55 protein-coding genes, 1 pseudogene and 1 riboswitch (1 of these 57 cut by a window edge) are annotated in these 54,418 nt (G+C 62.0%); of the genes and pseudogenes, 22 read left to right on the top strand and 34 right to left on the bottom strand.

The annotated features are described in order from the left end of the window. From PMM47T1_RS17240 to PMM47T1_RS17230, 3 genes are all read right to left on the bottom strand, one after another. A protein-coding gene (locus tag PMM47T1_RS17240; protein ID WP_008371215.1) for an alpha-ketoacid dehydrogenase subunit beta crosses the window boundary here: on the bottom strand, window positions 1–833 show its 5' portion. It extends 154 nt beyond the left edge of the window; 833 of the gene's 987 nt are visible here — the first part of the coding sequence; it begins with the start codon at window positions 831–833; the stop codon falls past the left edge of the window. Beyond that, entirely contained in the window at window positions 826–1,923 is a 1,098-nt protein-coding gene (pdhA, locus tag PMM47T1_RS17235) for a pyruvate dehydrogenase (acetyl-transferring) E1 component subunit alpha (RefSeq protein WP_008371213.1), read from the bottom strand. Before pdhA ends, PMM47T1_RS17240 begins: the two co-directional genes overlap by 8 nt. 103 nt (window positions 1,924–2,026) lie before the next feature. Beyond that, a complete protein-coding gene (locus tag PMM47T1_RS17230; RefSeq protein WP_008371211.1) occupies window positions 2,027–3,046 on the bottom strand; it encodes a Leu/Phe/Val dehydrogenase in 1,020 nt (339 codons plus the stop codon). A 219-nt stretch (window positions 3,047–3,265) separates the two neighbouring features. Here PMM47T1_RS17230 and PMM47T1_RS17225 point away from each other — a divergent pair, with 219 nt between their 5' ends. Then, window positions 3,266–4,087, top strand: coding sequence for a SirB1 family protein (locus PMM47T1_RS17225; RefSeq protein ID WP_008371209.1), 822 nt, complete (start codon window positions 3,266–3,268; stop codon window positions 4,085–4,087). A gap of 2 nt (window positions 4,088–4,089) precedes the next feature. Here PMM47T1_RS17225 and maiA read toward each other — a convergent pair whose 3' ends face one another. Genes maiA through hmgA form a run of 3 tightly spaced genes read right to left on the bottom strand, consistent with a single transcriptional unit; the run spans window position 4,090 to window position 7,317 of the window. Then, a complete protein-coding gene (maiA, locus tag PMM47T1_RS17220) occupies window positions 4,090–4,716 on the bottom strand; it encodes a maleylacetoacetate isomerase (protein WP_008371207.1) in 627 nt (208 codons plus the stop codon). A 10-nt stretch (window positions 4,717–4,726) separates the two neighbouring features. After that, a complete protein-coding gene (fahA, locus tag PMM47T1_RS17215) occupies window positions 4,727–6,010 on the bottom strand; it encodes a fumarylacetoacetase (RefSeq protein ID WP_008371205.1) in 1,284 nt (427 codons plus the stop codon). Continuing rightward, complete coding sequence (gene hmgA, locus PMM47T1_RS17210; RefSeq protein WP_008371202.1) at window positions 6,007–7,317, bottom strand: homogentisate 1,2-dioxygenase; 1,311 nt, start codon at window positions 7,315–7,317, stop codon at window positions 6,007–6,009. The genes fahA and hmgA overlap by 4 nt, the downstream gene beginning before the upstream one ends. Window positions 7,318–7,461: 144 nt before the next feature. Between hmgA and PMM47T1_RS17205 the strand changes: the two genes are divergently transcribed. After that, complete coding sequence (locus PMM47T1_RS17205) at window positions 7,462–8,235, top strand: IclR family transcriptional regulator (protein ID WP_008371200.1); 774 nt, start codon at window positions 7,462–7,464, stop codon at window positions 8,233–8,235. Here the strand turns inward: PMM47T1_RS17205 and PMM47T1_RS17200 are convergent. From PMM47T1_RS17200 to PMM47T1_RS17175, 5 genes are all read right to left on the bottom strand, one after another. Then, the gene (locus PMM47T1_RS17200; RefSeq protein WP_157213042.1) at window positions 8,223–11,420 is read right to left on the bottom strand and encodes a dermonecrotic toxin domain-containing protein; all 3,198 of its coding nucleotides are present in this window, start codon (window positions 11,418–11,420) and stop codon (window positions 8,223–8,225) included. The genes PMM47T1_RS17205 and PMM47T1_RS17200 overlap by 13 nt on opposite strands. Window positions 11,421–11,819: 399 nt before the next feature. Continuing rightward, window positions 11,820–13,496: a DUF1302 domain-containing protein gene (locus PMM47T1_RS17190; RefSeq protein ID WP_008371193.1), complete on the bottom strand. Its 1,677-nt coding sequence runs from the start codon at window positions 13,494–13,496 to the stop codon at window positions 11,820–11,822. A gap of 325 nt (window positions 13,497–13,821) precedes the next feature. After that, window positions 13,822–14,748, bottom strand: a complete 927-nt coding sequence (locus PMM47T1_RS17185; RefSeq protein ID WP_008371191.1) for an SDR family oxidoreductase — start codon at window positions 14,746–14,748, stop codon at window positions 13,822–13,824. A 125-nt stretch (window positions 14,749–14,873) separates the two neighbouring features. Continuing rightward, window positions 14,874–15,776 (bottom strand): alpha/beta fold hydrolase, encoded by a 903-nt coding sequence (locus PMM47T1_RS17180; RefSeq protein WP_008371189.1) that lies wholly within the window; start codon window positions 15,774–15,776, stop codon window positions 14,874–14,876. A gap of 245 nt (window positions 15,777–16,021) precedes the next feature. Beyond that, window positions 16,022–16,471, bottom strand: coding sequence for a flavodoxin (locus PMM47T1_RS17175; RefSeq protein WP_008371187.1), 450 nt, complete (start codon window positions 16,469–16,471; stop codon window positions 16,022–16,024). Between the two features lie 153 nt (window positions 16,472–16,624). On the opposite strand from PMM47T1_RS17175, the gene PMM47T1_RS17170 reads away from it, so the two are divergent. Both PMM47T1_RS17170 and PMM47T1_RS17165 read left to right on the top strand, forming a co-directional pair. Continuing rightward, on the top strand, window positions 16,625–17,083 hold the full coding sequence (locus PMM47T1_RS17170; RefSeq protein ID WP_008371185.1) for a PAS domain S-box protein: 459 nt from the start codon (window positions 16,625–16,627) through the stop codon (window positions 17,081–17,083). Window positions 17,084–17,143: 60 nt separating this feature from the next. Then, complete coding sequence (locus tag PMM47T1_RS17165; RefSeq protein ID WP_008371183.1) at window positions 17,144–17,749, top strand: hypothetical protein; 606 nt, start codon at window positions 17,144–17,146, stop codon at window positions 17,747–17,749. Between the two features lie 6 nt (window positions 17,750–17,755). Here PMM47T1_RS17165 and PMM47T1_RS17160 read toward each other — a convergent pair whose 3' ends face one another. Beyond that, the gene (locus PMM47T1_RS17160; protein WP_008371180.1) at window positions 17,756–18,709 is read right to left on the bottom strand and encodes a MerR family transcriptional regulator; all 954 of its coding nucleotides are present in this window, start codon (window positions 18,707–18,709) and stop codon (window positions 17,756–17,758) included. 249 nt (window positions 18,710–18,958) lie between these two features. Here PMM47T1_RS17160 and folM point away from each other — a divergent pair, with 249 nt between their 5' ends. The 5 genes from folM to PMM47T1_RS17135 are packed head-to-tail and all read left to right on the top strand — an operon-like array spanning window position 18,959 to window position 21,271. Beyond that, on the top strand, window positions 18,959–19,666 hold the full coding sequence (gene folM / locus PMM47T1_RS17155) for a dihydromonapterin reductase (protein WP_008371178.1): 708 nt from the start codon (window positions 18,959–18,961) through the stop codon (window positions 19,664–19,666). A 26-nt stretch (window positions 19,667–19,692) separates the two neighbouring features. After that, window positions 19,693–20,253, top strand: a complete 561-nt coding sequence (gene folE / locus PMM47T1_RS17150; RefSeq protein WP_008371176.1) for a GTP cyclohydrolase I FolE — start codon at window positions 19,693–19,695, stop codon at window positions 20,251–20,253. A gap of 2 nt (window positions 20,254–20,255) precedes the next feature. Further along, a complete protein-coding gene (folX, locus tag PMM47T1_RS17145) occupies window positions 20,256–20,627 on the top strand; it encodes a dihydroneopterin triphosphate 2'-epimerase (protein WP_008371174.1) in 372 nt (123 codons plus the stop codon). 12 nt (window positions 20,628–20,639) lie between these two features. Continuing rightward, entirely contained in the window at window positions 20,640–20,933 is a 294-nt protein-coding gene (locus tag PMM47T1_RS17140; RefSeq protein ID WP_008371173.1) for a DUF1244 domain-containing protein, read from the top strand. Next, on the top strand, window positions 20,930–21,271 hold the full coding sequence (locus PMM47T1_RS17135) for a HopJ type III effector protein (protein WP_008371170.1): 342 nt from the start codon (window positions 20,930–20,932) through the stop codon (window positions 21,269–21,271). Before PMM47T1_RS17140 ends, PMM47T1_RS17135 begins: the two co-directional genes overlap by 4 nt. Window positions 21,272–21,383: 112 nt before the next feature. Here the strand turns inward: PMM47T1_RS17135 and trxB are convergent, their stop codons facing one another. Together trxB and PMM47T1_RS17125 are read right to left on the bottom strand one after the other, a co-directional pair. Next, window positions 21,384–22,346 carry a thioredoxin-disulfide reductase gene (trxB, locus tag PMM47T1_RS17130; protein ID WP_008371168.1) on the bottom strand — a complete coding sequence of 321 codons (963 nt, stop codon included), beginning with the start codon at window positions 22,344–22,346 and terminating at the stop codon, window positions 21,384–21,386. 123 nt (window positions 22,347–22,469) lie between these two features. After that, the gene (locus PMM47T1_RS17125; RefSeq protein ID WP_008371165.1) at window positions 22,470–23,069 is read right to left on the bottom strand and encodes a peroxiredoxin; all 600 of its coding nucleotides are present in this window, start codon (window positions 23,067–23,069) and stop codon (window positions 22,470–22,472) included. A 232-nt stretch (window positions 23,070–23,301) separates the two neighbouring features. On the opposite strand from PMM47T1_RS17125, the gene cysZ reads away from it, so the two are divergent. Continuing rightward, window positions 23,302–24,030 (top strand): sulfate transporter CysZ, encoded by a 729-nt coding sequence (gene cysZ / locus PMM47T1_RS17120; protein ID WP_008371163.1) that lies wholly within the window; start codon window positions 23,302–23,304, stop codon window positions 24,028–24,030. A gap of 126 nt (window positions 24,031–24,156) precedes the next feature. Here the strand turns inward: cysZ and PMM47T1_RS17115 are convergent, their stop codons facing one another. After that, window positions 24,157–24,732, bottom strand: coding sequence for a hypothetical protein (locus PMM47T1_RS17115; protein WP_157213041.1), 576 nt, complete (start codon window positions 24,730–24,732; stop codon window positions 24,157–24,159). A gap of 125 nt (window positions 24,733–24,857) precedes the next feature. Between PMM47T1_RS17115 and PMM47T1_RS17110 the strand changes: the two genes are divergently transcribed. Continuing rightward, window positions 24,858–26,060 carry a glycosyltransferase family 4 protein gene (locus tag PMM47T1_RS17110; protein WP_008371159.1) on the top strand — a complete coding sequence of 401 codons (1,203 nt, stop codon included), beginning with the start codon at window positions 24,858–24,860 and terminating at the stop codon, window positions 26,058–26,060. Here PMM47T1_RS17110 and PMM47T1_RS17105 read toward each other — a convergent pair. The 3 genes from PMM47T1_RS17105 to PMM47T1_RS17095 all read right to left on the bottom strand — a co-directional run bounded on the left by PMM47T1_RS17105 (window position 26,029) and on the right by PMM47T1_RS17095 (window position 28,382). Next, the gene (locus PMM47T1_RS17105; RefSeq protein ID WP_008371157.1) at window positions 26,029–27,132 is read right to left on the bottom strand and encodes an NADH:flavin oxidoreductase; all 1,104 of its coding nucleotides are present in this window, start codon (window positions 27,130–27,132) and stop codon (window positions 26,029–26,031) included. The genes PMM47T1_RS17110 and PMM47T1_RS17105 overlap by 32 nt on opposite strands. Window positions 27,133–27,257: 125 nt before the next feature. Then, window positions 27,258–27,740, bottom strand: a complete 483-nt coding sequence (locus tag PMM47T1_RS17100) for a glutathione peroxidase (protein WP_008371155.1) — start codon at window positions 27,738–27,740, stop codon at window positions 27,258–27,260. Window positions 27,741–27,896: 156 nt separating this feature from the next. Then, complete coding sequence (locus PMM47T1_RS17095) at window positions 27,897–28,382, bottom strand: FKBP-type peptidyl-prolyl cis-trans isomerase (protein ID WP_008371153.1); 486 nt, start codon at window positions 28,380–28,382, stop codon at window positions 27,897–27,899. On the opposite strand from PMM47T1_RS17095, the pseudogene PMM47T1_RS30920 reads away from it, so the two are divergent. From PMM47T1_RS30920 to PMM47T1_RS17080, 3 genes and pseudogenes are all read left to right on the top strand, one after another. Then, a pseudogene (locus PMM47T1_RS30920) lies at window positions 28,351–28,689 on the top strand (DUF3565 domain-containing protein). The gene PMM47T1_RS17095 and the pseudogene PMM47T1_RS30920 sit on opposite strands and share 32 nt — an antisense overlap. A gap of 59 nt (window positions 28,690–28,748) precedes the next feature. Next, window positions 28,749–30,860 carry a phosphate acetyltransferase gene (gene pta, locus PMM47T1_RS17085; RefSeq protein WP_008371148.1) on the top strand — a complete coding sequence of 704 codons (2,112 nt, stop codon included), beginning with the start codon at window positions 28,749–28,751 and terminating at the stop codon, window positions 30,858–30,860. Further along, window positions 30,857–31,744: an acyltransferase gene (locus PMM47T1_RS17080; RefSeq protein WP_008371146.1), complete on the top strand. Its 888-nt coding sequence runs from the start codon at window positions 30,857–30,859 to the stop codon at window positions 31,742–31,744. Before pta ends, PMM47T1_RS17080 begins: the two co-directional genes overlap by 4 nt. Window positions 31,745–31,841: 97 nt before the next feature. On the opposite strand, the gene PMM47T1_RS17075 is transcribed toward PMM47T1_RS17080, so the two are convergent. The 7 genes from PMM47T1_RS17075 to PMM47T1_RS17045 form a co-directional block, all read right to left on the bottom strand. After that, the gene (locus tag PMM47T1_RS17075; RefSeq protein WP_008371144.1) at window positions 31,842–32,531 is read right to left on the bottom strand and encodes an OmpA family protein; all 690 of its coding nucleotides are present in this window, start codon (window positions 32,529–32,531) and stop codon (window positions 31,842–31,844) included. A 266-nt stretch (window positions 32,532–32,797) separates the two neighbouring features. After that, window positions 32,798–33,976: a phospholipase effector Tle1 domain-containing protein gene (locus PMM47T1_RS17070; RefSeq protein WP_008371142.1), complete on the bottom strand. Its 1,179-nt coding sequence runs from the start codon at window positions 33,974–33,976 to the stop codon at window positions 32,798–32,800. Window positions 33,977–34,150: 174 nt separating this feature from the next. After that, window positions 34,151–35,833 carry a fatty acid--CoA ligase gene (locus PMM47T1_RS17065; protein ID WP_008371140.1) on the bottom strand — a complete coding sequence of 561 codons (1,683 nt, stop codon included), beginning with the start codon at window positions 35,831–35,833 and terminating at the stop codon, window positions 34,151–34,153. A gap of 128 nt (window positions 35,834–35,961) precedes the next feature. Next, a complete protein-coding gene (locus PMM47T1_RS17060; RefSeq protein WP_008371137.1) occupies window positions 35,962–36,591 on the bottom strand; it encodes a LysE family translocator in 630 nt (209 codons plus the stop codon). Window positions 36,592–36,693: 102 nt separating this feature from the next. After that, window positions 36,694–38,040: a glutamine synthetase family protein gene (locus tag PMM47T1_RS17055; protein ID WP_008371135.1), complete on the bottom strand. Its 1,347-nt coding sequence runs from the start codon at window positions 38,038–38,040 to the stop codon at window positions 36,694–36,696. A gap of 21 nt (window positions 38,041–38,061) precedes the next feature. Beyond that, entirely contained in the window at window positions 38,062–38,619 is a 558-nt protein-coding gene (locus PMM47T1_RS17050; protein WP_008371133.1) for a helix-turn-helix domain-containing protein, read from the bottom strand. A gap of 12 nt (window positions 38,620–38,631) precedes the next feature. Continuing rightward, window positions 38,632–39,921 carry an NAD(P)/FAD-dependent oxidoreductase gene (locus tag PMM47T1_RS17045; protein WP_008371131.1) on the bottom strand — a complete coding sequence of 430 codons (1,290 nt, stop codon included), beginning with the start codon at window positions 39,919–39,921 and terminating at the stop codon, window positions 38,632–38,634. 141 nt (window positions 39,922–40,062) lie between these two features. Between PMM47T1_RS17045 and PMM47T1_RS17040 the strand changes: the two genes are divergently transcribed. The 3 genes from PMM47T1_RS17040 to PMM47T1_RS17030 all read left to right on the top strand — a co-directional run bounded on the left by PMM47T1_RS17040 (window position 40,063) and on the right by PMM47T1_RS17030 (window position 42,917). Next, window positions 40,063–41,028, top strand: coding sequence for a 2-hydroxyacid dehydrogenase (locus tag PMM47T1_RS17040; RefSeq protein WP_008371129.1), 966 nt, complete (start codon window positions 40,063–40,065; stop codon window positions 41,026–41,028). Between the two features lie 51 nt (window positions 41,029–41,079). After that, window positions 41,080–42,078: a class I SAM-dependent methyltransferase gene (locus PMM47T1_RS17035; protein WP_008371127.1), complete on the top strand. Its 999-nt coding sequence runs from the start codon at window positions 41,080–41,082 to the stop codon at window positions 42,076–42,078. Between the two features lie 38 nt (window positions 42,079–42,116). Beyond that, window positions 42,117–42,240: riboswitch (yybP-ykoY riboswitch) on the top strand. An 89-nt stretch (window positions 42,241–42,329) separates the two neighbouring features. Further along, window positions 42,330–42,917, top strand: coding sequence for a TMEM165/GDT1 family protein (locus tag PMM47T1_RS17030; protein ID WP_008371125.1), 588 nt, complete (start codon window positions 42,330–42,332; stop codon window positions 42,915–42,917). A gap of 71 nt (window positions 42,918–42,988) precedes the next feature. On the opposite strand, the gene PMM47T1_RS17025 is transcribed toward PMM47T1_RS17030, so the two are convergent. Genes PMM47T1_RS17025 through PMM47T1_RS17015 form a run of 3 tightly spaced genes read right to left on the bottom strand, consistent with a single transcriptional unit; the run spans window position 42,989 to window position 44,093 of the window. Continuing rightward, window positions 42,989–43,609 (bottom strand): SOS response-associated peptidase, encoded by a 621-nt coding sequence (locus PMM47T1_RS17025; RefSeq protein ID WP_008371123.1) that lies wholly within the window; start codon window positions 43,607–43,609, stop codon window positions 42,989–42,991. 35 nt (window positions 43,610–43,644) lie between these two features. Beyond that, complete coding sequence (locus tag PMM47T1_RS17020) at window positions 43,645–43,905, bottom strand: putative signal transducing protein (protein WP_008371121.1); 261 nt, start codon at window positions 43,903–43,905, stop codon at window positions 43,645–43,647. Further along, window positions 43,905–44,093, bottom strand: a complete 189-nt coding sequence (locus PMM47T1_RS17015; RefSeq protein WP_008371118.1) for a CPXCG motif-containing cysteine-rich protein — start codon at window positions 44,091–44,093, stop codon at window positions 43,905–43,907. The genes PMM47T1_RS17020 and PMM47T1_RS17015 overlap by 1 nt, the downstream gene beginning before the upstream one ends. Before the next feature lie 101 nt (window positions 44,094–44,194). Here PMM47T1_RS17015 and PMM47T1_RS17010 point away from each other — a divergent pair, with 101 nt between their 5' ends. Beyond that, window positions 44,195–45,361 carry a 1-acyl-sn-glycerol-3-phosphate acyltransferase gene (locus PMM47T1_RS17010; protein WP_008371116.1) on the top strand — a complete coding sequence of 389 codons (1,167 nt, stop codon included), beginning with the start codon at window positions 44,195–44,197 and terminating at the stop codon, window positions 45,359–45,361. A gap of 202 nt (window positions 45,362–45,563) precedes the next feature. Next, on the top strand, window positions 45,564–45,770 hold the full coding sequence (locus PMM47T1_RS17005) for a hypothetical protein (protein ID WP_008371114.1): 207 nt from the start codon (window positions 45,564–45,566) through the stop codon (window positions 45,768–45,770). A gap of 59 nt (window positions 45,771–45,829) precedes the next feature. On the opposite strand, the gene PMM47T1_RS17000 is transcribed toward PMM47T1_RS17005, so the two are convergent. Next, a complete protein-coding gene (locus tag PMM47T1_RS17000) occupies window positions 45,830–46,414 on the bottom strand; it encodes a YajG family lipoprotein (protein WP_008371112.1) in 585 nt (194 codons plus the stop codon). 780 nt (window positions 46,415–47,194) lie between these two features. Between PMM47T1_RS17000 and mqo the strand changes: the two genes are divergently transcribed. Beyond that, window positions 47,195–48,706, top strand: coding sequence for a malate dehydrogenase (quinone) (mqo, locus tag PMM47T1_RS16995; protein WP_008371108.1), 1,512 nt, complete (start codon window positions 47,195–47,197; stop codon window positions 48,704–48,706). A gap of 165 nt (window positions 48,707–48,871) precedes the next feature. Here the strand turns inward: mqo and PMM47T1_RS16990 are convergent, their stop codons facing one another. The 3 genes from PMM47T1_RS16990 to PMM47T1_RS16980 form a co-directional block, all read right to left on the bottom strand. Further along, complete coding sequence (locus tag PMM47T1_RS16990; RefSeq protein WP_008371106.1) at window positions 48,872–49,159, bottom strand: PA4642 family protein; 288 nt, start codon at window positions 49,157–49,159, stop codon at window positions 48,872–48,874. Between the two features lie 126 nt (window positions 49,160–49,285). Beyond that, window positions 49,286–49,756, bottom strand: a complete 471-nt coding sequence (locus tag PMM47T1_RS16985; protein WP_008371104.1) for a hypothetical protein — start codon at window positions 49,754–49,756, stop codon at window positions 49,286–49,288. 115 nt (window positions 49,757–49,871) lie between these two features. Further along, window positions 49,872–50,429: a hypoxanthine-guanine phosphoribosyltransferase gene (locus tag PMM47T1_RS16980; protein ID WP_008371102.1), complete on the bottom strand. Its 558-nt coding sequence runs from the start codon at window positions 50,427–50,429 to the stop codon at window positions 49,872–49,874. 164 nt (window positions 50,430–50,593) lie between these two features. Between PMM47T1_RS16980 and upp the strand changes: the two genes are divergently transcribed. Both upp and PMM47T1_RS16970 read left to right on the top strand, forming a co-directional pair. Continuing rightward, window positions 50,594–51,232 (top strand): uracil phosphoribosyltransferase, encoded by a 639-nt coding sequence (gene upp, locus PMM47T1_RS16975; protein ID WP_008371100.1) that lies wholly within the window; start codon window positions 50,594–50,596, stop codon window positions 51,230–51,232. 5 nt (window positions 51,233–51,237) lie between these two features. Continuing rightward, window positions 51,238–52,500 carry a uracil-xanthine permease family protein gene (locus PMM47T1_RS16970; protein ID WP_008371098.1) on the top strand — a complete coding sequence of 421 codons (1,263 nt, stop codon included), beginning with the start codon at window positions 51,238–51,240 and terminating at the stop codon, window positions 52,498–52,500. A gap of 310 nt (window positions 52,501–52,810) precedes the next feature. On the opposite strand, the gene PMM47T1_RS16965 is transcribed toward PMM47T1_RS16970, so the two are convergent. After that, window positions 52,811–53,095: a hypothetical protein gene (locus PMM47T1_RS16965; protein ID WP_008371096.1), complete on the bottom strand. Its 285-nt coding sequence runs from the start codon at window positions 53,093–53,095 to the stop codon at window positions 52,811–52,813. After that, the coding region (locus PMM47T1_RS16960) for an S-type pyocin domain-containing protein (RefSeq protein ID WP_043301211.1) at window positions 53,092–54,418 on the bottom strand (1,327 nt) is incomplete at its 5' end. The genes PMM47T1_RS16965 and PMM47T1_RS16960, both read right to left, overlap by 4 nt.

The raw sequence follows: 54,418 nt of genomic DNA, 5'->3' as shown, positions 1-54,418 counted from the left end.
CTGGCAGCGATCTCTGCGCCCACCCCGCAGGAACGCGGCGCTTCATGAACAATCACGCAACGGCCGGTCTTGCGCACCGATGCTTCCAGGGTGTCCAGATCCAGTGGTTTGACACAGGCCACATCAATCACCTCCGCCGATACTCCGCGCTCGGCCAGAGCATCGGCAGCCTGCAGGGTTTCATGCACGCTGGCGCCCCAACTGATCAGCGTCAGGTCGCTGCCTTCACGCAAGGTGAAACAACTGTCCAGCGGCAGGCGCTTGCCGTCGTCGATCAATGGCTGCGGATTCATGCGGTACAGGCGCGTGGGTTCCAGGAACAGCACCGGGTCGGGGTCGTCGATGGCCGACAGCAACAGGCCATAGGCCCGCGCCGGCGACGAAGCAATTACCACCCGCAGCCCGGGTATATGAGCGAACAGCGCCTCGGTACTTTCACTGTGGTGCTCCGGGGCACGAATGCCGGCGCCCATGGGCGTGCGCAGCACCATGGGGCAACTCAGGCGCCCGCGGGTGCGGTTGCGCAGGCGGCTGGCGTGGGACACCAGGTGTTCCATAGTGGCGTAGATGAACCCCATGAACTGAATTTCGACAATGGGCTTGAGACCCTGGGCCGCCATGCCAATCACCAGGCCGCCGAGCATGGTCTCGGCCAGGGGCGAGTCGATCACGCGCTTGAACCCGAAACTGTCGCGCAGCCCTTGGGTGGCGCGAAACACTCCGCCGTTGACGCCCACGTCCTCGCCCAGTACCACCACGTTCTCGTCTTCGGACATGGCCCGGTGCATGGCCAGGTTCACCGCTTCCAGCAGGCTGACTTTTTCATTATTCATGAGCCTGCCCTCCCGCACGGCGCGCCACTCGCTCGAGGAAATCCTCACGCTGGTCGGCCAGCACCGCCGGCCACTTGGCGTAGACATGATCTATCACCGACTCCGGTGCCTGGGTGCCAGCGGCGTCGAAGTTATCCACCGACTGCTGCACCAAGGCCTGGCATTCGGCGACCAGGGCCTGCTCGCGGCCTTCATCCCACACGCCCTGCCCGGCCATGAACGACTGCAGGCGCTTGATGGGTTCTTCCTGCCAGGCCTGCTTGACTTCTTCGGCGCTGCGGTAGCGCGTGGCGTCGTCGGCCGTGGTGTGATCGCCCAAGCGATAGCTTAGGCATTCGAGCAATACCGGCCCCTTGCCCTGCCTGGCACGCTCAAGGGCCACCTGCATGCGGTCATACACGGCGAGGATGTCGTTGCCGTCCACCTGCTCGCCGTGGAACCCCGCGCCAATGGCTTTCTGCGCCAGCGTGGGCGCACCGCACTGGATACGCCGCGGCACCGAGATAGCCCACTGGTTATTATTGATCACGAACACCACAGGCAGCTGCCAGGCACCGGCCACGTTCAGCGCTTCGAGAAAATCGCCCTTGCTGGTGGCGCCGTCGCCGCAGGTGGTGACGGCCACCCGGTGCTCGCCACGAATCTTGAAAGCAGTGGCCACGCCACAGGCATGCAGCGCCTGAGTGGCGATGGGCACGCACAATGGAAAATCCTGGGCCACGGCCGGTTCGGCGTAGTCGCTGCCGCGTTCGTCGCCGCCCCAGTACAACAGGATCTCCTCCATGCGCACGCCGCGCATCAGTTGCACGGCAGTGTCGCGGTAATAGGGAATCAGCACGTCGTCAGGGTGCATGAGGCTGCCAATGGCAACGCCTATGGCTTCCTGACCGAGAGTAGGCGCGTAGGTGCCAATGCGTCCGGTGCGCTGCAAGGCCACGGCCTTCTGGTCGAACAGCCGGGTCAGCACCATGTGCCGGTACAGGCGGGTCAGCAGGTTGAAGTCATCGGCCCAGTCGGGCAAAGGGCCGATGAGGCTGCCGTCGGGGGATAAATAGCGGGTGTAGGCGAGCTCGATCTTGTTGGATGTCATTGCGCAACTCCTGACACACGCAGGTACGTGTGCTTGTCATGGCGTGCCGCTTGTGGCCGCAAGCCTTTCAGAGCTGACGCCGGTCGGGCGCCGGCTCATTTAATCAGGCGTAGATCAGTTTCTCCGCCAGGGCCTCGGCCACGCGCGCCGGTGAGCGCTTCTCGGCCTGGGCGTGGGCGAAGACTTCGGTGAGACGGGTACCGATACAGGCCAGGTGAGCGGTGATGGTGCCCACCTCCTCGCCCTGATGCTTGAGGGCAACGTAGATGAGCCCCCCGGAGTTGATTACATAATCGGGCGCATAAAGGATGCCGCGTTTTTCCAGTTGGTCGGCCACCGGCAGGCTGGTGAGCTGGTTGTTGGCCGAACCGGCTACCGCCGCGCAGCGCAGCTGTGACACGCTCTGGCCATTGAGGATGGAGCCCAGCCCGCACGGTGAAAAGATGTCGCACGGCGTGCTGGCCAGCGCCTCGGCTTGCACCGGGTGCGCGCCCAATTGCTCCATGGCCAGTTGCACCTTACCGGGGTCCAGGTCGCTGACCAACAGCTCGGCACCGGCGGCGTGCAGCTGTTCGGCCACGGCGTAGCCAACATTGCCCAGCCCCTGCACGGCAATGCGCAGGCCTTCCAGGTTATCAGTGCCCAGGCGGGCCATGGCGGTGGCGCGTATACCGGCGAACACGCCCATGGCGGCATGGGGCGCCGGGTCGCCAGAGGCGGTGGTGCTGGTGACGTGGCGGGTCTGCTGGGCCACGCAATCCATGTCGGCCGTGGACGTGCCGCTGTCCACGGCGGTAATGAAGCGGCCGTCCAGGCTCTCGACGAAACGCCCGAACGCTTCGAACAGCCCCGCGCGGTTTTCCACATGGGGGCTGCGGATGATCACGGCCTTGCCCCCGCCAAACGGCAGGCCGGCCAAGGCCGCTTTGAAGCTCATGCCTTGGGCCAGGCGGATAGCGTCGACCATGGCGCTTTCGTCATCGGGATAAGCCAGGTAACGGCAGCCGCCAATTGCCGGGCCGGCACGGCAGTCATGAATAGCCACCACGGCGCGCAGCCCCGTTGCCGGGTCAACGGCCAGGTGCAGTGCGTGGGTGCGAGTGCTTTGCATGAGAGCGAACATCGAACGGCTCCCTTCTTGTTGTATACCCAGTGTAGTCGATGGGTCCGCAGTGCTACCGATATCACACACTGGCCCGCGCAGCCTGGCAGCAGCGGCTAAAGACGTGTAACAGCAACCGTCTTTTCATGGGCTGATGCTGGAGCTGCCGCCTAAGGCTGCGGGCCCCCTCCCGCGCGCGCGGGGTGGACGAAACCGCGGTACGGGGCTACAAGAGAAGCTATGAAGCCTACCGTCAACACCCAACGCCAGGCCTGCCTGACGTGCCTTGAGCAAAGCCCGCCCGCGACGTTCGAAGCCGCGTTGTGGATCGCTGCCGAACATGAGCCTGGCTTGGTGCCAACCCAGTGCGATGAACAGCTGCGCGAGCTGCAGTTGCAGATCAGTATCGGCCTGCCGATGCTGCCGGTTTCCGAGCTGGCGCAACCGTTGCTCAGGCGGCTCAATGCGCTGGGGTTTGCCCTGGATGATTTTCACCCATTGCGCCCGCAGGCGGCGTTGCTGAACAAAGTGCTGGAACGCAAGCGCGGGCAACCGCTGGCGCTGGCCCTGCTGGCGCTGGAAATGGCCAAGCGCCTGGATATTCCTCTGATTGGGGTGAACTTCCCCGGCCATTTCCTGCTACGCGTGCCCGGGGCCGATCATCAATTGGACCCCTGCGGCGGCCGACGCCTGTACCCCGCCGATTGCCGCGAGTTGCTGGGCCGACAATTCGGCCCGCAGGTGCCGTTGCTGGCCGAGCACTTGGCACAGGCCAGCCCGCAACACATGTTGCAGCGACTGTCGCGCAACCTGCGCCAGCTGCACAGCAGTCACCAGGATGATGTGGCCGCGCTCAAGGACGCCGAGCGAGTACTGGTGCTGGGTCCGCCTGCCGCCGCCGACTACGTGGCCCGCGCCGGCATCTACCAGCGCCTGGAATGCCCCCGGGGCGAACGCTTTGACCTGGAACACGCGCTGTTGCTCAGTGACGACCCCATCCAGCGCCTGCGCCTGACCACCCGCTTGCAAGAGCTGCCCGCGCTGCCTTCATCCCTGCACTGACCTCAAGGCGTATCAGGCTGGGACGCCGGGTGCGCGTGAACAAATGCCGGATGCCCGGCCGCCAGCGCCGCCACCCGGGCAATGCGAGGCCAGGCATCAAGCGACACCTTGAAACGCTCGGCGGCGTAAACCTGCGGAATCAGGTACACATCCGCCAACCCCGGCTCAGGGCCTATGCAATAGCCGTGATCACCCAGCAAGATTTCCACCGCGCCCAGGCCCTGACTGATCCAGGCGCCGATCCAGTCTTGCACCTGCGCTTCATCCTGCCCCAGGGCCCGCAGGCGGTTGAGCACGCTGACGTTATGCAACGGATGAATGTCACTGCCGATCAAGGCCGCGATGCCTCGCGCCCGGGCACGCAGCAGCAGGTCGCTCGCCAGCAACGGCACCTGGGGATAACGCTCTTCCAGGTACTCCAGAATCGCGGCCGACTGAATCAGCACCTGCCCCGCCTCCACCGCCAGCGCCGGCACCCGACCTTGCGGGTCAACTGCCAGGTACGCGGGCTGGCGCTGTTCGCCGGCCAGCAGGTTGACCGGTAGCGACTCATACTCCAGGCCCTTCAAGGCCAAGGCAATGCGTACCCGGTAGGACGAAGTGGATCGATAGTAGGTGTACAGCTGCATGGTCACCCCCTTACAGCGCCGCGACCACCCGGCCGCGGCATTCACCAAAACCGATGGGCACCTGGCCCGGCGCCGCGCAACGCGCACGCAGAATGACCTCGTCGCCATCCTCCAGGAAACGCCGAACCTCGCCCGAGGCCAGGGTCAGCGGGTTTTTGCCACCTTCGGTCATCTCCAGCAGGCTGCCGAACTGGCCCGGCTGGGCGCCCGACAAGGTGCCGGAGCCGAACAGGTCACCCGGCTGCAACTGGCAGCCATTGACGCTGTGGTGGGCAACCAACTGCGCCACGGTCCAGTACATGCTGCGTGAATTGCTCAAGGTGACGCGCTGGGGCGCCAGTCCTAGCTCGCGCATGGACGCGGTCTGCAGCAATACCTCCAGCTCGATATCCAGCGCACCACCGGCCTGGTCGGGCCCATGCCACAGGTATGGCAGCGGCCGTGGGTCGCCCTCCGGGCGCGGCGCCTGGGCGCAGCGAAACGGCGCCAGGGCCTCGGCGGTGACGACCCAGGGCGACAGGCTAGTGATGAAACTCTTGGACAGAAACGGCCCCAGCGGCTGGTATTCCCAGGCCTGCACGTCGCGCGCCGACCAGTCATTGAGCAGGCAATAACCGGCCACGTGTTCGTCAGCCTGGTCGATGGGAATACCCTCGCCCATGGCGTTGCCGCGGCCGATCCAGATACCCAGCTCCAACTCGAAATCCAGCCGGGCGCAGGGGCCAAAGCTCGGTTCCTGCTGACCGGCCGGCAAGGTTTGCCCCTTGGGGCGCCGCACCTGGGTACCGGAGGGCCGCAACGTCGAGGCCCTGCCGTGATAACCGATGGGCACATATTTATAATTGGGCAGCAGCGGGTTGTCGGGCCGAAACAGCTTGCCCACATTTTTCGCATGCTCGATGCCCACGTAGAAGTCGGTGTAGTCACCCACCCGTGCCGGCAGTGCCATCTCACAGGCACTGGCCACATGCAGGCAACCCTGCACTACGGGGCGCGCCTCGCTGCCCTCGGCCAACAGCGCCGTCAGCCGTTCCCGCAAGGCGATGCGCGCCGGCCTGCCCAAGGCGAAAAAACCATTGAGGTGACCGCCCTCACACGCCTGGACGGCACTGGCGGCGTCGCCCTGCAACAGGCCGGTGGCCAGCAAAGCGTGCAGGTCGAGGATCGAATCGCCGATCGCGACGCCGGCACGCGCGCGGCCTGCCGACGGAATGAAAATGCCCAGGGGCAGGTTCTGCAAGGGAAAGTCGGGGTGGCCATTGGCGCTGGCAACCCAGCTGTGCTGCTGATTCATGCGTCTCTCCGGTTCGGGTCGAAGGTGCTGGGCAGCGAGGCCCAGCAGTCGTCATAGGCGGGTTGCAGTTGCGCACAGTCGAGCGCGTGACGGCTGGGCCGCAATACCTGGCTGGTCTCGAACATGAAGGCCATGGTGTGGTCGATGCGCGCGGGCACAAGCGAAGCAGCCACTGCCCGCGCGCAGGTCTCGGCGTCCGGGCCGTGGGCACTCATGCAACTGTGCAGCGACGCCCCGCCAGGCACAAAGCCTTGCGCCTTGGCGTCGTAGGCACCCTGGATCAGGCCCATGTATTCGTTCATCAGGTTGCGGTGGAACCAGGGGGGGCGGAACGTGTTTTCCGCCACCATCCAGCGTGGTGGGAAGATCACGAAATCCATGTTGGCCAGGCCCGGCATGCTGGTAGGCGAGGTCAGCACGGTGAAAATAGACGGGTCGGGGTGATCGAAACTGACCGTGCCCAACGTGTTGAACAGGCGCAGGTCGTACTTGTACGGCACGTTGTTGCCGTGCCACGCCACCACGTCCAGCGGTGAATGATCAAGTTCACAACCCCACAGCTGGCCATGGAATTTCTGCACCAGGGGCACGGCGCCCCTGGCATCGTGGTAGTGCGCCACTGGCGCCAGAAAGTCCCGCGGGTTGGCCAAACCATTGCTGCCGATCGGCCCCAGGTCGGGCAACCGCAACGCCGCGCCATGGTTTTCCGCCAGATAGCCACGGGCCTGGCCGTCAGGCAACTGCACACAGAACTTCATGCCCCGTGGAATCACGGCGATTTCCAACGGCCCGATCTCCAGCACGCCCAGTTCGGTCAGCAACCGCAACTGGCCCTGCTCGGGCACCAGCAGCAACTCGCCGTCGGCGTTGTAGAACACCCGCCGCATGTCCTGATTGGCCGCATAATGGTAAAGGCTGACACCACTGGGCGTGTGCGCTTCGCGGTTGGCCGCCATGGCCACCCAGCCGTCAATGAAGTCGGTGGGCGCCGCGGGAAACGGCAGCGGGTCCCAGCGCAGTCGGTTGGGCGTGGCCTCATGCAGCGGGCCGCCTGCCAACTGTCGCACCAGCGGTTCGAAACGCGGGTGCAGCGCCGATGGCCGGATACGGTACATCCAGGTACGCCGCGCCTCGCTGCGCGGCACGGTGAAGGCTGTGCCGGAAAACTGTTCGGCGTACAAACCATAGGGGGCTTTCTGTGGCGAGTTGCAGCCTGGGGGCAGGGCGCCAGGCAGGGCCTCGCTGCTGAATTCATTGCCGAAGCCGCTCTGGTAGCGCGGCGCAGCGGTGCCAGGGTCCAGGTCCATGAAACCTCCGGGTTGGGCAGCCGGGCGACAGCACGATCGGGGCTGCTATTATTTTTATCGTAATCCAATTACGGATAACGTAATTTGATCCGCCAGGGCCGTCAAGCTATAAAGACGCCCACTGACACCGGAGACCGCCCCCACATGCCCGCCCCCACCTTACCCGCCGACGGCAACAGCAAACAGAAAGTCCGCTCGGCCGAGGTGGGTACTGACATTCTCAAGGCGCTGGCCGAACTCACGCCGTCTACGTCGCTGTCCCGGCTGGCCGAGCATGTGCAGATGCCGGCGAGCAAGGTTCACCGCTACCTGCAGGCATTGATTGCCAGCGGCTTTGCCGAGCAGAACCCGGCCACCAACCACTACGGCCTGGGGCGTGAAGCGCTGCGGGTAGGCCTGGCGGCGCTGGGCAGCATGGACGTGTTGAAGCTGGCCGCCATGCCGTTGTCGGACCTGCGTGACGAGCTCAATGAGACCTGCTTCCTGGCCGTGTGGGGTAACCGTGGCGCCACCGTGGTGCAGGTGGAAGCCGCAGTGCGCGCGGTCACGGTAGTGACTCAGGTGGGCTCGGTACTGCCACTGCTCAGTTCATCCACCGGGCTGGTGTTCGGCGCCTATCTGCCCGCGCGTGAAACCGCCGACCTGATGGCCGATGAAATGCAGCCTGGAGCTGAAACAAAAACCCAGGCCACCTTCGCGACGATTCGCGAAAATGGCCTGCATCATGTTCATGGCTTACTGTTGCCGGGCGTCGACGCGCTGTCGGCTCCCGTGTTCGATGCCCTCGGGCGCATCGTGGCGGTGCTGACCGTGGTGGGCCCTACGTCCATGTTTCATGCCGACGAGCACGGCCCGGCTGCGCAGCGCTTGCTGGCCGCCAGCCGGGCTGTGAGTTGGCGCATGGGTTACGACGCCTGAATCCAGGCATGGCTGGGGGCATCATTTTTTTGCGCAATGGTCACTGATCGCAAATAGCCGTCCAGCTCATCAGCCAGGCGGTCGGAGAACTGAGTGATCATTTTCTCCGCCAGTTCCGGCGGTGGTCCTTTGAACAGTGTTTCAAGGAACTGCTGCTGCGGCTTGCCGGACACCCCCGCCAGAGAACCTACCCCCAGCGCCGCATCCAGCAGATGCCAGGCCGCCTGCGCCCTGTCGGCATAGCGGTAGGCTTCGGCCGCCCGATACAGATGAATCAGCACCTTGACCGTGCCCAACGCCATGCGCGCCGGAGGAAACGGCAGCGCCAGCACACCCAGCACCTGGAAGGTACGCTCCACCAACATCGCCGAAAATCGCTCGGCCTTGCTGACGGTGCTGGCATCCACATCGCGCAGGATGCCCAACACGATTGCATCGTGCTCGCCTCGGAAGCTGTCGACCAACTGGTGGGGCCCGACGCGCGATTGGGTGAAGTCGCCGCGATAGCCATTATCGCGCAGCTTGTCGAGAAACCGCTCAAACCGCGGCAAGTGTCTGTAGGGCAGTCGATCTCGCAAATACGGCCCCAGGCCGCCGTGTTCGATGGCGCTGCCGATCTCTTCGACGGGCCTGAACCAGACCCCATCCGGCGCGTGGGGCGTATACAGGACGTCGATATACGTGCGTTTCACTGCGTCACGGAACAGATAAACACCCTGGACCTTTTCGCCCTTGACCTGGAAATGGTAGATGCCGGACTGGGACGTTCCACTGGGCATTGCCCCGCCCCTCACTTGGCCGAGGTCGATGGGGACATCCATTTTCATGACCATCGATGCCGGATTGATGCCCTTGCATGCCTCGGGGTCCAGGCTCAACTGCAAGCGAGCCCGGTCCAACTCCCGTTGCAGGATGCGCAAGTGAAGCTGGGCGCGCGACGCTTTATGTTCGGCGGACGCGTCGAGGAACTTTTTGCTCAGCAACCGCGCGTAGTCTTCTGGCACGTCATGGGTATCGAGGAAGCGGGCCATCAGATCCGCGACGATTCCGCGATCCCACTGCGTGGTGTCGATGCTCGCCCCCACGCTGAGGCCACCGACGTCAGTGCCCCGCTCCACGCCGTTCATGGCCACCCAGACCAGGTTGCGCCATTGCCCGTTTACCTGCATTTCGAATTGGTCGACATCCCAGCGTCGGGGGTTATGCTTGCGCTTGGGGTCGCGGTCGAAACCTCGCTGGAGGGTTTCGCGCGCATAGTCGACAAAGCTCGGGACCTGGGTCACCTGGTTGTAGGCATAGGTGAGGGCGGCGATCTCATTGTCCAACCGCGCCAGTTGCTGGCGTGACGCCCCGCTGGCGCCCAGATACCACTCAGGCGAAAGCGCATGGGACTCGTCAATAATCCGTACGGTTTGCCGGAAAGCCATTAACAACGCCAGATCCTGCCACGTATTCATCACCAGCCGGTTGAGTTGGACGGCCTTGAGCAAATCGGCGGCGGATGGCGTGCTTGCAGTGCGCTCAAGGAACGCCAACAACGATGCGCGGGTAGTGTACGGTGCCTGACCCAGCAGGTAGGCCCTGCCCTGCTGCTTGCCCGACCAACTGGCGACGGTTTCAATCACCTGGATTTCGCTGTGGCATTTGATCCAGTCCTGCCCCTGCGGAGCGTTGGGTGCATACAGCAGGAACGTATCGCGGCCCTCTTTCCTGTAGCTCAGTACCAGCAGGTCTGCGAGCCTGTAGCGATCACCGTCCAGGTTGACGAAGTAGGCGCCAATCGAGTGTTGTTGCGGGCTGGCATCGGGCTGGCGTACTTCATCAAGCAGGTTGAACAGGGACGAGTCGATCACTCCCTGCATTTTCGCCGCCAGCAGGCTATTGGCAAGTCGCGCAACCTGCAAACTCGCCAAGGCATCGATCACCTCGTCGTCGCCATAGCGCTCCTTCAACAACTGGGGGTAGCTCACCCGCAGGTCCTTGTCCCGGACCATCCCGAGCACAATATCCGCCGTTAGCCCAGCGGCCTGATTGGCCTCGCCCACCATGATTTTCATGTCGCTATCGTGCTGCCCCCCACTGTCGTTGAGTGCCAACTGCGCCAATGTCAGTTGCCGAGGGTGTTCCACGACCCGTCCCTCCACCGCAACACTGTGCAGCACGGTCACGATCACGCTGGCCGGGTCGAGGTCAATTCCGTGCCGGGCAAGGTGCTTGCGCACATGGGCGAACGCGAATGCCTCATGGTTGCGCAAAGAGCCCACAAGCTCGTCAACTGTTCGCAGGCAGGCCTGGTGCAGTTCGCCCCGAATCGCCAACTGGGCGCGGTCTTGCTCGTCGCCGAACTTCAGCCAGTCGGGGGTGCGTTGGCGGCGAATGTCATGGAGCAACTGTTCCATTTTTCGCGCCTGTGCTGCGGGGAAACCACGCAAGTCACGGATGCGCTCAACGAAGGGTTGCAAGCTGTCACCCTGCTGGACAAGCGTATCCTGCAGGCCGTGGAAACTGTTTTTTTGCTCGACCAGCAAGTCATCAACCAGCTTGTCAACCAGGTTGCCCTGGCACGGCGTGAGGGAAAACAGGAGGCTTTCACCCCGTTGAATGGACTCATTCACCCGTGCTTGATCAGCCTGGGACATCATTGCCAACAGCGCCTCGCGCTTTTCGGCGTCATGGAAGCGTCTGGAGATATGCTGCAACAACGCAGGCTCACTGCTGAACGCCTGGATAACGCCGTCGCGCGGTATCAACCACACCGCATGTGCTGGGCTACCCGCCGCCTCCATGGGACTTTGCAGCACGTGGAGTGGCAGACGAACAACTTCGTTCGCGATCACCGTTGTTACGCCAGATAAACGACCCTGCGCGGCATCAAGAAACATGCCTTGCAGACTGCCAGCCTGCTCCCAAGTCACTTTTCGCGCTTGCATCATCCAGCCAACTTCAGCCAGCGCGCTATTTCGCAACAGCTGAATCAAGACCTCGCGAGCACTGCCGCTACAGTCGGATCCTATATAAGGGCAGTCAGCGCGCCAGAAGTCATTCAATACATCACGGTACGCAAGTACCGAGTCCTGGCGTAGGGCCGGGACCTCGGGAATGCTCATCAACAGCGCATGTATCGATGCAAAGTTCTGGATCACATCCAGGCCCGAATCGCTGGACAATGTTGATATATCCTTCATCCTGTTTCTCCTTGCTGCACAAAAACAGGTGTTTTTCGACGCGTCGAAAAACACCATCCATTGCGCTATAAAACAAGTTAAAACAGGCGAGACCGCGATAATTAAATACTTTCCCCACTAAAAATGAAAACGCCTACAACCACTTCGTCATTGCGCAGTGGAAGCGGTTCATTGGGCAGAGCAACTACCCCTTTTTTATGCTTCTTAACGGAGTTACGGGAATACCCTGCGATTTTCCGTTGCTGTTGCGTTTAGCGTGTGACGCGGATTTTGATCTTGCTTTTGACGTTGGTCGCGTTAAGCGCCGTAGCGAGGGGGCCCCGGAGGCGAGCCCTTTTTGCTTCCTTTTTGCTGGGGCGGCGCACCGGGGCGCCTGCCAAGGGTATTTGCGTGAAGACCTTAAAAATTCACGCCTACGGTCATCGACAGAAAATCTCGGTCTTCCAGCACGTTGTAGTGGCCACCAAAAAACTGCGTATAAGCCAACTGTGCGGTGTACGTCTGTTGCACGTCCGCTGCCAAGCCAAGGGTCACGGCCTTGGCCCCTTCATTGAACAGGCCGTTGGGACCGTAGCCGCTCACATCGTGTGACCAGGCCACGCTTGGCTTGAGGTTTACGCCCTGGAATACATTGGCATAGTCCAACTGCGCCTGGGCACGGTACCCCCAGGCATTGCTGGTGACGAAACCGTGGCTGCCCGCCGTGCCAAACACCGCGTCGCGGCCCAGCCGGTCGCTGCTGGACACATCGTCCACGTGTACCCAGCCGGCCTCGGCCACCAGCGAAAGGCGCTCGGCGCCCAGCACTTCGTCGAAGTCCTGGCTCAGGCTGCTCTGCAATTGCGTGATCGCCTTGCGCTCATAGCCCTGGTTGACCTGCCCAGCGGCGCCGTAGAGCGCCTGGGTGAGGTCGGCGAGGTTGCGTTGCACCGGCGCGTCAGGGCGGTAGCTCAACTCACCGCGCCAGGTGGCGCCGGCTGCCATTACCGTGGAAAAACTGGCGCCGTACAGCTGGATGTCCTGGGGGTATTCAAGGTTATAACTGCCGGTGAGCAGGGCGGCATCCTGAGCCTGGCTGCTGCTGAGGGTGCCCAGCGCCGAGGGAATGCCCCCACCGTTTCGGGTTTGAATGAACGCCTGGCGACTGTGGTAATTCATGAAGTAGACGCCGTAGTCCACATCATCCACCAGCCAGTGCAGCGCAGTGCCCCATTGCCCACCGTCACGGGCACGATCGTCGTGGCCACGGGGAACCACCACGCCCTCGCGGGTCACTTCATAGCCTTGGCCTTGCTGGGCCGGCAGCGAGGACGCGACCGTAAAGCCGCGGCTACAGCCACGGGCAGTTATATCATCGGCGAAGTACGTACCGCAGTTTTCGGCCTGCGACGCGTCCCACTGCAACTGGTAGAAGGCATCCAGGGTCAGGGTATCGGTGAGGCTTTGCGACACATACAGCAGATTGGTCGGCAGCAAGCTGTCGGCCACTTTCTCGCCGGGCTGATGCAGGGTGGAAAGGTCCACCGGGTTGATGCTGTTGATCGAGTTGCCAATGAATACGCTCTCACCCCAGTTGACCACCTGACGCCCGACCCGCAAGGTGCCCGGCTGGTCGCCAATGCTGTAGTGGTGATAGACATAGGCATCCAGCCACTGCCCACCGGCGGCGCGGGCACCCTCTTCGCGGCCTTGGTCGCTGATAGACTTGAAGTGCTGAGCGCCGTCCATCTGGGCAAAGTCGTACCAATATCGGCCACGCACATACACGCCGCTGTCGCCGTACTTCAGGGTCAGCGCATGCTCGCCTTGCAGGCGTTTGGAGAACGCCTGGCCACGGTCGAAGTTCAGCCGTCCATCGTCACCCAGGCTGGAGTGGCCGCTACCGCCATTGCTGGCACCCACCAGGGAATGGTCGGCATCGCGCAGCCCCCAGTCAGTGGTGAAGCTGAGGCGAGTATCAAAATCGCCCTCCACGTCCCCGACGTTGAAGGGCAGTGCTTGCGCCTTGCCGGACACAGCGGCGGCGACACTGACAGCGAGGGCAAGTGCTTTGAACGGCGATCGATTTGGCGACATGGCGGGACTATTACAGTGACGGTAATAGTCATTGTCGCAAACTGCTATTTTTCAATCTACAACTAACGCTTACTATTTATTCAGTCACCAAGGGAACTAACCCGAACCCCAAGGGTTAATGATGAATTAATCTTCATTGTGTATTTTTCGATTCTGATCCCCGGCCTGCCTGGCTTGGTGACACCCTGTTCACCGACGTTGATTTGAAGCTCCTTGATCTAACGTCTTATTTGGCCGCTGTGTTACAGCGGCCTTTTTTATGCCTGCGATTTTCCGCCGCAGCCGCCAGCAGGCAGCGACCACGGCGGCCTACGCGCCAACTGAATTATGTGTTGGCACTGTCGTTCTGATACTTCTGCAAGTTTGCCATCATTTCCCGCAACGCTTCGACGTTGTCCGCCGGGTGCACCGCATCGTCGAAATTGCCAATATTCGACCATTGTTCGGCAATGTCTTCGACGGCCATGCCACGGTGCGGGTCAAAGCCCACGCCCAGGCTGCGCTCCCAGCGAACCTTGCCTACCCAACCGCCGCCCACTTCGTAAAGGCCGCCGGTATCGCTGCACTGCTCGCTGCCCAGATACACCACCAACGGGCTGACCAGTTCAGGCTTGAGCAAGTCGAATACCTGCGCAGGAATCAGCCCTTCGGTCATGCGCGTGCCGCCGGTGGGTGCGATAGCGTTGACCAGGATGTTGTGTTTGCGGCCTTCCAGCGCCAGGGTACGGGTCAGGCCATACAGCCCCATCTTGGCCATGGCGTAGTTGGATTGGCCAAAGTTGCCATAGATGCCTGACGTGGACGAAGTGAAAATCACCCGGCCGAAGTTCTGTTCGCGCAAGTGCGGCCACGCGGCATGAGTCAACTTGTAGGCACCTTGCACGTGAACTTGATACACCTGCTCCCAGTCGCTGTCCTCCATCTTGTGGAAGGACTTGTCGCGCAGGATGCCGGCGTTGTTGACCAGTACATCCACACGACCAAAGCTGTCCAGGGCCTGCTGCACGATCTTGTCGCCGTCCGTGACCGACTCGTGGCTGGCAACGGCGGTACCGCCCTCTTCGCGAATCTGCGACACCACCCGGTCCGCGGCCGACGCATTGGCACCTTCGCCATGGGCAGAGCCGCCCAGGTCATTGACTACCACCCGTGCGCCGTGCCGAGCGAACAGCAACGCGTGGGCGCGCCCCAGCCCGCCGCCAGCGCCGGTCACTATCACCACTTTATCTTCGAAACGGATGGCTTGGCTCATGTCACAACTCCTGGCAGCACAATGGTCATGTCGGCAGTGTCGTGTACGCGAGTACCAGTCACAATAAAGTCAGCCCCGTCTGAATACGCCCCGATAAGGCACGGGGATAATCCTTCGCGTGCTGCTCAGTAGTAGAGACGCTGACGCGCCTGGGCCTGCAACTGGTCCCGGAAGGCCAGGTAATGCTTGAGCACCTGCACCGGTGCTTCGGTATGCGGGTAATGGCCTATTTCCGGCAATACCACTGTGTCGGCGCGGTGAATAAGTTGACGGTAGCGGGTGACCATGTGCTTGCCGCACACTGGGTCCAGGCCACCATTGATGAAACGCATCGGCACCTTCGCATGCTGCATGGCAGTGACCCAGCGATCACGTTGCTGACGCCGCTCTATCAGGTAACCGCACAGGCGATGCAACACGCGCGTGCCCCGGTTGGCGCAAATCAGGCTCCACCAATCGTCCAGCGCGCTTTCGCTGGGGCGGGTGTGTGGCCCGTAGATCTGCGTGACGCTGTTGACCAGGGTTTCGCGGCTAAACGTGCGGCTCACCAGCCAGCCCAACGGGCTGATCAACAGTTTCTGGATCAGTACCGCGTGATGGGCCTCCGGAAAAAGCCCGCCGTTGAGGAACACGCAACTGGCTATGTTTGCCAGGCCTGACGGGTGCCGGGCCAACAACTCCTGGGCAACACTGTCGCCGTAGTCATGAGCCAGTACGTGCACCGGCTGCCGGATGCCCAGGTGCGCTAGCAATGCCTGCTGAAGGTCGGCCTGTTCAATCAGGCTGTAGGCATGATCCACCGGCTTGCTGGAATCGCCAAAGCCGAGCATGTCGCAGGCAATCAAGCGGTAGCGCTGGGCCAGTGGTTGCCACAGGTAGTGCCAATCCCAACTGGCGGTAGGAAAACCGTGCAGTAACAGCAATGGCTCGCCTTGGCCTGCCACCCAATAACGAATGTCATGGCCCTGGAAGTCGAAACTCTGGCCGCAAGTGCGCCAGGCACTCAAGGGAATTTCCCCCAGCGTCATGATGGGCCGCCCTTCCGGCAGCAAAGGCTGCGGCTGGGCGCTGCGATGAGCCCGGTCACGTACAACCGATGTCGATGGAACATGAGCTGTGGTCACGGTCATTACCTCGGCACTGTCACGTGCTCTCCTGGTGACAGGAGTCTAACCAGCCCCCAGCCCGGGGGTAATTGCGTTGGCAGCCAGCTTATTGGCCTTGCGAGTCACTTGTAAAATCAATCACATAATGGATCCCACAATAAACCGGCTTACAGCTTTTTGATGAGCTCGGCCAACCACGGCTCGGCGTCTGCCTCGGGGGTTACCGACTCACTGGCGTCCAGGCGCAGCATGTCCTGAACCTCCCTGACGCCCAACTCCATGAACAGCTCGCGCAGTTGTTCGCCGCCGCCACAGAAGGTATCGCCGTAGCTGGCATCGCCCAGCCCGATCACCGCGCCAGGCAGGCCACGCAAGGCTGCTGGCAATTGGTCGCGCAGCATCGAATACAGGGGCTGCAGGTTGTCGGGCAACTCGCCCATGCCGGTGGTGGAGGTGACGGCCAGCAGCGCCTGGGGGGCACTGGCCAACAGTTCATCAAGGCTCGCACGAGGGTTGTAGAAGGTCTCGAAACCGGCGTCTTCGAGCAGTTTGCTTGCGTGACGGGCCACTTCTTCAGCGGTGCCGTACACAGAGCCGGACAGGATGGCGACTTTCATTGCAAAGGGTCCTGGGCAACGTCAAAAAAACGATAGTAACAGGCTGGCGAATGCCGCGCCGGAGATGAACAAATGGCCTTACGCCAGCCACGGGGATGTGCCCGTGCCGTCGATCCTCTAGAATGGGGCATGGACTGTCGTGGAATACCCGAAATGATCAACGCCAAGCTATTGCAACGGATGATGGACGCCTCCAATGATGGAATTGTCGTGGCCGAACAAGAGGGCAACGACAACATTCTGATCTACGTCAATCCTGCTTTTGAACGTTTGACGGGCTATACCGCCAATGAAATCCTGTATCAGGACTGCCGCTTTCTGCAAAACGGCGATCGTGATGAAAGCGTTCTGCAGTTGATCCGCCAGGCCATCGACCAGGGCCAGCCCTGCCGGCAACGCCTGCGCAACTTCCGCAAGGACGGCACGGCATTCTGGAACGAGCTGTCGATTACCCCGGTGTACAATGAAAGCGACAAGCTGACCTATTTCATTGGCATTCAGAAGGATGTGACGGAGCAAGTGGAGGCCCAGCAACAGGTGGAGCAACTGCAACGTCAGCTGGACGAAGCCCGGGCGCAGATCGTCGCCCTGCAAAACGACCAGCGGCACTAACAAAGCACGTTCTTTGTTGTCTACTGATTGACTACCGTCTCACTTGCCCCGAGCTCGATCATGCCAGTTGATGCCCTCCTTACCCAGGATGAGCTGGATTTCATTCGCACGATGCAGCACAACCCGCAGCTCAACGTGCGGGATACCACGGCGAGCCTGCTGGTTAATGGCGGCACGCAGATCCGTGACTTGCTGACGCGCCTGGTGGCCAACGAGCAGGTAACTATCCAGGCCCAGTTCGAAAACCAGCAGATGAGTTTTCCCTTGCAACTGGTGGAAGACGAATTCCACGCCGTGCACCTCAAGCTGGGCGCGCCCAGCATCTACGAGGATGGCCCAATGGTTCGCCCATGGCGCCTGGTACTGAACACACCCGTGATGCTGGAAGATAACCGAGGGCGCCTGACTCACTACCTGGCCAGGGAAATATCCTTCAAGGGTGTGCTGCTCGAAGTGCTGAATGGCCACAAGCCGCCGCGGCGATTCTCCCTGTGGTTCAACCCGGAAGGCCACGAGCCGCTACCCTTGCGCGGCACGCTGGAGCGCAAGACCGAGCAGGGCCACTATGCCTATCGCCTGAGCCAGGACAACGCCCAGGAAACCGAGCGCCTGCGCCAATACATCCTGGCCCAGCACCGCCGCGAGCACCCGCAACTGCACGCTTGAGTTAGTTCAGGTATCCAGGTGCCCCGCCAGGTATTGCTGCAGGCGACGCTGCATCAGTCGCCCGTCACTGCCCAGGCACACCAGTTCCGTACCTACCAGCGCATCTTGTAGCAGGTCACTGGCGTCACCCGCGATCATCAGCGGGCAGTCCAGGGTCAACCCCAGCTTGCGCAGGCGCTTGGCCGTGTCAGCCCCGGGCGGATGGTTGGAGAACAGCACCATTGCCTGAGGCGCGCGCTTTTCACAGACCAGGCTCAACTCTTCCAGCGGCTGCCCCAGCCCCAATACCTGCACGGCAATGTCACTGCTGGCCATCAGCAGTGCGGCCACCAGCAACTCCAGCTCGTGGCATTGGCCGGGAACGGCCGCCAGCAGCACGGTGCTTTGCTGATGCTGGTGAGTCAGCAACTGTTGACGCTGGAGGGTGCGGGCGCGCAGGACGCTGTCCAGCAGCAGCCATTCGCTGGTCTGTCCGAAAGCGTCCTGGCGCAGCAACAATTCCTGCCATACCGGCATCAGTACGTGCTGGAACACCACCACCATGGGGTAACTGGAAAACACCTGGCCATACACCTGCTCCAGCCGACGCTCGTCGAAGGCGTGCACGGCGCGGCGTACCTGTTCCTGCCATTCGGCCCATTCGCTGCTGGCCGTCGGCCGCTGCACCGGTTCGGCCGTTACCTTCAGCGAATTGCTGCGCGCCAGGATCTTGCCAACCTTGCTGACCGCCACGCCCCGTTCGATCCAGCCCAGGATACTGCGCACCTCGTCGATGTCAGCCTGGGAATAGAGACGGTGCCCACTTTCGGTGCGCGTAGGCTGAATCAGCCCATAACGACGCTCCCAGGCACGCAGTGTCACCGGGTTGATGCCGGTCAGACGAGCCACTTCGCGAATAGGAAATAGCTCCTGGCGCAAGGCGTCGCTGGCTGCCGAAGAGGCTGAAAGGGTGTCTGACATCAGTCGGTGCGCCAAGGGCCTGGGGAATGTCTGGGCATTGTACCGCGCTTGGCACCCAGTACCCAACGGCGCAGAAACCTGACGCCAGCAAAACAGCGCTGCGTATTTTTCGCAACCGGGAATAATATGCCACGTCGCCGTGACGCAGCCCGCCCCCACAGTTTGATATTTCGCGGCAGCGCGGGGACGGTTGTACATTGCCGCCCCACTGGTATAAGTTCAAGGTAGCCCCCTGCCGCGAGCTTCTGCATGCCCCGCCCCGCCCCTATCCTGATTACCGGCGCCAGCCAGCGCGTCGGTTTGTATTGTGCCGAACGCCTGCTGGACGAAGGCCAACCGGTGATTGTCAGCTACCGCACCGAGCGCAAGGGCCTGATCCGGCTGCGCGAGCGCGGGGCAATCACGCTGTTCGGCGACTTTGACAGCGAAGCGGGCATTCTCGCGTTCATCGACACCCTGAAAAAACACACCGGCACCCTGCGCGCCATCATTCATAATGCATCGGCATGGCAGGCCGAAACACCCGGCCACGAAGCCCAGGCGTTCGCGCAGATGGTCAGCGTGCACATGCTTGCGCCGTACTTGATCAACCTGCATTGTGCCGAACTGCTGCTGGCCTGCGAGGTGGCTGACATCGTTCACATCAGCGATGACGTGACCCGCAAGGGCAGCAGCAAGCACATTGCCTATTGCGCCAGCAAGGCCGGCCTGGACAGCCTGACCCTGTCGTTCGCGGCCAAATATGCGCCGCGCATCAAGGTCAACAGCATCGCCCCGGCGCTGCTGATGTTCAATGAAGACGACGACGCGGCGTACCGCGCCAAGGCCCTGGCCAAATCGGCCATGGGCATCGAGCCAGGCCCGCAGGTGGTGTACCAGAGCCTGCGCTACCTGCTCGACAACCCCTATGTCACCGGTACTACCTTGACCGTCAACGGCGGCCGGCACGTAAAATAAGCGCACCGCGCGAGGATGTAGCCTTCATGAACTCAAGCCTGCCGCAGCACTATCGCGAAATTCTCAAGGCACTGGGTGAAGACCCCGAGCGCGAAGGCCTGCTGGACACCCCCAAGCGCGCTGCCAAGGCCATGCAGTACCTGTGTCATGGCTACGAGCAGACGCTGGAACAGATCGTCAATGGTGCGCTGTTCGCCTCCGACAATGACGAGATGGTCATTGTCCAGGACATCGAGCTGTACTCCTTGTGCGAACATCACCTGCTGCCCTTCATCGGCAAGGCTCACGTGGCCTATATTCCCACCGGCAAGGTGCTGGGGCTGTCGAAGATCGCACGCATCGTCGACATGTTCGCCCGTCGCCTGCAGATCCAGGAAAACCTCACCCGCCAGATTGCCGAGGCGGTGCGCGACGTGACCGGGGCGGCTGGCGTGGCGGTGGTGATCGAGGCCAAGCACATGTGCATGATGATGCGCGGGGTAGAGAAACAGAACTCGGTGATGAACACCTCGGTGATGCTCGGCGCCTTCCGGGACTCGAGCACCACCCGCCAGGAATTCCTGCAATTGATTGGACGGAGCAAGTAGCAATGCCACAACTGGAGCCAGGAATGGCGCGCATCCGGGTCAAGGACCTGTGCTTGCGCACCTTTATCGGAATCAACGAGGACGAGATCCTCAACAAGCAGGATGTGCTGATCAACCTCACCATTCTGTACGCCGCCCAAGAGGCGGTGCGTGACAACGACATTGATCACGCGCTGAACTACCGCACCATCACCAAGGCGGTGATCCAGCACGTGGAAGGCAACCGATTCGCCTTGCTGGAGCGCCTGACCCAGGAACTGCTCGACCTGGTGATGGCCAACGAGGCCGTGCTGTACGCCGAAGTCGAAGTCGATAAACCCCATGCCCTGCGCTTTGCCGAGTCGGTGTCCATCACCCTGGCCGCGCGGCGCTGAACGGAACCTGCCATGAACGATCAACAACGCCTGGAACTTGAAGCCGCGGCCTTCCGCCGCCTGGTGCAGCACCTGGGCAAACGCACCGACGTGCAGAACATCGACCTGATGAACCTTGCCGGCTTCTGCCGCAACTGCCTGTCCAAATGGTACAAGGCCGAAGCCGATGAGCGTCAGATCGACGTCAGCCTCGATGACGCCCGCGAAGTGGTGTACGGCATGCCGTACAACCAGTGGAAAGATCTTTATCAGAAAGAAGCCAGCGCCGACCAACAAGCGGCGTTCGCCAAAGGAAAAACACAATGACTGACCTGAACACCCTGCGCACTCGGCTCGCCAGTGGCGAACACGTTTTTGCCGACACCCTGGCGTTCGTGGCCGCGCACTATGACTACCAGCCACAGGCCTTCACCAACGGCGAACTGGAAAACGCCGCGGGCCAGAACGAAGGCTCGTGCAAGACCCTGGGCCTGGCCGTGCTGGAAGGCCTGAGCGACCAGGAAGCCTTGCTGGCGTTCGGCGAGCACTACCGTTCGGTGGTGGCCACGCCGGAAGGCAGCGACCACGGCAACATTCGCAACCTGATCGCCCATGGCCTGGGCGGGGTGAAGTTTGCCGTGCAGCCGCTGACGCACAAGGGCTGAATCCCGCCCACAAAAAAACCGGCCGCGATGGCCGGTTTTTTGTGCCTGAATCACTACCTCAGAGGCCTGTTGCCCGCTCCCACAGGACTTCAGCGTCCTGAGAGCGCAGCCATCAGAACGACGCGTTCTGCAGGCCGTCCAGGTAGCGTTCCACGTCCAGCGCGGCCATGCAGCCGGCACCGGCCGAGGTGATGGCCTGACGATACACGTGGTCGGCCACGTCGCCGGCGGCGAACACGCCTTCCACGCTGGTGGCGGTGGCGTTGCCTTCACGGCCACCGGCAACCACCATGTAGCCGTCCTTCAATGCCAATTGGCCTTCGAAGAGCGCGGTGTTCGGCGTGTGGCCGATGGCGATGAACACGCCGTCCACTTTCAGCTCGTCGAAGGTGCCGTCGTTGTTCTTCAGGCGCGCACCGGTCACGCCCATGTTGTCACCCAGCACTTCGTCCAGGGTAGCGTTGAGCTTGAGCTCGATCTTGCCTTCGGCCACACGGGCGTGCAGCTTGTCGATCAGGATCTTCTCGGCGCGGAAGGTTTCGCGACGGTGTACCAGGGTCACCTTGCTGGCGATGTTAGCCAGGTACAGCGCCTCTTCGACCGCCGTGTTGCCACCACCGACAACGGCCACCGGCTTGTTGCGGTAGAAGAAACCGTCGCAGGTAGCGCAGGCGGAAACGCCCTTGCCCATGAAGGTTTCTTCCGACGGCAGGCCCAGGTAGCGAGCGCTGGCGCCTGTAGCGATGATCAGCGCGTCGCAGGTGTAGGTGCCGCTGTCGCCGGTCAGCGAGAAAGGCTTGCCGGCCAGGTCAACCGAGTTGATGTGGTCGAAGACGATTTCAGTCTCGAACCGCTCGGCGTGCTCGCGCATGCGCTCCATCAACGCCGGGCCGGTCAGGCCGTGGACGTCGCCCGGCCAGTTGTCGACTTCGGTGGTGGTGGTCAGTTGACCGCCCGCCTGCATGCCGGTGATCAGCAGCGGCTTGAGGTTGGCGCGGGCTGCATAGACGGCAGCGCTATAACCGGCAGGGCCGGAACCGAGGATAATCACTCGGGAATGACGTGCTTCAGACATGGCTGACTCCTTTGGACCCCGACATTGTAGCGTCAGGCTCGCAATACCGGCGAACCGGCTGGAATTAAAAAAGGACGGCTGAAACCTTGGGGAAGGCTATTGCTCACCCGTCCTGGAAACTGCTTACAGGCTGGCGGCGTTCTCGGCCAGGTAATCGGCCACGCCCTTGGCGTCGGCCTTCATGCCTTTCTGGCCTGGGCGCCAGCCCGCCGGGCACACTTCGCCATACTGCTCGGTGAACTGCAGGGCTTCTACCAGGCGCACCATCTCGTCAACTTCACGGCCCAGCGGCAGGTTGTTGACAACCTGGTGCTGCACCACGCCCTTCTGGTCGATCAGGAACGAGGCACGCAGGGCCACGCCGTCTTCGTGCTCGATACCGTAGGCACGGGTGATTTCGTGCTTGACGTCGGCCACCATGGTGAACTCGACTTCACCGATGCCGCCTTTCTCAACCGGGGTGCTGCGCCAGGCGTAGTGGGTGAACTGCGAGTCAACGGAAACGCCAACCACTTCCACACCCAGCTCGCGGAACTTCGCCATGCGGTTATTATGCGCAATGATCTCGGACGGGCACACGAAGGTGAAGTCCAGAGGCCAGAAGAACAGCACTACATACTTGCCATGCAGCGAGGACAGCTTGAAGCTGTCGACGATCGAACCATCACCCAGTACGGCCGGGGCGTCGAAGTCGGGGGCCTGCTTGTTGACCAGAATGCTCATGGGAACTCCTTGAAGTTTAAGATCGGGAAGGGTTGGAAATTTGATGTGCGCACTGTAGCGAGAGCAGCAAGGGTAAGGAAATATCGTTTCACAATCCACCTCATAGCCCCTCTCTATACGTGTGAGCATGCCGCAGCGGGGCTTTGTTACAGTGCATTTCCTGGCCGCGACTTCACTTTCCCGCTACGCCCAAAGCCGGTAATGTCGGCCCGATTTCCCCACGGAGCACACTATGCAAGCCCCTGTCCTGTCCGGCCCGCAGTACCTGCGTGAAGGCCTGAAGCTGGTTTTGAGCCCCGGCCTGCGGCTATTTGTCCTGCTGCCGCTGGCCATCAACCTGGTGCTGTTCGTTGGCCTGATCTATTTTGCCGGCCATGCGTTCGGCCAGTGGGTGGACCACCTGATGCCCACCCTGCCCTCGTGGCTGAACTTCCTGAGCTATATCCTGTGGCCGCTGTTCGTGGCGCTGGTGGTGCTGATGGTGTTCTTCTGCTTCACCATGGTCGCCAATATCGTGGCCGCGCCGTTCAACAGCTTTCTGGCGGAGAAGGTGGAAATCGTGGTGCGCGGCAAGGATGACTTCCCGCCGTTCAAGTGGCGCGACCTGGCCAGCGAAGTGCCCCGCACCATGAGCCGCGAGATGCGCAAGCTGGGTTACTTCCTGCCGCGCACGCTGGCGCTGTTCGTGCTGTCGCTGATTCCGGTGGTGAATGTGGTGGCGGCGCCGTTGTGGCTGCTGTTCGGTGTGTGGATGATGGCCATCCAGTACATCGACTACCCGGCGGATAACCACAAGATGAGCTGGCCCGATATGCTTGCCTGGCTGCGGGAAAAACGCTGGCAGAGCCTGGGTTTCGGCGGCATCGTTTACCTGGTGTTGCTGATACCGCTGGTGAACCTGCTGATGATGCCCGCCGCCGTGGCCGGCGCCACCCTGTTCTGGGTGCGCGAACGCGGCTGAACGCCACCCCTCGCAGGGGCTGCCGCCAGGCTGCGAAGGCGCGCAACGCGGGCCCGCGTTCGACATAACAGCGCCGAATGTCCTACGAACCTTTTCGCAGGCTGGCGGCAGCTCCGGGATGTCGCGCTAGGCGGAATCGGCCCAGTAGGCCAGCAGGATGAACAACCACACCAGCACGCCCGGCACCAGGCACAGGTAATCCACCCAGTGCAGTCGCGAATTGCTTTCGCCCAGCGGGTCATCGGCGGCAAAGTTGAGCAGTTGCTGGCCCTTGCACACCGCCAAGCCCTGCACCACCAGCATGGCCAGGCAACCCAGGTCGGTCAACGGGTAGCCAATGTCGTTGCGCGCCATGCCGTTGAACAGCAGCCCAAGCACCGTTGCCGCGACAAAACGGTTGGCCCAGCGCTCGGGCGGTTCGATGGAGTGCATGCCGCGCTCGCGCAGCAGGTCCTCGGCACGAAACAGCAAGGCATGGGTGAAGAACAGCGGCAGCAAGCCACGGGCCAGCGGCGAAACGTTGGCACCGGTAGCGCGCTGGTAGCGTCGCCAGTTCCTCCACGACCAGTACACCAGGTACAGGCCGAGGCTGGCGAAGAACAAGGTCAAAAACTTCGCATCTGAAACGGTGTAGAACGCGGGCTCCCTGACCGCTGGCATACGCAGATCCGCCTGAGGCGGCGCGTAAAGGTTATCGGACATGGCGATCACCCGAATGCGCGCAGGTTGTTTCTAAACACTAGGCGATTTGCAGGCGCCCGTTGGCCGTCATGAATTTGTCATTGACCTGCCACAACCTCGCAATCGCCTGATCCGACACTCATTCCATGACCACACCATCGCTGCGCATCACCCTGGTTACTGAAACCTTTCCATCCGAAATCAACGGTGTGGCCAACACCCTTGGCCGCCTGAGCGAAGGTTTGCGCGCACGCGGCCATCAGGTCGAGATTGTTCGCCCCCGGCAAAATATCGACGAACGGGGCCAAGTCGACGACCAAGTGCTGCTGTGCCGTGGCTGGCCACTGCCGGGCTACCCAGGCCTGCAATGGGGCCAGGCATCGATGCACAAACTGCTGCGACGCTGGCGCCGGGTGCGCCCCGACGTGTTGTACATCGCCACGCAAGGCCCGCTCGGCCTGAACGCGCTGCGCGCGGCACGACGGCTGAAAATTGCCGTGGTCAGCGGCTTCCACACCAATTTTCAGCAATACACCCGCGAATACGGCCTGGGCCTGCTGACGAGGCTGCTCACTGGCTACCTGCGCTGGTTCCACAACCGTACGCAATTGACCCTTGTGCCCAGCGCTACCCAGCGCCAGAGCCTGGAGCGCCGCGGTTTCGAGCGCCTGGCCTTACTGTCCCGCGGGGTGGATAGCCAGCTGTTCAGCCCGGCTCGCCGCTGCCAGGGCCTGCGCGAAAGCTGGGGCCTGGGGCCTGAGGACATCGCCCTGATTCACGTAGGCAGGCTGGCGGCGGAAAAAAACCTCGGCCTGCTCAAACGCTGCCTCGACACGCTGCAACTGAACTACCCGCTGCACCGCCTGCGCCTGGTCATCGTCGGCGACGGGCCGCAACGCGCTGCCCTGGAACAGCAAATGCCTGAAGCGATTTTCTGTGGCGCCAAGCGTGGCGAGGAACTGGCCACGCACTACGCCAGCGGCGACGTGTTCCTGTTTCCCAGCTTGAGCGAGACCTTCGGCAACGTGGTACTGGAAGCCCTGGCGTCGGGGTTGGGGGTGGTGGCCTACGACGAGGCTGCGGCCGGCCAGCACATTCGCCATGGCCATAACGGCGCGCTGGCAATGCCTGGCGACGAAGAAGCATTTTTTGATGCTGCCGGCTGGCTGCTGGAAGACAGTGAAACCCTGCGCCGCATTCGCCTCAATGCCCGTCAGCACGCCCGCCGCCAGGGCTGGGCAGCGATCATCGAGCAGTTTGAAAGCCAATTGCGCGGCGCCTGTCAGGCCGCCGCGCAGCGCATGAGTGGTTTTGCGATCAAACCAGGCTCGTCAACGCTTCACGGCTGAAGGGCAGAATGTCCTGTTCACGGCCGTCACGTACTTTAGCGGCCCAGTCGGGATCCACCAGCAACGCACGGCCCACCGCCACCAAGTCGAACTCATCGGCGGCCAGGCGCTTGAGCAGGTTCTCAAGGCTGGCCGGCTGCGCGACCCTGTCGGTATCCACCATGAACTGCAGGAACTCGCCGTCCAGGCCCACGCTGCCCACGGTGATGGTCGGCTTGCCGGTCAATTGGCGGGTCCAGCCGGCGAGGTTGAGGTCGGAACCGTCGAACTCGGGCTCCCAGAAACGTCGCGTGGAGCAGTGGAAAATGTCCACGCCAGCGTCGGCCAGCGGCGCGAGGAACTCGCCCAGAGCCTCGGAGGTTTGCACCAGCCGGGCACTGTAGTCCTGCTGCTTCCACTGAGAAAAGCGGAAGATGATCGGGAAGTCGGGGGCGGTTGCCGCACGTACGGCGCGGATCAGCTCGATGGCAAAACGCGACCGCTTGGCCAGGCTGCCACCGTACTCATCATCGCGCTGGTTGGTGCCTTCCCAGAAGAACTGGTCGATCAGGTAACCGTGGGCTCCGTGGATCTCCACGCCATCCATGCCAATGGCCTTGGCATCGGCGGCGGCCTGGGCGAAGGCAGCGATCACATCGGCAACGTCCTCATGGGTCATGCCGTGCACCAGCTCCTTGCCATCCTTGACCTTGCCCACCGGGCCATAGCCGGGCACATTGGCGTCCGGCTCGGTGCCCAGGCGGCGCACATTGCCTACATGCCAGAGCTGCGGCACGATCTTGCCGCCTTCGGCGTGCACGGCGTCCACCACCTTCTTCCAGCCGGCCAGCGCATCAACGCCGTAGAAACGCGGCACATGCGGGTAGCCGTTGGCCGCCTTGTGGCCCACGGTGGTGCCTTCAGTGACGATCAGGCCAACGCCTGCGGCCGCGCGCCGGCGGTAATACTCCACCACCTTGGCAGTGGGCACGCCGCCTGGCGAGAACGAACGAGTCATGGGTGCCATGACCACGCGGTTCGGCAGTTGCAGGGCACCCAGCTGGAATGGCTTGAACAGAGCGTTGACCGACATGCGCAGATCCTCTGAAAGAAGGCTCAAAGAATCGCAGCATAAAACGCCGCCATCGTCGCTTACAGCACTATTGATCTGCGTGATAACAGCCGCTTGCCGGGCACAGGGGCCCGGTGGCGTGCGAGTCAGGCCAGGGCTTTCTCAATGGCATGCACCACCGTGGGGTCGTCAGGCGTGGTGCGTGGCGAGAACCGCGCCAGCACGCGGCCATCCTTGCCTACCAGGAACTTCTCGAAGTTCCAGGTGATGTCGCCTGGAAACTCCGCACCCTCGCCTGCCAGTAACTGGTAAAGGCGATGACGGCCATGGCCATTGACCTCAAGCTTGGCGCTCAGCGGAAAGGTGACGCCGTAGTTCAGGCTGCAGAATTGCTGAATATCCTGCTCGCTGCCCGGCTCCTGCCCGGCGAACTGGTTGCACGGCAGGCCCAGCACGCTGAAGCCCTTGTCCTTGTAGGTTTGATACAGGTTCTCCAAGGCGGCGTATTGCGGCGTCAGGCCACATTTGGACGCCACATTGACCACCAACACCACCTTGCCCTTGAAGGGCGCCAGGGGCAGTTCCTGGCCATCGAGCGCCTGCAGTTTAAGGTCGTGGAAAATACTCATGACGGACTCCCCTATCCAAATCCCTGTGGCGCAAACGAGCGCTCTCAAACACTAGCAGACAGAAAAGGCGCCCGTCCAAGCCCGATGAGCACTCTTGCGAGATTTCATCGAACCTGAAGGGGCGCCTTTGCGCTGATCCGGGCGTGAGGGCTCGGATTAGTGCTGGTGACCGCCTTCGCCGTGCACGTGACCGTGGGCAATTTCTTCCTGGCTGGCGTCACGGATGGCGACGATCTTGACCTGGAAGTGCAGGCGCTGACCGGCCAGCGGGTGGTTGCCGTCAACGGTGACGTCGTCGCCGTCCAGGTCACGAATGGTGACGATCTGCATCTGGCCGTCCGGAGCGGAGGCGTGGAACTGCATGCCCACTTCCAGCTCGTCAACGCCTTCGAACATGCTGCGGCTCAACGTGCTGACCAGTTCGGCCGAGTATTCGCCGTAGGCTTCTTCGGGTTCGATGGCAACGGTCAGTTCTGCACCGACGTCCTTGCCTTCCAGGGCCTTTTCCAGGCCTGGAATGATGTTACCTGCGCCTTGCAGGTACACCAGCGGCGCGCCGCCGGCGGAGCTGTCGATGACCTCACCAGCGTCGTTGGTCAGGGTATAGTCGATGGAGACAGCCTTGTTGGCAGCGATCGGCATGGGGCGACACCTTTTTTGCATAGTATGTAGAGCAAACAAGTGTAACCAAGCCGCCGCCCGAAAGCGAACGCAACCCGGACAAACGGACCCGATGGCCGACAGCTTCATTGAAGATTTCATCCGCGACGAACACGGCCACTGGGTGGTCGTGCTGTCGTGCGGCCACACCCAGCACCTGCGCCACCAGCCACCCTGGCAGTCACGCCCGTGGGTGCTGGACGCGGATAAACGCGCGCAACAAATTGGTAAAAGCTTTCGCTGCGGCTGGTGTGCACGGCTGGTGGATAACGATACCCTTGGCAATTGATTTAGTGATCGGCCAGCCATAGGCCGACACCCGCGCAGTGCTCACTTCGGGAAGCTCGCATGCAGACATTCTTTATCGCGCCAACTGATTTCGGCGTCGGCCTCACTTCCATCAGCCTGGGCCTGGTGCGCACCCTGGAGCGTGCCGGGCTGACCGTGGGTTTCTTCAAGCCCATCGCCCAGCCGCACCCCGGCGACACCGGCCCGGAACGCTCCACCGAGCTGATGGCGCGCACCCACGGCCTGAACCCGCCCAAGCCCTTGGGCCTGGCACACGTGGAACGCATGCTCGGCGATGGCCAGCTCGACGAGTTGCTGGAAGAGATCATCACCCTGTACCAACAGGCCTCGGTGGGCAAGGACGTGCTGATTGTCGAAGGCATGGTGCCCACGCGCCACGCCAGTTACGCGGCGCGGGTCAACCAGCACCTGGCCAAGAGCATGGACGCCGACGTGATCCTGGTCTCGGCCGCCTCGGAAACCGAGGTGCTGGCCGAGCTGTCCGGGCGTGTCGAACTGCAGGCGCAATTGTTCGGCGGCCCGCGCGACCCGAAGGTGTTGGGGGTGATACTCAACAAGGTGCGTACCGACGAAAGCCTCGAAGCCTTCGCCACCCGCCTGAAAGAACATTCACCGCTGCTGCGTGGCGGCGACTTCCGCCTGCTGGGCTGCATTCCCTACCAGGCCGACCTCAACGCGCCACGCACCCGTGACGTGGCCGAATTGCTCGGCGCCCAGGTGATCAACGCGGGCGACTACGACACCCGGCGCATGTCGAAAATCATCATCTGCGCGCGTACCGTGCTCAACACCTTGCAACTGCTCAAGCCCGGCGTGCTGGTGGTGACCCCGGGCGACCGCGACGACATTATCCTGGCCGTGAGCCTGGCGGCCCTGAACGGCGTGCCCCTGGCCGGCCTGTTGCTGACCAGCGACACCCTGCCCGACCCGCGCCTGATGGAACTGTGCCGCGGCGCCCTGCAGGCCGGCCTGCCGGTGCTGTCGGTGAGCACGGGCTCCTACGACACGGCGACCCAGCTCAACCAGCTGAACAAGGAAATTCCCATTGATGATCGCGAGCGCGCGGAAATCATCACCGACTTCGTTGCCAGCCATCTCGACGCCCACTGGCTGCACCAGCGTTGCGGCACGCCACGGGAACTGCGGCTGTCGCCGGCGGTGTTCCGCTATCAACTGATTCAGCGCGCCCAGCATGCCAACAAACGCGTGGTGTTGCCTGAGGGCGCCGAGCCGCTGATGGTACAGGCTGCGGCCATCTGCCAGGCGCGCGGCATCGCCCGCTGCGTGCTGCTGGCCAAACCCGCCGAGGTGCAAGCGGTGGCCAGCGCCCAAGGCATCGTGCTGCCCGACGGCCTGGAGATCCTGGACCCGGACGTGATCCGCGAACGCTACGTGGAGCCCATGGTGGCGCTGCGCAAAAGCAAGAGCCTGAATGCGCCCATGGCCGAACAGCAACTGGAAGACAACGTGGTGATCGGCACCATGATGCTGGCCCTGGACGAGGTCGACGGCCTGGTCTCCGGGCTGGTGCATTCCACCGCCAACACCATCCGCCCGGCCTTGCAATTGATCAAGACCGCGCCGGGCTGCAGCCTGGTGTCCTCAGTGTTTTTCATGCTGTTTCCCGACCAGGTACTGGTGTACGGCGACTGCGTGATGAACCCCCACCCCAGCGCACCGGAGTTGGCCGAGATTGCCCGGCAAAGCGCCGATTCCGCCGAAGCGTTCGGCATTCCGGCGCGGGTGGCGATGATCAGCTATTCCAGCGGCGATTCGGCCAGCGGAGAGGATGTCGAGAAGGTCCGCGAAGCCACCTTGCTGGCACGCGAAAGCCAGCAAGGCCTGCTGATCGACGGCCCGTTGCAGTACGACGCCGCCGCCAATGAAACCATCGCCCGGCAACTGGCGCCCAACAGCGACGTGGCCGGCCGCGCCACGGTTTTCGTGTTCCCCGACCTGAACACCGGCAACACCACCCACAAGGCCGTGCAACGCAGCGCCGACTGCGTCAGCCTGGGCCCCATGCTGCAAGGCCTGCGCAAGCCGGTGAACGACCTGCCGCGCGGCGCCCAGGTTGACGATATTGTCTACACCATCGCCCTAACTGCCATTCAGGCCCACCGCAGCGTGGATAATCAGGACACCCCATGAAGGACTTTCTACCGCCACTGCGCGGCGTCTTCGCCGCGCTGCTGTTGGCGTGCAATACCGTGTTGTGTTGCACCCCGCTGTTCATCGTCGCCCTGTTCAAGCTGTGCCTGCCGTTCCCGGCGGCCCAGCGCGTGACGGACGAACTGATGCGTCACATTCACGAGGCATGGGTTTCCTTGAACAAGGGCTGGATGAAACTGCTGGCGGGCACCCGCTGGCAGGTCAGCGGCCTTGAGGGGCTGGATTACCAGCACTCCTACCTGGTGACCAGCAACCATCAGAGCTGGGTCGACATTCTGGCACTGCAGTACGTGCTCAACCGCCGCATCCGCCCTCTGAAGTTCTTCCTCAAGCAGGAGCTGATCTGGGTACCGGTGATTGGCCTGGCGTGGTGGGCCCTGGGCTTTCCGTTCATGAAACGTTACTCCAAGGCCTACCTGGCCAAGCATCCGGAGAAGCAAGGCAAGGACCTGGAAACCACCCGCCGCACCTGTGCGAAATTCGCCGGCAAGCCCACGGCCATTTTCAACTTCGCCGAAGGCACGCGCTTCACGCCGGGCAAACACGCCCAGCAGCAATCGCCCTTCAGGCATTTGCTCAAGCCCAAGGCCGGCGGCATTGCGTTTGTGCTCGATGCCATGGGCGAACAGCTGGAATCGATCATCAACGTCACCATCAGCTACCCCCAAGGCCGCCCCGGCTTCTGGGACCTGCTGTGCGGGCGCGTGCGTGAGGTGAAGGTGCAGTTCGAAGAGATCGCTATCGCGCCGCAGTTCATTGGCCGCAGCTACGACCAGGACGTGCAATACCGCGCGCAATTTCAGGCATGGGTGAACGAGTTGTGGGTGGCGAAGGATGCATTGCTGGACAGGATGAAGACATGAGCCCCTGCCCCCTGTAAGAGCGGACCGTGTCCGCGAAGGCTGCACCGCAGAGCAGCTCCCACACACAAAAATCCCGCCGGTTGGCGGGAATTTTTATTTACTGCTGCTGGTACTGCGCACCCGGCAGCGGCTTGAGGTTGACCTCTACGCGACGGTTCTGCGCACGACCATTGGCGTCGGCGTTGCTGGCAATCGGCTGATCCGGGCCTGCACCGCGTACCGACACATGGGAAGGATCCACGCCCTGGGAGGTCAGGTAAGTGGCCACGCTCTGGGCACGGGCCTGGGACAGGTCCATGTTGTGCTGGCGGCTACCGGTGCTGTCGGTGAAACCGACAACCTCGATCAGGTTCTGGTTGTACTGCTTGAACGAACCGGCCAGGTTGTTCAGCGGCGAGTAGAAGCTGGGCGCAATCGACGACGAGTCGGTGGCGAAGGTGATGTTGCCCGGCATGATCAGCTTGATCTGGTCGCCGTCACGCTGTACCTGCACACCGGTGTTGGCCATGGAGGCACGCAGGGCCTTCTCTTGCTTGTCGGCGTAGTAGCCATAGCCGGCGGCACCGGCGCCCACCACGGCGGCGCCGATCAGAGCGCCCTTGCCACGGTTGTTATGGTCGATAGCCGCACCGGCGACCGCACCGGCCAAGGCACCGAGGCCACCGTACTTGGCAGTCTTGCTCATGCCCGAGCCCGAATCCTGGCTTTGGCTGTCATAAGGATTTTGCGACGCGCAGCCGGCCAGCAGGGCAACGGCGGTGGCGACGATAATGAGACGACGCGACATTCAGGAAACTCCTGTACTTACGGTTGTGAAGCAGCGGCTGTTGGCAAACGGACTGCTGAGCCGATTAGACCTCGCCACGACGGATAATTCAGTGAAGATACATTCAGTTACGAACAAATGAGTTTTCACGCATTTAATCACTTAGGCGGGTGTGCGACTGCTCGTTGATTGAACAAACGATAGCCTGCTGATGGTCACCTCACAAATTCGAAACCGCAGCCATGCCAGGCAACGTGATCCATACAGGCTGTGGCTACAGCTTGTGTTCAGTAACGATAACGGATGCGTTCGCCATCCGCCGTCGGGGCATTGATGTAGAGCGCCGAAGCCCCTAGGCGCGGCGCACTGCCTTGCAACGCGGCAGGTGCGGTCCAATGGGCCGAGACATGGATGTAGCCAAGGCGCAGCAGCAGTTCTTCCTTCGCGTCAAGCCGGGTATCGGCCCCCATGAAGCGCTTGCACAGCGGCGCCAGCTCGGCCGGCAAAGCGTACTCTCCTGTGTCCGGAACGGGTAATAGAGGCACGCCATGGGCGCTGGCCATTTCATGCATGACGCGTAGATAGACGCGGGACAATTCCCCGCGCACTTCGCGCTCAAGTTGCAGTGCCGCGTAGACCTGCTGACTGGGCGGCAACGAGCGGTCGACCACCGCCGTGGCCTCTGGGGTAAGGATGGTCAGCCACGGCTCCAGCCAGCCTCGGGCCAGCCATTGGCGTTTCAAATGGGCGGCCTCGCGGTAGATCGAGGTCGACTCAACCGCCATGCCCTTGGGCACCACCAACGCCTGCATGCGGCCTACCAGTAATTGCTCGCGTAGACGCTCAGGGTAACCGCCGCCAATATCGGAATGGGCTCCCGGCAACTCTATTTCCAGATGCTCGGCACTCACTTGTGCCAAGGCGAAATGCTCGCGCTGTTCGTCGCGAGCCACCAGGTGCACCACCTCGGGGAAGCGCGCCGGGTCCAGGTGCAGATCCAGCTCGACCCGGCCAGCGACTGCCACCACGGTGTCGAACAAGCCGACGAAACCCACGCTTAGACCAGGCAACCCGGCCACCTGGTTTGCGCAGTGCCTTGCCGCTGCGCCGCCACGGCTGAAGCCGAACAGGTCCACGACTGCCGGCTTTCCGGCCGCCGCTTGCCTTATTTCACACAGCGCTTGTTCGACGCGAGCCAGCACGCCCGTGCGCCCGCGCCCCAACGCGCTGCCGAGCAGGCGGTCCCGTGCGCCGGCCTCGGTGCCCATACCCGGCACGTAAATAGACTTTACCGACCGGCCTGGCGCGTCATAGAGGCGGCAGAGCTTGACGATGTTGGTGAGCGCCGTGGCGTGGCTGCCGCCACGGGCAAAAAGTTCGGCATCGTCGAGAGGGGCGTTTTCCGCATGGTTACCGGTGCCGTCGAAAAACACACCAATGCGCAGCGTGTCGCGAGGGGTCGTCATACACACATCCTTTTACGCAGTAAAAGAATGGACTGTATGAAGTTGCGGTGGGGGGTGGCTGTCAGGCGTGTCAGCGTCACAGGTAAGACATAACGCCGCTGCCGTAAGGCTGCGCAGCGGCTACACATCAGCATCCCGGCAGCCGCTGCGAAACCGCTACGGCCGCGATGCGGGTTACAGCGTGGACAGCACGCTGCTGTTGCTGGCCTGCCACTGCGCGATGTCGAGGCGGATCTTCTTCTTGTCCAGCTTGCCGACGCTGGTCTTGGGAATTTCCGGGACCACGGCGATTTGGCTGGGCACCGCCCATTTGTTGATATGCCCTTGGCCCACGAAGGGTTGCAGATGTTCCTTGAGGCCCTGGGCATCGACGGCCTGCCCATCGCGTACCACCAGCAGCGCGAACGGACGCTCGCCCCACTGCGCATCGGCGATGCCGACCACGGCCACTTCCTTCACTGCCGGGTGACGGCTGATCAGGTCTTCCAGCTCCAGCGACGACACCCACTCACCGCCGGTCTTGATCACGTCCTTGATGCGGTCGCGAATGTCGATCACACCGTTGCCGTCCAGGGTGGCCACGTCACCGGTGTGCAGCCAGCCGCCCTTCCACAGTTCGGCGCCCTTTTCCGGCTCGCGGTAGTAGCCCATGGTCAACCAGGGCGCGCGCAGCACCAGTTCGCCCTGGGTTTCGCCATCAGCGGGCAGGAAGTTGCCCTCGGCGTCGATGATCGCCGGCTCAACCAGCGGCACCGGCACACCGGCCTTGATGCGGTAGGTGGTGCGTTCGTCTTCAAGGCCCGCCAGCAACTCTTCAGTGATGTGCGCGGCCGAGATCAGCGGGCAGGTCTCGGACATGCCGTACGCCGCGGTCAGCTGGATGCCCCGGCTTTTCGCGGCCTCGTACAGGGCTCGGTTCAACGAGCTGCCGCCAATGATGATTTTCCAGCCGCCGAAGTCCTGGCCCTGGGCGTTCTTGCAGTTGAGCAGCATCTGCAGGATGGTGGGCACGCAGTGGGAGAACGACACCTTTTCGCGCTTCCACAGTTCGAACAGCATGTCCGGCTCGTAGCGGCCCGGGTAAACCTGCTTGATGCCCAGCATGGTGGCCACATAGGGCACGCCCCAGGCATGCACGTGAAACATCGGCGTGATGGGCATGTACACGTCGTTGGTGCCCATGAATCGGGTGCTGTCCAGGCTGCCGGTCACGGTGGCCAGGCTCAGGGTGTGCAGCACCAGCTGGCGGTGGGTGAAATACACACCCTTGGGGTTGCCGGTGGTGCCGGTGGTGTAGAACGTGGTGGCAACGGAGTTTTCGTCAAAGTCCGGGAAGTCATAGGTGGGGCTGGCGGCGGCCAGCAGTTGTTCATACTCGCCGACCAGGTTCGGCAGGTCGGCGGTCTTGTGTTCGGCGTCGGTCAGCAGAATGGTCTTCTCGACGGTGGTCAGGTGCGGCGCAATCCCGTTGTACAGGGCCACGAAGTCGCTGTTGACCAGCACCAGCCTGTCGTCGGCGTGGTTCATGGTGAACAGGATCTGCTCCGGTGACAGGCGCACGTTGACCGTGTGCACCACGGCGCCAATCATCGGGATGGCAAACATGGCTTCCAGGTAGCGATGGCTGTCCCAGTCCATCACTGCCACGGTGTCCCCTGCCTTGACCCCTGCCTGGGTCAGCACGTTGGCCAGGCGCGCGATGCGCTCGGACAGGGTCGGGTAGGTGTAGCGCATCTGGTCCCGGTAGACGATCTCGCGGGTTTTCTCGTAACGGCTGCCCGACAGCAACAGCCGCTTGATCAACAGAGGGTATTGATACGCACCATCGGCCGGCGGAATAACGCGAGTCTGCATCATGAGGATCCCTATTCTGAGTGCAAAAGGCAGGCAAATACTTTCACACTTTAGACCCTCTGGGGCACAGCATAATCATTGCCGGAAATGATTTTAGATGCTGGCGATGAGCCTGCTGAGCCCCTGGACCTTCAGTGCATTTCAGTCAGTGCAATTTTCACACCCAGGGCGATCAGTACCGCGCCCATGGTGCGATCAAACCAGTGGCCCATGCGGGCGAAGCCTGCGCGCACGCGCTGTTGGCTGAACAGCATGGCCACCAGGCAGAACCACAGGGCAGTGGCGAAGGCCAGGTATACACCATAACCGGCCTGCACCAGCAGCGGCGTATGGGGGTTGATGACCACCGTGAACAGCGACAGGAAAAACAGCGTGGCCTTGGGGTTCAGGCCGTTGGTCATGAAACCGGCCACGTAGGCGCCCTTGGCGGTACGCTCCACAGGCTCTGCCACGAGGGTTTCAGCCCCTGGCGCGGCCGGTTTGGCGCGAATGGCCTTAAAGCCGATGTACAGCAGGTACGCCGCCGCCAGCCATTTCAGCAGGTTGAACAGCACGATCGACTGCGACACGATCAGGCCGATGCCCAGCAGCGAATAGCCCACGTGCAGGAAGATCGCGGTGCCCACCCCCAGCGCGGTCCAGGTGCCGGCGCGACGGCCATGGGCCACACTTTCACGCACCACCACGGCAAAATCGGGGCCGGGGCTGGCCACGGCAAGCAGGTGAATCAGGGCAACGGTCAAGAACTCCGTCCAGTACATCGGGGCCTCCCAGGTATTGTTATAGGCAGTTACAAAAAACCTACCATACCAAAGAATCACGCGGGTAGCCTGGCGGCAGCGGCCACTGGTAGCGGGCGGCGTTCAAAGAAACCAGCGGTATTCGCGCGCATGGATTTCGTCCAGGAAGGCCAGGTGGTCCTGGCGCTTGTTTTCGCAGTACACCATGACAAATTCGCTGCCCAGCCCTTCGCGCACCGCCGAGCTACCCTGCATGTGGCGCACGGCGTCGAGCATGTCCTTGGGGAAGTCGATGCCGCTGTTGCGGTTTTCATTCAGCGGTGCGATGGGTTCAAGCCCGGCGTCCAGCCCGTGCTCCATGCCGGTGAGAATGGCTGCCAACACCAGGTAGGGGTTGGCATCGGCGCCCGCCAGACGGTGCTCGATGCGCAGGTTGCGCGGGTCGGCGTCGGGGATGCGGATGCACGCGTCGCGGTCTTCAAAGCCCCAGCTGGCACGGCTGGCAGCGTTGACCATGGCGCCGTAGCGGCGAAAGGCGTTGTGGTTGGCGGCGAAGATCGGCATGCAGTGGGGCAACAAGGCCAGGCAACCGGCCACGGCGTGGCGCAACGGCCGCTGCTCGTCGGCGGCCAGCAGGTTGTTGCCCGCCTCGTCGTACAGGCTCACATGCACATGCATGCCACTGCCGGGCGCCTGCAGGTATGGTTTGCTCATGAAACTGGCGCGGTGGCCATGCTTGAGCGCCACGCCTCGGGTACTACGGCAGAACAACGCGGCCCAGTCGGCGGCACGCAAGCCATCGTCGCAATGGGCAAAATTGATTTCAAACTGCCCGGGGCCCAGTTCGGCGGTGATGACATTGGCCTCCACGCCTTGGCCGTTGGCCGCCTGGACCATGTCGTGCAGCACCGGGGCGAAGCGCGAGAGCCGCTCGATATGCATGTTCGGCTGATCGTCCGCATCACCGGTACAGGCGTCACGGGGGAACTGCGGCAGGCCGTCCTTCAACGCCCGGTCAAACAAGTAGAACTCCAGCTCGAACGCCACCACCGGACGAATGCCACGCCGTTTCAGGCGTTGCAGCACTTGCGCCAGCACCTCTCTGGGCTCGAATTCGATGGGGGCGGCGGTGCCGTCGGAACTGATCAGCATTTGCCCCAGCGGCTGTCCTTCCCAGGTGACGGGCTTGAGCGTGCCGGGGATCAGCCGCCGCGGCGCATCCGGGTCGCCGTCATTGAAACAATAGTCACCGATTACATGCAGCCCGCCTTGCGCGCCCAGCAGCACGCAGTTTTGCGGCAGCTTGAGTGGGCTGCCCGCCGCCACCTTCTCCAGCATCTCGACCGGGTAACGCTTGCCGTAGAAGTGCCCGGGAAGGTCCAGGGCAATCAGGTCGACGTAACGCACCTGCGGGTACTGAGCGCGAAAGGCGCGCACTTCACTGAGCAGGTCGGGATAGGCGGGGCTCATCGTTATTGTCCTTGTTATCGATCAGTTGAAAACCCAAAGCACGCGGGTGGGTTTGTCGGTGCGGTTGGCGTAGCGAAACTGGGCATGGGGCGGTAGCTGGAAACTGTCATTGGCATACAGGGTCGCGGGCTCTTCCTCGCCGTCGAGCCACACGGTCAGCTCGCCCTCCAGCACGAAAGCGCCTTGCTCGGAACTGTCGTTCAGGTGCCCGTCGCCGCTGGTGGCGCCCGGTGCCAGGTGGCTTTCCAGCATGGAGAACCCCCCGGAAATGCTCGGTGAGGCCAGCACGTCGGTGATGCCGCCAGCGTAATACAGGGTGCGGCGCTCGCCCGGGCGGGTGACCCAGCGTTGCGCCCGGGGCGTTTCCAGGGTGTAGAAATAGGTGGTGGGCACGCCCAGCGCCTCGCTGATGGCGGTAAGGTCGGCCACCGTGGGCCGCGACAAGCCGCGCTCCACCTGGGAGAGGAAGCCCACCGAGCGGTCGATGCGCTTGGCCAGTTCACCCAGGGTGAGGTTCTTGTGCTTGCGAAGGTCACGAATCAGGATCGCCAGACTTTCAATTTCTTCCTGCATGTTCATCGCGGTTTTCCGTCAAATTACGTCGCGCAGCCGATACCAGGCCTTGCCGGCGGCTTCCAGGGGGGCGGCCAGCCAGCGGCCGCCCGGAAAGCGCGGATTGTCGAGGGCCTGATAGTGGTTGAGCAACCGCTGGTCGCCGTCGATGGCGTCGGTGACGGCGCGCGCGGCGGCCAGCGTGGGCAGCACACCGTGGCCGGAGAAGCCCTGCAACCAATAGCAGTGGCCCTGGCGGCCGACGTCGGGGGTGCGCTTCATGCTGATATCGATATGGCCGCCCCAGGCGTAATCCAGCACCACGCCCTTGAGCTGGGGAAACGCCCGCTCAAGGTACGGCCGCGTGGCCCGTGCGACGTCGTTGGGGATACCGCCCAGGTAGGTGCAGCCGCCGCCGAACAGCAGGCGGTGATCGGGCGTGAGTCGGAAATAGTCCGGCACGAACTGATTGTCGATTACGCAGCTGTTTTGCGGCAACAAGGACTGCGCCAGCGCCGGTTCCAGCGCTTGGGTGGCCACCTGGTAGGAACCCACGGGCAGCACGCGGCTGGAAATTCGTCGGTCCAGCCCGTCCAGGTACGCATTGCAGGCCAATACCAGCACGTCGCAACTGACTTCGCCCAGGTCGGTGCGGGCAACAAAGCCCTCGCCTTGGCGCCGATAGCTCAGTACCTGACTTTGCTCAAACAGTTGCCCGCCCGCCTGTTCAATGGCGCTCGCCAGGCCCTGAGCCAGTTTCAGCGGGTTGAGGTGAGCGCCACGGGGATCCAGCAGGGCAGCACGGTAGCGTGGGCTGCCGATCCATTGCTGCAGTTCATCGCCCGCGATAAAGCGCACCTGGTCATCGCCCCACTTGCTGCGGGCCTCGCGTCGCGCTTCGCGCAGCTGTTCCACCCGATTCTCGCGCACCGCCGCCCACAGGCTGCCCAGCCTATAGTCCACGTCAAAGCCGTGCCGGGCGGGCAGGTCGCGCAGCTCTTCACTGGCCCAGACCATGCTGTCCCACAACTCCCGCGCCCGGGTCAGGCCCAGCCCTCGCTCCAGCGGGGCCATGTCGCACGACCAGCCCAACAAAGCCTGGCCACCATTACGCCCGGACGCTGCCCAAGCCAGGCGGCTGGCCTCCAGCAGCACCACGCGCTTACCGCTCAGGGCCAGGCGCAATGCCGTGTGCAAGCCGCTGAAGCCACCGCCAATGACCAGCACATCAGCCTGGCGCTGGCCCTCAAGGCGCGGCCGCAAGGGCAACGGCTGTGGATACGTATGAGCGTAATAACTGTGCACGTGCTGCGCGGATTGTTTGAACATGGACCGGCCCGTGAATTTTTTATAGTTAAATTTCATGAAAATCTAACAGCTAATTTTCACAAAGCCAACCACCTCAGAAATTCGTGTAGGATTTTTCCGTTGCCTATGCGATTGCGTAAAAACCAACAAGGAGTTCTGACGATGACCGATCTGCGCCGCGCCGTGTTTCTCGATTACAGCTCGCTGGACCTGGGTGACCTCGACCTCGCCCCTCTGCAACAAGGCTTCAGCCAGCTGGACCTGCACGGTTCGACCAGCCCGCAACAGGTCATCGAACGCTGCCGCGATGCCGAGGTGATCATCACCAACAAGGTGGTGGTCAATGCCGACACCCTCGCCGCCTGCCCCCACCTGAAACTGGTGCTGATTACCGCCACCGGCACCAATAACGTTGACCTGGCCGCCGCCCGCGCGCGTGGCATTGCCGTGTGCAATTGCCAGGGTTACGGCACGCCGTCGGTGGCTCAACACACGCTGATGCTGTTGCTGGCCCTGGCCACCCGCCTGCCCGACTACCAGAAAGCCATCGCCGCCGGGCAATGGCAGCGTTCCAGCCAGTTCTGCCTGCTGGACTACCCCATCGTGGAACTGGAAGGCAAGACCCTGGGGCTGCTCGGCCATGGCGAATTGGGCAGCGCCGTGGCGCGCCTGGCAGAAGCCTTCGGCATGCGCGTGCTGCTGGGTGCGCTGCCTGGCCGGCCACCCCGTGCAGACCGCCTGGCGCTGGCCGAGCTGCTGCCCCAGGTAGACGCCCTGACCCTGCACTGCCCGCTGAACGACAGCACGCGGAACATGATTGGCGCCGCTGAGCTGCGGCAGATGAAACCGGGTGCCTTCGTGGTCAACACCGCTCGTGGCGGGCTGATTGACGAACAGGCGCTGGCTGATGCCCTGCGGGCCGGGCACTTGGGCGGCGCGGCCACCGACGTGCTCAGCGTGGAGCCACCGGTCAATGGCAACCCGCTGCTGGCTGATGACATCCCGCGCCTGATCATTACCCCGCACAGTGCCTGGGGCAGCCGCGAGGCACGCCAGCGCATCGTTGCCCAGGTCGCGGAAAACGCCCGCAGCCATTTCGCCGGCACGCCGCTGCGGCAGGTCAACTGAGCCCCGGCGGCTCTGTTAGAATGCGCGCTTTTTTGACCAGGAGCTTCCACCATGGACCCGCGCAGTGAAGTCCTGCTTCGCCAGGCCGACTTGTTCCAGGGCCGCCTGCTGCTGGCAGGCCTGCCCGCCGACGACCTGCTCGGCAAGCTGCCCGACGCCCATGGCTGGTGCTGGCACGCAGGCGACCAGCACGCGCTGACGGCGCGCTTCGCCGAGCGCAGCCACTTTGGTACCGAGGCGCCCCAAGGCGATTTCGACGCGGCTGTGCTGTTCCTGCCCAAGTCCCGCGAGCTGGCCAACTACCTGCTCAATGCTCTGGCGTCGCGCCTGGCCGGCAAGCTCCTGTTCCTGGTGGGTGAAAAACGTGGCGGCATCGAAGGCGCGGCGAAACAGCTGCAACCCCTGGGCAAACCACGCAAGCTCGACAGCGCGCGCCATTGCCAACTGTGGCAAGTGAAAGTCGACTCAGCGCCTGCCGCCGTTGACCTGCACAGCCTGGCCCAGCGCTACGAACTGGAACTGGCCGACGGCCCGCTGTCCGTCATCAGCCTGCCCGGCGTATTCAGCCATGGCCGCCTGGACCGCGGCACCGCGCTGCTGCTCGACCACCTGGATAACCTGCCGGCCGGCCATGTGCTGGACTTCGGCTGCGGCGCCGGCGTGCTGGGTGCCAGCCTCAAGCGGCGCTACCCGCAAAGCCGCCTGACCCTGCTGGACGTGGACGCCTTTGCTGCGGCCAGTAGCCGCATGACCCTGGTCGCCAACGGCCTGGAAGGCGAGGTCATCACCGGTGACGGCATCGATGCCGCCCCCATGGATCTGGACGCCATTGTCAGCAATCCACCGTTCCATACCGGCGTGCACACCCATTATCAGGCATCGGAGAACCTGCTGCGAAAATCGGCAAAACATCTGAAAAAAGGCGGTGAACTGCGAATTGTCGCCAATAGCTTCCTGCGCTACCAACCGCTGATCGAAGAGCACTTGGGCGTGTGTGCGGTACAAGCCGAAGGCCAGGGTTTCAGAATCTACCGGGCAAAACGCAAGTAAAAACTTCGCTTGCCCAAATGAAATTCCCTAGGCAGAATCCGCAGCGTCCTAGGGGAGTAGTCTCCCGCGAGCAACATGGCTCGCATGGCATGCGTCAACATACTTGGTCCACAGACCATGGCGCATGCGACCTCACAGTCCGCATCAGACGGGCTCAGGGTTTGACAAGACCTATGACACGAACACCTTACCCGGGGCGGGGAGGCTGTACGTGTCATAGCCGTGTCGACCCGCCCCCATAGGAAATCCTGATGCTGGAATCACTTCTTGTCCCTACCGCGATCGTTGCCTTGGCGGAGATCGGCGACAAGACCCAATTGCTTGCCCTGATCCTGGCCGCGCGCTTCCGCAAGCCCTGGCCGATCATCGCCGGCATTATCGCAGCCACCCTTGCCAACCACGCCGCCGCTGGCGCAGTGGGGGCCTGGTTCGGCAGTTTCTTCTCGGATGCTACGTTGCACTGGATCCTGGCCGCAAGCTTCACAGCCACGGCGCTGTGGACCCTGGTGCCCGACAAGATGGACGATGACGAAGCCAGCAACGCGCGCAAGTTCGGCCCGTTCCTGACCACTCTGATTGCCTTCTTCCTGGCCGAAATCGGCGACAAGACCCAGGTTGCCACGGTGATGCTGGCCGCCCAGTACCCGCACTTGCTGCTAGTGATCCTGGGTACCACCCTGGGCATGCTGCTGGCCAACGTACCGGTGGTGCTGGCGGGTAACTTTGCCGCTGAGAAACTGCCGTTGACGCTGATTCGCCGCCTGGCAGCCTGCGCGTTTTTCGTGCTGGCAGTGGTGGCCGTGTACAAGGCCATGCAGGTGAGTGGCTGGGTGGGTTGACGCCCCCCACCTAGATAGTTGTTGCTACAGCGATTGTGTAGCAGCCGCCAGGCCGCGTCACACAGCACCGCCTATGCCGGAGTCAGGCATTCCGGGGCATTGAGCTTCGGATCATTGACCAGGTTGGCCAGCGGCCTCTCGCGCAATGCGCTGGGGTTGCTGGCCAGCAACGATTGCAGCACCGGCAGCGGGGTCTCAGGGTCCAGCCAGGCCTGCTGCCCGGCAGCATCGAGAATCAACGGGCGACGCTGGCTCATGGCCGCCTGGGTCACCACTGCGGTACTCAGCCACACCTGCTCCTGCACCGGATACGCCTCCCACACTGCGGCGAAAAACAGCGAACTGCCCTCCCCCGGCGTCAGCCAGTACGGCCGTTTGCGCACGTTACCGCGCCATTCATAAAAACCGTTGGCCGGCAGCAGGCAGCGACGCAGGCGCAGTGCCTCGCGAAACATCGGCTGCTCGGCCACGGTCTCGGCCCGGGCGTGGGCCGGGGTACGCGACAGGTCGGTCAACCACGGCGGTGTCAGCCCCCAGCGCGCGCGGTCCAACTGCGAGCGCCCTTCCAGGTTGCGCTGGATCAGCACAGAATCACCGGGCGATATGTTCCATTGCGCTTTCTGGTCGACAGGGAAGCCCGGCAACGCGGCAAAGGCCGGCGACCAGCGAAACAACGCATAACGTCCACACATGAGGCAAAAGACTCTTCAGATGACCGGCGCCTGGCTCAACACACCAGCACGCCCTGGAAACTATCCGGTTCTTCGCCCGGCAGCGGCAAGGCGGCATTGTACGCGGCGATGAGCTGACGTGCGTAATCGGCCTGGTCATTGGCCACGGTGAGGCCCAGCAGGCCGATGGCTGGCAGGTCGCCAATACCCCCCATCAGGTCGCGCCCCACCAGGTGAGCCGCCACGCCCTCGCTGTCGAGCATACCCAACAGCATCTCGGCCTCCAGCAGGCTTTCCGGATCATATATACGCTGCATCAATCATTCTCGCCTTTGACGTCGAGCATCCATTCATCATCGTGAACCTGCAAAATGAAACGAATAGGTTTGCAGCACACCGAACAGTCCTCCACATACTCCTGATCGCCGCCGGACAGGTCCAGCAGCACCGGAATCGTTTCACCACAGTAAGGGCATTCGATGTCTTCGCTTTCCTGAAACAGCATGGCCGTCCCCCATGGTGACTTATGCGTATAATCGCCGGTCTATTTGAAGGGCTATCGATATGCCCTTACTTCATTACCCTAGCCGTTTCCAACAAGAGAGCATGATGGGCGAATTCGATGCCATCCGACCGTACGACGACGCCGAAGTCCCTGCCGTTCTGGCACGACTGCTCAGCGACCCGGCGTTCCTCGATATCCTCACCCACTTCCGCTTCCCACGCCTGGCCGGCGCATTCGGCTGGATGCTCAAACCACTTATAGCTCATCGGCTGCGCCGCGAGTTCGCCGGCATCGAAAGTGTCGCTACCTTGCAGGATAAAGTCGAAGTCTACGTCGATCACACCATTGATCGGGCCACTGACGGTGTGACCTACACGGGCGTGGAGCAGTTCAAGTCCGGTAGCGCCTACCTGTTCCTGGCCAACCACCGCGACATCGTCATGGACCCGGCCTTTGTCAACTATGCCGTGTACCACGCCGGCCTGCCCACCCCGCGTATCGCCATCGGTGACAACCTGCTGCAGAAGCCCTTCGTCAGCGACCTGATGCGCCTGAACAAGAGCTTCATCGTGCACCGCTCGCTGACCGGGCGCCGGGAAAAACTGGCGGCGTACCAGCTGCTGTCTGCGTACATCAACTACTCCATCCGCACCGACTGCCAGTCCATCTGGATCGCTCAGGCCGAAGGCCGGGCCAAGGATGGTGATGACCGTACCGATTCGGCCATCCTGAAAATGTTCCACATGAGCCGCAAGGACGAGCCCTTCGGTGCGGTGATCCAGTCGCTGAACCTCACCCCGGTGTCGATCAGCTACGAGTACGATCCGTGCGACCTGGCCAAGGCCCGCGAACTGTACACACGCGCCACCACCGGCAGTTACACCAAGGCGCCGGGCGAGGACGACATCAGCATTGCCCAGGGCATCACCGGCTATAAGGGCCGCGTGCACATTAACTTCGCCCCACCCATCAGCCAGGCCTTCGACGACACCAAGCAACTGGCCGCCGAAATAGACCGGCAGATCCTGGCCGGCTACCGCCTGTTCCCGGCGCATTACCTGGCGTACGCCCAGTGGGCCGACGCCGACCCGAGCCTGGGCGTGCCAGCGGCCAGCGAAGTGTTCGGCGCCGAAGAACTGGACAAGGCCCGCGCTGAATGGGCCCGCCGCCTGGAAGCCTGCCCGGCCGAACAGCGCCCCTACCTGGTACTGCAATACGCCACGCCAGTGCGCAACCAGTACCGCGTGAAGGCTGGCTTGCCGCTGTAACCGGCGCGCACAACCTGACCCCCCGCGCGCCGTACCTGCGGGAGCTGCGTGCCAGCGAGCTGTGGACGCCCGATAAGCTCGCTGGCAAGCCAGCTCCCGCAAGGACGGTTGCGGACATCAGCAGGCTGTGTTGACCTGCGTCACATGGCCGTCATCAGAACCCGTCACCCTATGCTCCCTCGCCACTGCCATGGAGCTGGTCATGTTGCACGCACAGAATCAGGATCGTCTGTATCTGGTCACCCAAAGTGAAGAGCAGGAAGCTCTGATCAACGGCTTGTCTTTCAATGTCCACGACCGCCACTGGCTGGTGTACTGCGCCCTGGCCGGCTGCATCCATGATGATTGCCCGGAGCTGGATACCGACACCGGTATCAGCTTCCTCGACTTCTACGTCGAAGCCGCCTGAATCGCAGCCATGAAAAAGCCCGCGCCCCTGATTCAAAGGCGCGGGCTTTTTTGTTTCGGTCAGTTGCTCAGCGTGTGACCGATGCTTGGGTCCTTGAACACGCGGGTCAAGGCATCGCTCAACACGTCGCTGACCAGCTTGGTGTTGGTTTCAACGTTCGGCGCCATGCCGAAGCGCTGGTTCAGGGAAGCGCCGTAGGAACCGGCGTAGTGACGGCCGTTGTTGTTCACATCAGCACGGAAGTTGGCGCCGATGGTGGCCTCGGTCACGTACATGCCTTCCTTGGGCGACTGATAGGTCAGGCTCGCCAGGGTCACGGTCAGCACCGGGGCACTGCCGCCACCGGAAGTCGGGGTATAGCCCAGCAGACGCACTGCGGCTTCAGCCTGGGCCTGCAGCTTGGGGATCACGTCGTTGGCATTGACAGTCACCGAGCTGGTTTCCGGGTACAGGCCGCCACGAGTGCCCAACGTTGGCGACGGGCGACCGTCCACCACGCGCACCACTACCTGCTGGCCCTGGCCGACAGCAGCCAGTTGCGAGGTCAGCACGGGTTGCGGGCTGAGTTGCTGCGGACTGTTGGCACAACCGGCCAGCGTCAAGGTGGTCACAGCGATCAAACCGAACAACAGGCGTTGCAACATGCTCATCTCTCCAGGAATAGGCATTGATAGGACGCCAGTATAACGGCCCGGACACGTCAGGAACCAGCGCTCAACCTACCCGCGAAAATGTAGGAAAAGTCATGCAGGTGGATGCCTCCGACGTGACGCAAGGGTGCGATAATCGGTCACGCCGACACCGCTTGACGCTCGCTTCAAGAAAACTCCACGAATAAAGATCTTTTCTGCGCATTTCATCGTTATAATCTCCCCCCGATTATAAGGACGTCTCCTGATCGGGCCCCGCAACACCGCTGATGCCCTGCATCCAGCCCTTCAAAAGCCCACAGAGAGCCGCCCACACAGGCCAATTGAAGCCGGTGTGCCCGTTGTTTTCGGCACCTTCGCCCTTCGCTGGACCTGCCGCTGCCCGCGTCTTCATGGCAGCCTTTTTGAGGTTCACGACTCCAAAAGAGCGTGAAAAAAACGGTTTTCACTACTTCACAAGAGTGTGGCGAGCAAATGAACAGTTTTGCATCTGTACATGCATTAACAATGTCTGGTTCAGCACCGTACGGTCGGTCCAGCCGCGCCTGTCTGTCAGGAGCCTGAGGTCGATCAATGGCAAAGCGGGCGCATTGACCTAAGTCGAATTGCCCACCGGGCCCGAAAATGAGTTCATGAGGACTTGTTGGACCGGTTGGTAGCGTCCGCACAAGCTTGCGATTTTTGCGAAGAGTCGGACATGGCACTCCTGGCCTGCTGATATGTACCGGGACGCCGTGCTGTCAATTTGGTGCTGAAGATTTTGGAGACGCGTTAATGGCGCATAACGAAGCAGTCGACGTGGTATTGGTAGGGGCCGGCATCATGAGCGCCACCCTGGCCGTACTGCTCAAAGAGCTGGACCCGACCCTCAAGCTGGAAGTGGTCGAACTGATGGATTCCGGTGCCGCGGAAAGTTCCAACCCGTGGAACAACGCCGGTACAGGCCACGCCGGCCTCTGCGAGCTGAACTACACGCCGCAGGCCAAGGACGGTTCGGTCGACATCAAGAAAGCCGTACACATCAACGCCCAATTCGAAGTGTCAAAGCAGTTCTGGGCCTACCTGGCCAAGCAAGGCACCTTCGGCTCGGCCCGTGCGTTCATCAACCCTGTCCCGCACCTGAGCTATGTCGAGGGTGAAAAAGGTATCGACTTCCTGAAGAAGCGTTTCGAGATGCTCAAGCAGCATCACGCGTTCGCCGACATGGAGTACACCGAAGACAAGGCGAAGATGAACGAGTGGATGCCGCTGATGATGCCGGGGCGCCCTGCCGACCAGCATATTGCCGCTACCCGCGTCATGCACGGTACCGACGTCAACTTCGGCGCACTCACCAACAAGCTGCTCAAGCACCTGGCCAGCGGCCCCGACGCCCAGGTCAAGTACAGCAAGCGCGTCACCGACCTGAGCCGTAACGGCACTGGCTGGACCGTGACCATCAAGGACGTCAACAGCGGCAACAGCCGCCAAGTCGACACCAAGTTCGTATTCCTGGGTGCCGGCGGCGCGGCATTGCCGCTGCTGCAGCAATCGGGCATCGAGGAAGGCAAGGGCTTCGGCGGCTTCCCGGTCAGCGGCCAGTGGCTGCGTTGCGACAACCCGGAGGTGGTCAAGCACCACCAGGCCAAGGTCTACAGCCAGGCTGCGGTAGGCTCGCCTCCGATGTCGGTGCCGCACCTGGACACTCGCGTCGTCGACGGCAAGACCTCCCTGCTGTTTGGCCCGTACGCCGGCTTCACCACCAAGTTCCTCAAGCACGGCTCGTTCCTTGACCTGCCCAAGTCCGTTCGCGCCGGTAACATCGGCCCGATGCTGGCGGTGGCGCGTGACAACATGGACCTCACCAAGTACCTGATGAGCGAAGTGATGCAGTCCATGGAGCAGCGCCTGGAATCCCTGCGCCGCTTTTACCCGCAAGCCAAGGCCGAGGACTGGCGCCTGGAAGTGGCTGGCCAACGCGTGCAAATCATCAAGAAAGACCCAAAGAAAGGCGGCGTGCTGCAGTTCGGTACCGAACTGGTGTCGGCGGCCGACGGCTCGCTGGCGGCGCTGTTGGGTGCCTCGCCGGGCGCTTCGGTAACCGTGTCTATCATGCTGGAACTGATCGAGCGCTGCTTCCCCGAGAAGTACCGTTCCGAAGCCTGGACCACCAAGCTCAAGGAAATCTTCCCGGCCCGCGAAAAAGCCCTGGAAACCGACGCGGCGCTGTACCGCCGCGTCAGTGCCCAGAGCGATGCGGCGCTGGAGCTGGCACCGCAAGCGAACACTGCCGAGCACTACGCTTGATGCCGTAGGTCTGCGCTTCTGTGGAAGCGGGCTCTGCCCGCGAAAAAAGCACTGCGCTGTATCTGACGCAGCGCGGCGTGTTCTTCGCGGGCAGAGCCCGCTCCCACCTGAATCACAGCCACAATAAAAACGCCCCTCGGGGCGTTTTTTGTGCGCGGAAGAAAATCAGCCGCGGGCTTTTTCGATGATCTCGATGTATTCCGGCGCGTTGCGCTGATCACGGATCACGGCGATGAAGTCATTGCCGTGCTCATCCTTGCCGTTCAGGTCCAAGCCTGCCTCGACGAAGAAACCGACAAAACGCTCGAAATCATCGACGCGCAGGCCGCGATAGGCCTTGATCAGCTTGTGCAGCGACGGCGAAGTGGCGTCAACTGGCTCGAAGTCCAGGAACAACTTGATCTGCTCGTCGCCGATCTCGTCACCAATCAGCTGTTTCTTGTCTTTACGCATTGCCCACTCCAACTCGCTGCTATGGGTGTAGGTACTGGCTTGCCAGCGAGCTCTAAAATGACCCAAAAACTCGCTGGCAAGCCAGCTCCCACAAAAGCGCGAGTTTACCCCCCACAGCCAGGCGGCTCAACGCGCGCGTACAGCACCGGTGTGCAGGTCGGCCCAGATATGGCCGTTGGGGTAGGTCAGGAACTGCACGTACACCGTGTCATTGCGCAGCAAATCCATGATGGCGCGGTATTGGCCCAGCGGGTAGTTGAGCATCAGCGTCTTGCTGGGCTCGTCATAGCCCGGTTTCTTCAGGCTCTTGCTTTCGGCGTCAAAGGTCAGAAGCACCTGGGCAATGGTGGCGCCCTTGTTCAGCGGCTTGCCCTTGAGGCGCACCATCACCGAGGAGGTTACCGGAATCGGCTGCTGATTGGATTGTCGCTGATTGCCCACAACCACGGAAAACTCGGTCACCTGCAGCAATTGCTGCTGATCGGGTTGTTCCTTGCGCAAGGCTAGGTCATCTGGCGGCAGGAACTGGGCATGCAGGGGAGCGGCGGCAAGGGGAATGCTGGACAGCAGGACAAGTGCGGCAATCATCAAACGCATGGGCGAGCTCCTGAAAGGCAGCCCAGCACTTTAGCAGATCAAGTGTGGGAGCTGGCTTGCCAGCGAGCTTTTTATAATCCCGAAAAGCTCGCTGGCAAGCCAGCTCCCACAGGTCTTACATGCCTTTCACAGCATAGATACCAGCAGCATTGCGCCAGTAGCCCTTGTAGTCCATGCCGTAGCCAAAGATGTAACGGTCAATGCACGGCAGGCCCGAATAGGTGGCCTTCAGGCCCGGGCTGGCCTTGCGATCGTGGTCCTTGTCGATCAGCACGGCGGTGTGCACGGCGCGGGCGCCAGCGTGCTTGCAGAAGTCGATGATGGCGCTCAGGGTATGACCTTCATCGAGGATGTCGTCGATGATCAGCACGTCACGGTCAATGAACGACACTTCTGGCTTGGCCTTCCAAAACAGGTCGCCGCCGCTGGTTTCGTTACGGTAGCGGGTGGCGTGCAGGTACGAGGCTTCCAGCGCGAACTTCAGCTGGGTCAGCAGCTTGCCCGCGAAGATCAGCCCACCGTTCATCACGCAGAACACCACCGGGTTTCTGTCGGCCATCTGGGCAGTGATCTGCGCACCGACGCGGACAATGGCCGCTTCAACTTCAGCTTCGGTGTACAGGCAGTCGGCTTCGTCCATGACTTGACGGATATGCTCGAGATCAGCGGACATGACGCTCTCCAAAGGGTGGGTGGTCTGAGAAAAGCGGGCAAAGGTACGCATCCGCTTCGGACAGATCAAGCTTTTCTGGACTAACGTCCAGTATGTCTGCACGACAGTGCCACTCGAATAGATTAATCTAGCGCCGTTTTTTTGCCCGCCCGGAGCCTTTCCCCATGCCAATCCTCGAGATTCGCCACCCGCTGATCCGCCACAAGCTCGGCCTGATGCGCCGTGCCGACATCAGCACCAAGAACTTTCGCGAGCTCGCCCAGGAAGTCGGTGCGCTGCTGACCTATGAAGCCACCAAGGACCTGCCGCTGGAAAGCTATGACATCGACGGCTGGTGTGGCACCGTCCAGGTCGAGAAAATCGCCGGCAAGAAGATCACCGTGGTGCCGATCCTGCGCGCCGGCATCGGCATGCTCGAAGGCGTGCTCAGCCTGATTCCGGGCGCCAAGGTCAGCGCCGTGGGCGTGGCCCGCAACGAAGAGACCCTGGAAGCCCACACTTACCTGGAAAAACTCGTCCCTGAAATCGACGAGCGCCTGGCCATGATCATCGACCCGATGCTGGCCACCGGCGGTTCCATGGTCGCCACCATCGACCTGCTGAAGAAAGCCGGCTGCAAGGACATTCGCGCCATGGTGCTGGTGGCCGCGCCCGAAGGCATCGCCGCGGTCGAGAAAGCTCACCCCGACGTGAAGATCTACACCGCCTCCATCGACGAGCGCCTCAACGAACACGGCTACATCATTCCGGGCTTGGGCGACGCCGGCGACAAGATCTTCGGCACCAAGCAGAAGGACGCCTGAGCATCATGACTGACGAGTTCAACGACCCGCTCTGGCGCCAGATCCTCTCCGGCGCACAAATGCTCTTCGTGGCGTTTGGCGCGCTGGTATTGATGCCGCTGATCACCGGCCTGGATCCCAACGTAGCGCTGTTTACCGCAGGTCTGGGGACTCTGCTGTTCCAGATCGTCACCGGCCGCAAGGTACCGGTGTTCCTGGCCTCCAGCTTCGCCTTCATTACCCCCATCATTCTCGCCAAGGGCCAATTCGGCCTGGCCGAGACCATGGGCGGGGTCATGGCTGCCGGCTTCGTCTACACCTTCCTGGGCCTGGCCGTGAAGATCAAGGGCACCGGTTTCATCGACCGCCTGCTGCCACCCGTGGTCATCGGCCCGGTGATCATCTCCATCGGCCTGGCCATGGCGCCGATCGCCGCCAACATGGCCATGGGCAAGGCCGGTGACGGCACCGAACTGCTGCCGTACAGCACCGCCATGCTCATCTCCATGCCGGCGCTGCTCACCACGCTGATCGTCGCCGTGTTCGGCAAGGGCATCTTCCGCCTGGTGCCGATCATCGCCGGCGTGCTGGTGGGCTTCGGCATGTCGTTCGCCTTCGGCGTGGTCGACACCGCCAAGATCGCCGCCGCCTCATGGCTGGCACTGCCGCACTTCACCGCGCCTGCGTTCAACTGGCAGGCCATCCTGTTCATCGTGCCGGTCGCCTTGGCGCCGGCCATCGAACACATCGGCGGCGTCATCGCCGTGGGCAGCGTCACCGGTCGCGACTACCTGAAAACCCCGGGCCTGCACCGCACCCTGCTGGGCGACGGCATCGCCACTACCGCCGCCGGCCTGTTCGGCGGCCCGCCCAACACCACCTACGCCGAAGTCACCGGCGCGGTGATGCTGACCAAGGCCTACAACCCGAAAATCATGACCTGGGCGGCGATCTTCGCCATCAGCCTGGCCTTCATCGGCAAGTTCGGCGCCCTGCTGCAAAGCATCCCCGTGCCGGTCATGGGCGGCATCCTCTGCCTGCTGTTCGGCTCCATTGCCGCGGTGGGCATGAACACCCTGATCCGCCACAAGATCGACCTCAGCGAAGCCCGCAACCTGGTGATCATCTCGGTGACCCTGGTGTTTGGCATTGGTGGCGTATTGATAGGCACCGGTACAGGCCCGCATGACTTTGGCTTGAAGGGGATTGCGCTGTGCGCCGTGGTGGCGATTGCGTTGAACCTGATTCTGCCGGGGAATGGGGAATGGAAGGAGAAGGTTGGGGAGTGATTTGCTGACCTGAGGCTTTGCTGCATTCGACGCCGCTATCCGCAATTAATGGGATGGCGGCGTTTTAATTTTCAACCTGTGCAGAGGTAATTGCTTTGTCCGAATTCAATGAGACTGAAATTGAAGAACAATCCATTCAGGGTGATGATCGGAATGATGCCCCGCCTTAACCTTGAACAACTAAACGCGATCCGAGAAGCTAGCCCAGCCTCCTCGACCCTAGATAAGCTGTTCATAGAAAACCTGTTCAACTGAATATCCAGTCTGTCATGCCGAGCCAGAGTATAGGCGTTCAATCTGCGTTAGCCTATCAACCCACGCGCCCCCCGTCACCACCTTCATTGAAATGAGAAATATCCACAGGAGTCCAATTTACGCCTTTAACATATCTCCCACCATTCGCAGCGTGCTGAATCACACCTCGCTCATTCAAATCACCCACCAACTTTAAAACGTCGACGTTATCCATCTTCTGGCTGCGATACCATGTCAACATCCGGTCAATATGCGGATAATCAATTCCATTCTTCAAGCCTGCCAAAAACCGAACGACCTCCTCAGGCGACAGCCCATCCACAATTGCTTTCAAATTCATAATCCGTACTCCTGTTCCATTTGCTTCAGAGCTGCCTCTTCAGCCTCGCGCGTATACAATAGCGAAGGGTCATCCGAGAGTTGGTAATCTTCCAGTGTAGCTGCATGCGCACTATTCCATATGGCATCATCTTTAGGATCGACTCCGTCAGCCACTCCTAAATTACGATATCGCTGCAGCTCTCGAAGCTCATGAGTATAGTAACGCCTATCCACATCCGTCACTTCAAGGCGACCTTCTGCTATGGCAGCCAGCCGTTCAATCATTACTGCATTATCAGCAGTATCGCCAAATCTAGCCGTGTGAATTCTGACCAATTCGACTCCTTCAATCTGTATTTCTGCACTGCGCCAGTCGAGCTTCTCAACCGGACCGCCAGCCTTTCTTGCTAAGTACTTTCGCTTGCTATGTTCGCCAGTAGTGTCGGTTTCCCCGTATGGACTGCTGAACACCACCAACAATGGCGGCAGCCCAGAGTCTTTTGGAAAAACCAAGATGATGCTCTGAGTACCCTCTATCTGGTGCGAGGGCAGCCGTTCAGCTTCAATAACAACAGGCTCAAGTGATACACCTTCATATTTCGGATTTTCCACGGGTAGCTCGCCAGGCATCGTCGTGGATGAAGGAATATCACCACCGGGCGGTGCCATCGGTGTAAACGTAAAAGTACAAGAGGGTGAGTCCATTTTCACCGTAAAGACATTCTGGGCTGCGTCGAATTTCGCAGCCAAAACCTTCGCAGTGCTGGGAACAACATGACCATCCGGTTTAACAACCGAAACCCGAGCTTTATCCCCGACCCGATCAGTAACCAGCGTGTAGGGCAGCTCGATCACGCCACCCGCAGCGCTGATCCCCTGTATGTCGAGATTCTCAATGGGCATCACATCTGACAAAGGTGTAGTGATGGACAAGGAGCGTTCGTTTTTCCCGACTATGACTGCCGCTGCCACAACGAAGACCCCAACCACCACTCCCGCTACTACAATTGGGGAGCCCAGTACAGAAAGCACTGCGCCAGTACCGGCAACGAGCGTGGCAACCGCCGTCCGAATAGCACCCTGTAATACTGTGCTGGATGCTGCGGACAACAAAAGCTGCCGTCCACCCGCTTGAGCAAAGGTGGGAACCCCTGCTGCTGCTCCGTATGAATAGGTGTTGCGTAGAAGCGCCTCTGCTTCTGTTGCTTGCTGCTCAGCCGCCACTCGCGCCACTTCTTGCGCCTGCTGTTCCGCCGCCACTCGCGCCGCTTCTTGCGCTTGCTGATCCGCCGCCACTCGTGCCGCTTCTTGCGCTTGCTGTTCCGCCGCCACTCGCGCCGCT

This window comes from Pseudomonas sp. M47T1, from assembly GCF_000263855.1.
GTDB lineage: Bacteria > Pseudomonadota > Gammaproteobacteria > Pseudomonadales > Pseudomonadaceae > Aquipseudomonas.
Note: the sequence above shows the minus strand (reverse complement) of the source record. Positions and strands in the feature narration are given on the sequence as shown.

Bases quoted from the DNA above. Each gene is read 5' to 3' on its own strand.
- PMM47T1_RS17180 (WP_008371189.1), bottom strand. From the start codon at position 15,776: ATGACGCTGGGGGAAATTCCCTTGAGTGCCTGGCGCACTTGCGGCCAG.
- PMM47T1_RS17065 (WP_008371140.1), bottom strand. From the start codon at position 35,833: ATGATGCAGACTCGCGTTATTCCGCCGGCCGATGGTGCGTATCAATAC.
- PMM47T1_RS16965 (WP_008371096.1), bottom strand. From the start codon at position 53,095: ATGAATTTGAAAGCAATTGTGGATGGGCTGTCGCCTGAGGAGGTCGTT.
- folE (WP_008371176.1), top strand. From the start codon at position 19,693: ATGAACTCAAGCCTGCCGCAGCACTATCGCGAAATTCTCAAGGCACTG.
- PMM47T1_RS17040 (WP_008371129.1), top strand. From the start codon at position 40,063: ATGACCGATCTGCGCCGCGCCGTGTTTCTCGATTACAGCTCGCTGGAC.
- PMM47T1_RS17200 (WP_157213042.1), bottom strand. From the start codon at position 11,420: ATGAAGGATATATCAACATTGTCCAGCGATTCGGGCCTGGATGTGATC.
- PMM47T1_RS17190 (WP_008371193.1), bottom strand. From the start codon at position 13,496: ATGTCGCCAAATCGATCGCCGTTCAAAGCACTTGCCCTCGCTGTCAGT.
- PMM47T1_RS17140 (WP_008371173.1), top strand. From the start codon at position 20,640: ATGAACGATCAACAACGCCTGGAACTTGAAGCCGCGGCCTTCCGCCGC.
- PMM47T1_RS16980 (WP_008371102.1), bottom strand. From the start codon at position 50,429: ATGTCCGCTGATCTCGAGCATATCCGTCAAGTCATGGACGAAGCCGAC.
- PMM47T1_RS17135 (WP_008371170.1), top strand. From the start codon at position 20,930: ATGACTGACCTGAACACCCTGCGCACTCGGCTCGCCAGTGGCGAACAC.
- PMM47T1_RS17055 (WP_008371135.1), bottom strand. From the start codon at position 38,040: ATGAGCCCCGCCTATCCCGACCTGCTCAGTGAAGTGCGCGCCTTTCGC.
- fahA (WP_008371205.1), bottom strand. From the start codon at position 6,010: ATGAATCAGCAGCACAGCTGGGTTGCCAGCGCCAATGGCCACCCCGAC.
- PMM47T1_RS17225 (WP_008371209.1), top strand. From the start codon at position 3,266: ATGAAGCCTACCGTCAACACCCAACGCCAGGCCTGCCTGACGTGCCTT.
- PMM47T1_RS17050 (WP_008371133.1), bottom strand. From the start codon at position 38,619: ATGAACATGCAGGAAGAAATTGAAAGTCTGGCGATCCTGATTCGTGAC.
- PMM47T1_RS17075 (WP_008371144.1), bottom strand. From the start codon at position 32,531: ATGTCGCGTCGTCTCATTATCGTCGCCACCGCCGTTGCCCTGCTGGCC.
- PMM47T1_RS17080 (WP_008371146.1), top strand. From the start codon at position 30,857: ATGAAGGACTTTCTACCGCCACTGCGCGGCGTCTTCGCCGCGCTGCTG.
- PMM47T1_RS16990 (WP_008371106.1), bottom strand. From the start codon at position 49,159: ATGCGTAAAGACAAGAAACAGCTGATTGGTGACGAGATCGGCGACGAG.
- PMM47T1_RS17160 (WP_008371180.1), bottom strand. From the start codon at position 18,709: ATGTCAGACACCCTTTCAGCCTCTTCGGCAGCCAGCGACGCCTTGCGC.
- PMM47T1_RS17025 (WP_008371123.1), bottom strand. From the start codon at position 43,609: ATGTGTGGACGTTATGCGTTGTTTCGCTGGTCGCCGGCCTTTGCCGCG.
- trxB (WP_008371168.1), bottom strand. From the start codon at position 22,346: ATGTCTGAAGCACGTCATTCCCGAGTGATTATCCTCGGTTCCGGCCCT.
- PMM47T1_RS17105 (WP_008371157.1), bottom strand. From the start codon at position 27,132: ATGTCGGTCAACGCTCTGTTCAAGCCATTCCAGCTGGGTGCCCTGCAA.
- PMM47T1_RS17125 (WP_008371165.1), bottom strand. From the start codon at position 23,069: ATGAGCATTCTGGTCAACAAGCAGGCCCCCGACTTCGACGCCCCGGCC.
- PMM47T1_RS17060 (WP_008371137.1), bottom strand. From the start codon at position 36,591: ATGTACTGGACGGAGTTCTTGACCGTTGCCCTGATTCACCTGCTTGCC.
- PMM47T1_RS17205 (WP_008371200.1), top strand. From the start codon at position 7,462: ATGCCCGCCCCCACCTTACCCGCCGACGGCAACAGCAAACAGAAAGTC.
- PMM47T1_RS17020 (WP_008371121.1), bottom strand. From the start codon at position 43,905: ATGCAGCGTATATATGATCCGGAAAGCCTGCTGGAGGCCGAGATGCTG.
- PMM47T1_RS17005 (WP_008371114.1), top strand. From the start codon at position 45,564: ATGTTGCACGCACAGAATCAGGATCGTCTGTATCTGGTCACCCAAAGT.
- pta (WP_008371148.1), top strand. From the start codon at position 28,749: ATGCAGACATTCTTTATCGCGCCAACTGATTTCGGCGTCGGCCTCACT.
- PMM47T1_RS16985 (WP_008371104.1), bottom strand. From the start codon at position 49,756: ATGCGTTTGATGATTGCCGCACTTGTCCTGCTGTCCAGCATTCCCCTT.
- upp (WP_008371100.1), top strand. From the start codon at position 50,594: ATGCCAATCCTCGAGATTCGCCACCCGCTGATCCGCCACAAGCTCGGC.
- PMM47T1_RS17175 (WP_008371187.1), bottom strand. From the start codon at position 16,471: ATGAAAGTCGCCATCCTGTCCGGCTCTGTGTACGGCACCGCTGAAGAA.
- mqo (WP_008371108.1), top strand. From the start codon at position 47,195: ATGGCGCATAACGAAGCAGTCGACGTGGTATTGGTAGGGGCCGGCATC.
- maiA (WP_008371207.1), bottom strand. From the start codon at position 4,716: ATGCAGCTGTACACCTACTATCGATCCACTTCGTCCTACCGGGTACGC.
- PMM47T1_RS17165 (WP_008371183.1), top strand. From the start codon at position 17,144: ATGCCAGTTGATGCCCTCCTTACCCAGGATGAGCTGGATTTCATTCGC.
- PMM47T1_RS17015 (WP_008371118.1), bottom strand. From the start codon at position 44,093: ATGCTGTTTCAGGAAAGCGAAGACATCGAATGCCCTTACTGTGGTGAA.
- PMM47T1_RS17100 (WP_008371155.1), bottom strand. From the start codon at position 27,740: ATGAGTATTTTCCACGACCTTAAACTGCAGGCGCTCGATGGCCAGGAA.
- PMM47T1_RS17010 (WP_008371116.1), top strand. From the start codon at position 44,195: ATGATGGGCGAATTCGATGCCATCCGACCGTACGACGACGCCGAAGTC.
- PMM47T1_RS17185 (WP_008371191.1), bottom strand. From the start codon at position 14,748: ATGAGCCAAGCCATCCGTTTCGAAGATAAAGTGGTGATAGTGACCGGC.
- PMM47T1_RS16970 (WP_008371098.1), top strand. From the start codon at position 51,238: ATGACTGACGAGTTCAACGACCCGCTCTGGCGCCAGATCCTCTCCGGC.
- PMM47T1_RS17230 (WP_008371211.1), bottom strand. From the start codon at position 3,046: ATGTTCGCTCTCATGCAAAGCACTCGCACCCACGCACTGCACCTGGCC.
- hmgA (WP_008371202.1), bottom strand. From the start codon at position 7,317: ATGGACCTGGACCCTGGCACCGCTGCGCCGCGCTACCAGAGCGGCTTC.
- PMM47T1_RS17170 (WP_008371185.1), top strand. From the start codon at position 16,625: ATGATCAACGCCAAGCTATTGCAACGGATGATGGACGCCTCCAATGAT.
- PMM47T1_RS17045 (WP_008371131.1), bottom strand. From the start codon at position 39,921: ATGTTCAAACAATCCGCGCAGCACGTGCACAGTTATTACGCTCATACG.
- PMM47T1_RS17070 (WP_008371142.1), bottom strand. From the start codon at position 33,976: ATGACGACCCCTCGCGACACGCTGCGCATTGGTGTGTTTTTCGACGGC.
- PMM47T1_RS17000 (WP_008371112.1), bottom strand. From the start codon at position 46,414: ATGTTGCAACGCCTGTTGTTCGGTTTGATCGCTGTGACCACCTTGACG.
- folM (WP_008371178.1), top strand. From the start codon at position 18,959: ATGCCCCGCCCCGCCCCTATCCTGATTACCGGCGCCAGCCAGCGCGTC.
- folX (WP_008371174.1), top strand. From the start codon at position 20,256: ATGCCACAACTGGAGCCAGGAATGGCGCGCATCCGGGTCAAGGACCTG.
- PMM47T1_RS17035 (WP_008371127.1), top strand. From the start codon at position 41,080: ATGGACCCGCGCAGTGAAGTCCTGCTTCGCCAGGCCGACTTGTTCCAG.
- PMM47T1_RS17030 (WP_008371125.1), top strand. From the start codon at position 42,330: ATGCTGGAATCACTTCTTGTCCCTACCGCGATCGTTGCCTTGGCGGAG.
- cysZ (WP_008371163.1), top strand. From the start codon at position 23,302: ATGCAAGCCCCTGTCCTGTCCGGCCCGCAGTACCTGCGTGAAGGCCTG.
- PMM47T1_RS17115 (WP_157213041.1), bottom strand. From the start codon at position 24,732: ATGTCCGATAACCTTTACGCGCCGCCTCAGGCGGATCTGCGTATGCCA.
- PMM47T1_RS17095 (WP_008371153.1), bottom strand. From the start codon at position 28,382: ATGCCGATCGCTGCCAACAAGGCTGTCTCCATCGACTATACCCTGACC.
- pdhA (WP_008371213.1), bottom strand. From the start codon at position 1,923: ATGACATCCAACAAGATCGAGCTCGCCTACACCCGCTATTTATCCCCC.
- PMM47T1_RS17110 (WP_008371159.1), top strand. From the start codon at position 24,858: ATGACCACACCATCGCTGCGCATCACCCTGGTTACTGAAACCTTTCCA.